This is a genomic window from Pseudomonas nicosulfuronedens (assembly GCF_005877905.1).
Taxonomy (GTDB): domain Bacteria; phylum Pseudomonadota; class Gammaproteobacteria; order Pseudomonadales; family Pseudomonadaceae; genus Pseudomonas; species Pseudomonas nicosulfuronedens.
The window spans coordinates 167,414-221,270 of the sequence record NZ_SWDV01000010.1 but is presented as its reverse complement, the minus strand read 5'-3'; the positions used below and the strand labels follow the sequence as shown (position 1 = coordinate 221,270).

Here is a 53,857-nt window from a genome sequence, read left to right as displayed (position 1 = left end):
ATGGAGCGCCGCTCGGTCTGCGGCAGCGCTTCCAGGTCGCGCAGACTGTAGTGGCGCAGGAGCTGCGGCTGGCCCTTCACTGCGATGGTCAGCACGGTGCGCTCGGCCGCCGGTTCCGGGGCAGAGTGCGCGGGCGTGACAATAAACAGGCAGGCAAAAATGCCAATAAAATGGCGAAAAGCTGACATCTCAACAGCTCGTGACGAAATCTCGACGATTATATCGGCGAACCTGCCGGGTACTTGAATGGCCGAAATGCCGCGCCCTGTTGTTACGGCCGGCTCAGCGCCGGCGATTACGCCAGGCGCGCCACCAGGCACCGCTCAGGACGAAGCGGGGGAAGGTGACGAACTGCTCGACCAGCAGCCGACTGACAGCATCCTTGCGGTCGCTGAAGGGTTCGGGCGGTTGCTCCTCGAGTTTGTGCCCGCGACCCTGGATGGCCAGTGAGGCGACCATGCCGATCACGCCCAGCAGGATCGTTGTCAGGCTCAGGCTGAACAGCCCGCTGAGCAGCGTTAGTGCGCCGAGGATGAACAGCGGCACGGCGATGATATGCAGCGCCAGGTTGGTCGGGTTGCGGTGGTTGGCGGCGTAGCCTTGCCACTGCCAGGCGAGGAGATTGGGGTGACGTTTGCCCATGGTGCAGCTCCCGAGGCTGAGAAGCCCGCCTGAGTGCAGGCGGGCGGAATATCAGCAGTCTAGGTGCAGCCCCGAAACCCGCGCCAATGGGCGCAGGCTATGCGGGTGATAGGAATTACAGGCGCAGCTGGCGGATGGCGCGGCTGAGTTCGCCGGCGAGATCCGCCAGCTGGTGGCTGGTGCCGGCCGAATCGACGGTCTGCTGCACGGTGTGCTCGGTAACGTCGCGGATGCCCACGACCGAACGGGTCATTTCCTCGGCCACCTGGCTCTGTTGCTCGGCGGCCACGGCGATCTGGGTGTTGCTCTCGCGCATCAGCGCAACGGCGGAAGCGATGGCCGCCAGGGCTTCGCCGGCCTCGCGGGCTTCCTCGACGCAGCCGTCGGCCTTGATCGAGCTTTCCTGCATGAATTCGACGGCGTCGCGGGTGCCGGATTGCAGCGCGTTGATCATCTGGGTGATCTCGTCGGTGGAATCCTGTACGCGCTTGGCGAGGTTGCGCACTTCATCGGCAACCACGGCGAAGCCACGTCCCATCTCGCCGGCGCGGGCGGCCTCGATAGCGGCGTTGAGGGCAAGCAGGTTGGTCTGCTCGGCGATGCCGTGGATCACGCTGACCACGCTGCTGATCTTGTGGCTGTCCTGTGCCAGCTGCTGGATCATTTCGGCAGTCTGCTGCACGCCCTGGGACAAACCGGCGATGGACTGGCCGACGCGACCAACCACCTGCTGGCCATTGCCGGCCAGGCGGTCGGCTTCCTGCGACTGGTCTCGGGTATCGGCAGCGTGCTGCGCAATGTGGTGGACGGTGGTGGACATCTCGTTGATTGCGGTGGCGGCCTGGTCGGTCTCGCTCTGCTGGCCGAGCATGCCCTGGCGCACCTGGCCCATGCTGCTGGCGAGGCTGCGTGCGCCTTCGTCGAGGCGGCCGGCGGCCTGGGCAACGGTACCGACCACGCGCTGGTAGCCCGCCTGCATGGCATTGAACGCAGTGGCCATCTGGCCGACTTCGTCTCGGCTTTCCAGCGGGACGCGGGCGGCCAGGTCGCCGCTCTTCTCGACATGGAGCATCACGTCGCGCAGGGTCAGCAAGTGAGTGAGGATGAAGCGGATCAGCAATTGCGAGGCCGCCAGCAACGCCAGCATCAGCACCAGCACGGCGCCGGCGAAGGGTAGGGCGCGGTCCTCGAAGACGCTCCAGAAATCGCCACCGGGGGCCAGCACGGCGACGCGCTGACCGTTGCCGATGTCCTGTACGTAGGCGCCGGCCAGCGTTGCCTGGCGGCTCTGCGCGCCCTGCAGGTCAACCCAGCCGTTGGCGCGCGCAAGGGCGGAGCCGTCGATACCGGCAATCTGCGGTGCGCTGCCGCTGGCGAAGCTGACGAGGTTCGGCGACGTCGGCAGAGCCGCACCTGCCGGCCAGTTCTTCAGCAACTGGGACTGGGCTTCGGCACCCTGGCGTGCCTGCTGGTTGCGCCCGTCGAGTTCCTGGTGCATGGCGAACAACACCAGCAGCAGGGTGGTGACGAAGGCGACCGCGTTGACGGCCCAGAATTTGTACTTGAGGGAAATGTCGCGGATCCAGGCGGCCATAAATCTCTTCTTGTCGGTCGAATAGTGGCAAGGCGCCATTATTGTCGTGAAAAGGATGAAGGTGGCCATTGATGGGAATCAAGCCACCTTCCGCTCCCGACTTATCGGCCGACGAAGGGCGATCTTGAGAGCCGGTTCAAATTTCCGGCAGGTCAAAGAAGCGTCGCGCGCACTCGGTGGTATGGGTTGCAACCCGTTCTGCGCTCTCGCCCCGGTGTAGGGCCACGCAGGTCAGCACTTCGGGCAGGTAGGCCGGCTGGTTGCGACCGTTCTTCGGCTTCGGGCGCAAGGTGCGAGGCAATAGATAAGGCGCGTCGCTTTCCAGCATCAGCCGGCCTTCGGGAATCTCCCGCACCAGTTCCTGCAGGTGCGTGCCGCGGCGTTCATCGCAGATCCAGCCGGTGATGCCGATGTGCAGGTCGAGGTCGAGGTATGAGTAAAGCGTGCGGCGCTCACCGGTGAAGCAATGCACCACGGCGGCAGGCAGCTTGTCGCGGAAGTCCTTGAGGATTGCCAGCAGGCGTTCGCCGGCGTCGCGCTCGTGGATGAACACCGGCAACTGCAGCTCCACGGCGAGAGCCAGTTGTTCTTCGAAAGCCTTCTCCTGCTGCGGGCGCGGCGAAAAGTCGCGGTTGAAGTCCAGGCCGCATTCGCCAACCGCCTTGACCCGGTCCTCGGCCAGCAGGCCGCGAAGTACCTTGGCGCTGCTGCTGTCCCAGTGGCTGGCTTCGTGCGGATGGACGCCGGCAGTGCAGTAAAGGCGCTGCTCTTCGTCCAGCTGCCGGCACAGTTCCAGGGCCTGTTCGCTGTCGCCCAGGCTGGTTCCGGTCAGGACCATTTGCACGACGCCGGCCTCGATTGCGCGAGCGAGGACCGCTTCACGTTCCGGGACGAAGCTCGGGTGGGTGAGGTTGACGCCGATGTCGATCAGTTGCATTTTTGTTCCCTTTGTTCGGAAGCGGAGCATAGCAAAAGCCGCTTTTTATACGAAAATCCTTATAAAACAGCAGGTTGAGGAATATTCCGAAGATTTATCGGAAGTTTCGGGTTGGTATTGATCCCCTCCTGTGAGAGTCTTGCGCGCCCTTGGCGGCCGGGAACTACCGGTCGAAACCGCACTCTAATCGGCCCACCGCCGAGTGCGAGCCCCCGGAGAGCTGGATGACCCGACTGTTGCTGCTACTGCTGTGCCTCGTGGCCCTGACGCCACTGCCGGCGGCCGCGCGCCTGACGGCCCAGCCGGAAAACTGGGAGCAGGAAAGCAGCGACGCCCGCGACCTGGCCAGCATCCGTTCCGGCGGCACCCTCCGGGTTCTGGTCAACCAGAGCCGCAACAGCTCCGGCGAAATCAAGGGCGAACCCATCGGCGTCGAATACCGCCGCCTGCGCGCCTTCGAGCAGTACCTCAACGACAGCGCCCCGGGGCGCAAGCCGCTCACCATCAAATTCATTCCCAAGGCCAAGGATCAATTGCTCGGTGCGCTGCAGCGCGGCGAAGGCGATCTGGTCGCGCCGGGGGAAGTCCTGCTGGCCCGCGACGGCCAGAATGTCAGCCCCAGCCTGCCGTGGAAGGCCGACGTACCGCTGGTGCTGGTGACCAAGCAGGGCAATCGCAAGTTCGTGCGCCTCGAACAGCTCGCCGGTCGTACCATCACCCTGCCGGCCGGCAGCGCCGCTGGCGAGGCTGTGCGCAAGGTCAACGAACGCCTGGCGCAGAAGCGAATGGCGCCGCTGGTGCTGGAGTGGACCGACTCCTCCCTGGCCGTGGAAGACGTGCTGGAGATGGTCCAGGCCGGCATCTTCAACTACACCGTGGTCGAGCAGCCCATCGCCGAGCGCTGGAGCAAGGTCTTCACCAAGCTGCGCGTCGACCGGCACCTGGTGCTGGACAACAGCGAGCCGATGGCCTGGTACGTGCGCCGCGATGCGCCAATGCTGCGTGCCAGTGTCAACCGCTTCCTCAAGGACTACCGCGCGCCGGCGGACCAGGATGCGGCCTTCCAGCGCCTTTACCGCCGTGCCTACCAGGTGCGCAATCCACTGCAGGTGCCCGACCGCAAGCGTCTTGAAGCAGTGCGTCCGACCCTGCAGCGCTACGCCGAACAGAGCAAGGTCGACTGGCTGGCGCTGGCCGCGGTTGGCTTCAAGGAATCCAATCTCAATGCCAGCGCGCGCGGCGCTGGCGGCGCCACCGGGCTGATGCAGATCACCCCGGCGGCGGCCCGCGCCGTGGGCGTGGATACCGTGCACCAGAAGGACAGCAACGTGCAGGCTGCCAGCCGTTACATGGCGATGCTGCGCAAGCGCTTCTTCTCCAGCCCGCGGATCAACGAGCGTGACCGCATGGCCTTCGTTCTGGCTGCCTACAATGCGGGCCCCGAGCGGGTGCAAAGCCTGCGCGCGGAGGCCAAGCGTCAGGGCCTCAACCCCAACCAGTGGTTCTTCCAGGTCGAGCGCGTCGCGGCCGAGCAACTGGGTATGGGCGTGGTGAACTACGTCAGTAGCGTCAACAAGTACTATCTTGCATATCAGCGGGAACGTGATGGCCTCGAGCCACGTGAAAGCGTGGCGGCAATCAAGAAGTAATCGGTTTATTTGATAGTTATTAGCGCGAATTTGCGCTTTTGATATCGGAAAAACTGGATATATTGGTCGCCAAGCAACCACGGTTGTCACCCACTTCCTACGCAACCCTTCGCTCCCACTAGAGCTCGCATAAGGACGCACCATGAACTCGCTGATCAAATCCATCCTGAGCACCAACGCTGGCGCTGGCATCGCTGTACTGCGCATCACCACCGGCCTGACCTTCATGGCTCACGGCTCGCAGAAACTCTTTGGTGCCTTCGGTGGTCCGGGTTTGCAGGGCATGGCAGGCTGGCTGGAATCCCTTGGCGTGACCCCCGGCTACCTGATGGCCGCCTTGGCCGGTAGCGCCGAGTTCTTTGGTGGTCTGGCGCTGGTCCTGGGTCTGCTGGTGCGCCTGGCAAGCATCCCGCTGATCGTCGCTATGCTGGTCGCGGTGTTCAGCGTGCACCTGGCCAACGGCTTCTTCATCACCGCCAACGGCTTCGAATATGCCTTCACCCTGATCATGATCAGCGTCGCACTGCTGATCAGCGGCGCCGGCCCGTTCTCCCTGGACCGCAAGCTGTCCAGCTGATCGCCGAAACGGTAACGAGAAAGGGCGGACACCTGGGTGTCCGCCCTTTTTGTTTTCCTTTCCGAATCAGTCGAACGCGATTCAGTGAAAGAGATATTGCACCCCGCCATTGATCAGGCCGCCGCCCACCAGCAGGAAGACGAACAGTCCGGCGCCCAGCAGCAGCGGCTTGGGGCCTTCCTTGCGCAGATCGCCCAGGCGAGTGGCCAGGCCCAGGGCGGCCATCGCCATACCGAGCATTACGTCGTCCAGCTGCTGCAGCGGTGCCAGCCAGCTTTCCGGTACCCAGCCCAGCGAGCGCAGGCCTGTCACCAGCAGGAACAGCACGGCGAAGCCTGGAATATGCAGCTTGCGACGTGCCCCCGGCTCGGCGGCTTCGGCGCAACCGACACGGCCGAGAATAAGCAGTGCCGGGGCCAGCAGCAGGACGCGGAGCATCTTGCTGATCAACGCGGCGTCGGCGGCGGCTGGGTCCATGGCGCGGCCAGCCGCGACCACCTGGGCCACTTCATGAATGGTGGAGCCGGTGAACACGCCGAAGGCCTGCTCGCTGCCGAACAGGTTGGGCAGCGCGGCGTAGATCAGCGGGTGCAGCAGCATCGCCAGGGTGCCGAACAGTACAACGGTCGCCACTGCGACGGCAGTGTGCTCGGCACGAGCCTTGAGCACCGGGCTGCTGGCCATCACCGCCGCAGCGCCGCAGATGGCGCTGCCGGCGCCGATCAGCAGGGCGCTTTCGCGCGGCAGCTTGAGCCAGCGTTCGCCGATCCACCAGGCGACGGTCAAGGTGCTGGCGACCATCAGCACGTCGATGATCAGCGCGGCCGGGCCGAGGGCCGCGATGTCCTGGAAGGTCAGGCGCAGGCCGTAGAGCACCACGCCCAGGCGCAGCAGTTGCTGGCGTGACAGGTCGATACCGGGGCGGATGCTGCCGAAGCGGGCCAGGCCCAGGTTGCCGGCCAGCAGGCCGATGAGGATCGCCAGGGTCAGGCTGCCGAGCCCCAGGTGCTGCAGCGCGGGGATTTCCATGAGCTGGCGGGAGCCGAAGGCGATAGCCAGGCAGAGCAGGGCGCCGGGGAGGTAGTAGGGCAGGCGGCGAAGGGCATTCATTGCAGGCTCCTTGTGTAAGGTGAAGCCATGGTGCCGCCGGCATGCTTAGTGTAAAAACGGATTGTTCTTATTAGGTTGACCGGTTTTATCGATATGGGCCCGCGCATCACCCTTCGCCAACTGGCGACCTTCACCGCCATTGCCGAACTGGGCAACGTGACCCAGGCGGCGGCGCGCATCGCGCTTTCGCAGTCCGCCGCCAGCCAGGCGTTGCAGGAGCTCGAGCGTACCCTTGGCACGCGCCTGTTCGACCGCAGTGGCAAGCGCCTGGCGCTGAACGATAACGGCCGCGCCTTCTACCCCAAGGCCAGCGCGTTGCTGGCGCAAAGTGCGGAGCTGGAGAGCCTGTTCGAGTCGGCGCCGGTGCAGCTGAGCCTCGGTGCCAGCCGCAGCATCGGCGGCTATCTGTTGCCGCAGGTGATGGCCGGTTTTCTCGGCGAACTGCCCGAAAGCCGCCTGGAGTTGCAGGTTGCCAACAGTGGCGGGGTGATCGAGGCGCTGGCCGAATTCAGGCTGGACGTAGCCTTCATTGAAGCGCCGATCCAGCACCCGCAGATCCAGCTCACGCCCTGGATGGCCGATGAGTTGCTGCTGGTAGTGGCGCCGGACCATCCCCTGGCGCTGGCCGAGCGCATCAGCCTGAAGGATCTGGCGGCAGCACGCTGGGTGCTGCGCGAGGCGGGCTCCGGCACCCGAGTGACGTTCGAACAGCAGGTATTGCCGCGTTTGGGAAGCGTCAACGCGCCCCTGGAGGTGAGCAATGCCGAGGCGATCAAACATCTGGTTGGCAGCGGTTTTGGCATCGGTTTCCTGTCGCAGCGCGTGGTGCAGGCGGAGCTGGAGCGCGGTGAACTGATGCGCCTGGACAATCCGCTGGGGCCGCTGCGGCGCACCTTCTTCCGTGCGCTGCATATCGACAAGTACCCCACGGCTGGCCTGCGTCGCTTCCTCGATTACGCCCAGGACTGGGCGGCGCGATCAGACGCTTTCTAGCGGCCACTCGCCGATGGCGCGGTAATGCACACCGCCAGGGCTGTTCTCCGAGCTGAACAGCGTCACGGCCTGGGCGGGTAGTACAAACGACGCAGTGGCGGCTGGGGGCTGGTGGGCGTGGCGAGCGAGGGTGATATGGGGATGGAACGGGCGATGCTCGACCTCGAATCCACCCATCCGCAGCTCCTCGCGCAGGGCGTGGACAAGCTCATGCAGCGTTGCCGGAATGCTGCCGGGGGCCAGGTGAAGGATGCCGTTGTTCCAGCGCGCGACGTGGTCCAGTTCCAGATTGAAGCCCCGACGCGGCAGGCGTTCGCCGATGGCGCGCAATTCCGCCTTGCGGCCGCGCGGCACGGAACCGAGAAAGGCCAGGGTCAGGTGCAGGTTGGCCTGGGATACGGGCTGGCCGTCGTGGTGCAGGCTGTCGCGCCAGGAGCAGATGCGCATCGCCAGTTCCGCCGGGCAGGGCAGGGCGAAGAACAGCCGCATGGGGGGTGTGGTCATCGACTGAAGTCTCCTTGACAGCTTTGCCGGCGCTTCTCTAGGATGCCGCACAGCGCCGATTTAAGTAGCAACTTGCGGGGCGCGGATGCAGCGATGGCTGGCATCGAAATACCGCTAAAGCGCTGGTTCGGTGTGCCTCTCGCCGCGTCCAGCAGGACCCCTGAGGCGGAGACCTGACACCATGACCTGTCCCAACCCGCATGTGCGCCTGGCCCCGATCACCACCGGCCTGGTGCGCCGTAATCCGAAGATTCTCCTGGGCGGCAATCACCAGCCTACCCTCGTCCGTTACCTCGATGGCTGGCCCAAGCGCTGGAACGGCTCGCGAACCTTCCTGATCCAGTTTGCCGAAACCTTTGCCGATCTCGCGCGCTTCCCATCCGACAGTTTCGACTTCGCGGTGGTGCAGTCGCCTTTTGCCGAGCAACTGGAAGCCGCCGTTCACGAACTTACCCGCGTGGCCCGGCAGGGCCTGATCACCCGGCGCCCGCAACCGCTCTGATCCTGTAGGAGCGAGCTTGCTCGCGAACGGATTCACCGGCAGCTCCGGCGCTGGGCGGGTTCGCGAGCAAGCTAGCTCCTACGGGGGCGGGCCGTCAGGGATACTCGATTTCCACCACGAACCACATCTTCTCGCCGGATGGGCTGCGAACCATCACCTCGGCATCCAGCTCCTTGCCCACCAGGGCGCGGGCCAGGGGTGAGTCGATACTGATGTGGTTGTTGCGCAGGTCCAGTTCGTCCGGGCCGACGATGCGGTAGCGGGCCTGCTCGCCGTCCTCGTCTTCCAGGGTGACCCAGGCGCCGAAGTAGACCTTGTTCGGATCGGCCGGACGCTCGCTGACTACCTTGCAGTTCTCCAGGCGTTTGCGCAGGAAGCGCACGCGGCTGTCGATCTCGCGCAGCATCTTCTTGCCGTAGGTGTATTCGGCGTTCTCCGAGCGGTCGCCTTGCGCAGCGGCCTCGCTGACTGACTGGGTTACCTGTGGTCGGCGCACGTTCCACAGTTCATGCAGTTCGGCGCGCAGGCGCGCTTCGCCCTCGGGCGTGATCAGTGGGGTACCGGCGGGGCGGGGCGGACGATAGCGGCTCATGGCATCCAGTGCGGCGAGAGTGATCGGGGCAGTCTACCCGATCAGCTCTCGCGCAGCAGGCGCAACGGGCTTGCGTTGAGTGCGCGGCGCGTGCCGAGAAGCCCCGCACCGCCCACCAGGATCGCGCCCAGCACGGGCAACGCCAGCAGCCAGGGATGCGGGCTCCACGGCAGGTCGAACACCAGCCGGTAGAGCAGGTAGCTGATCAGCTCGCAGCCCAGCGCGGCCAGCAGACCGCTGACCGCGCCGAGCAAGGCGAATTCGCTGCGCCGCGTGCGCATCAGCAGGCCGCGCTCGGCGCCCAGTGCCCGCAGCAGTGCACCTTGGCGCAGGCGCTCGTCGAGGGTTGCTTGCAGGCCGGCGAACAACACCACGAAGCCGGCGGCAAGAACGAACACCAGCACGTACTCCACCGCCAGCGTCACCTGGTCGAGGATGCTGCGCAGCTGCGCGAGCAGCGCATCCACCGGCAGCAGGGTGACGGTGGGGTAGGCGCGCGCGAGTTCGATCAGCTGGCGTTCCTGGCTGACCGGCAGGTAGAAGCTGGTCAGGTAGGTCACCGGCAGATCGGTCAGGGTACCGGGCTCGAAGACCATGAAGAAGTTGGGCTGGAAGTTGTCCCACTTCACCGAGCGCAGGCTGCGGACCTGCGCTTCGCGGGTCTGCCCGGCGACGGTGAAGCTCAGGTGGTCGCCGACCTTCAGGCCGAGATTGCCGGCAAGCTTCTCTTCTACCGAGACACCCGGCAGCTCGTTCTTCTCGTCGGCCTGCCACCAATCCCCGGCGACTATCTGGTTGCCCGAAGGCAGGTGTGCGGACCAGGTCAGGCCGAGGTCGCGGTGCAGGGCACGCTCGCTGCGGACGTCCTCGTTCAGCGCCTGGACCGGCTTGCCGTTCACCGCCACCAGCCGGCCGGGCACCATCGGGTAGAGGTCTTCGGCGTTGGGCGATAGCACCTTCACGCGCTGCTCGAAACCTTCTTTCTCGGCGGGCAGGATGTTCAGGGCGAAGTGGTTCGGTGCGTTGGGAGGCAGCTGGGAATGCCAGGTGTCCAGCAGCTCTCCGCGCAGCAGGGCGATCAGCGCCATGGCCAGCAGGATCAGGCCGAAGGCGAGGCTCTGCCCGGCAGCGGCCAGGGGATAGCGCAGCAGCTGGCCCAGGCCCAGTCGCCACGGCAGACTGGCGCCCTGCAGGGCGCGGCGCAGGCCGCGCAGGGCGAGCAGCAGGATGAAGCCGAGGATCACCGCAGCAATGGCGCCGCCGCCGAGCAGGGCGAGAGTCAGTTTCAGGTCGAGACTGAGCCGCCACATGATCAGTCCGAGGGCGAGCAGGGCACAGCCGTAGGCGGCCCAGGTGCGCATCGGTACCGGCAGCAGGTCGCTGCGCAGCACTCGCAGCGGCGGTACGCGGCCGAGGGCGGCGAGCGGTGGCAGGGCGAAGCCAGCCAGCGCGACCAGGCCGGTCGCCATGCCGGCCAGGGCGGGGACTATGCCGGCATCGGGGATCTCCGGCGGCAGCAGGTTGCCCAGCAGGTGCATCAGGCCGAGCTGCGCGAGCCAGCCGAGGAAGGCGCCGCAGACACTGGCAGCCAGTCCCAGGGTGAGTAGTTGACTGCCATACAGCAGAAGGGCTTCGCGGCGCGACAAACCCAGGCAGCGCAGCAGCGCGCTGGCGTCGAAGCGGCGGGTGGCGAAGCGGTTGGCCGAGAGCGCCACGGCTACGCCGGCGAGCAGTACGGCAGCGAGGCTGGCGAGGTTCAGGTAGCGCTCGGCGCGGCCCAGGGCATCGCCGATCTGGCGGTTGCCATGGTGGGCATCCTGCAGTTCCTGGTTGGCGGCCAGCCCTTCCTTCGTGGCCTGGCGGTACGCCTGCAGTGCGTCGTGCGCACCGCCCCATAGGTCGCGATAGCGCACCCGGCTACCGGGCTGCACCACATCGGTGGCGTCCAGGTCGTGCAGGCTCATCATTACGCGGGGCGTAAGGCTGTAGAAGTCGCCGGCGCGGTCCGGTTCATAGGTCAGCACGCGGGCGATGCGCAAGGACTTGCGGCCGATGTCGACGCTGTCGCCGATCTTCAGGTCGAGGCTGGCCAGCAGGCGCGACTCGACCCAGATATCGCCCGGTGCCGGTCGGCCGCCCTCGACTTCCGGCTGCAAGGGCGCCGGCGCGCTCTTCAGTTCACCACGCAGCGGATAGCTGTCGCCGACCGCCTTCACGCTGCTCAGCTGGATGCCATTGTCGGTGGCTACCACGCTGGAGAATTCGACGCTCTGCGCGTGCTGCAGGCCGAGTTTGAGGCCGCGGTCGATCTGCTCCTGCTGCGCCGGTTGGGTACCGGTGAGTACCAGGTCCGCACCAAGGAATTCGGCGGCGCGGACCAGCATGGCGCCGTTCAGGCGAGCGCTGAAATAGCCGATCGCGGAGCTGGCGGCGACTGCCACCAGCAGGGCGAAGAACAGCACGCGCAGCTCGCCGCTGCGGCCCTCGCGCCATAGCTGGCGCAGGGACAGGCGAAACAGGTTGGGCAGCGACAGTGGCTTCATCGGCTCTCGTCCGTCAGGGTTCGACGTGGTCGATCAGGTGGCCGCTTTCCAGGCGGATGTGGCGCTGGCAGCGGTGGGCGAGGCGTTCGTCGTGGGTCACCAGGACCAGGGTGGTGCCGCGTTCGCGGTTCAGCTCGAAGAGCAAGTCGCTGATGCGCTCGCCGGTGTGGGTGTCGAGATTCCCGGTGGGTTCATCGGCAAACAGTACGTCCGGCTCGGCCGCGAAGGCGCGGGCGATGGCGACTCGCTGCTGTTCGCCACCGGAGAGCTGGCGCGGGTAGTGGGTCAGGCGCTGGCCGAGGCCGACGCGTTCCAGCAATTCGCGGGCGCGCGGCTCGGCGTCCTTGCGGCCATCCAGTTCCAGCGGCAGCATGACGTTTTCCAGCGCATTGAGGCTGTCGAGCAACTGGAAGGACTGGAAGACGAAGCCGACGTGGGCGGCGCGTACCCGCGCGCGTTGGTCCTCATCGAGGCTGCCGAGGGTGTGCCCAAGCAGGACGATCTCGCCGCCGCTCGGCAGGTCGAGCCCGGCGAGCAGGCCCAGGAGGGTGGACTTTCCCGAGCCGGAGCTGCCGACGATGGCGAGGCTGTCGCCGCGGGCGAGGTCGAGGGAGAGATCGTGGAGGATGGTCAGCTTGCCTTCCGCGCTGGAAACAACCTTGCTAAGGTTCCGCGCGGTGAGAATGCGTTCGCTCATGGAGAATCCGATGCGTGCATGGCTAATGGGCGGCTGCCTGGCGTTGCTTCTGATCACGCAGCAGGCCGCGGCGCAGACGCTGTTGGTCGTCGGCGATAGTATCAGCGCCGGTTTGGGGCTGGATACCAGCCTGGGGTGGGTCAACCTGCTGGACAAGCGCCTCAAGGAGCAGGGTTTCGACTACAAGGTGGTGAATGCGTCGATCTCCGGCGACACCACGGCGGGAGGCCTCGCGCGGCTGCCGGCGCTGCTTTCGGAGCAGAAGCCGAAGCTGGTGGTGATCGAGTTGGGCGGCAACGATGGCCTGCGCGGAATGGCCCCGGCGCAATTGCAACAGAATCTTAGCGGCATGGTTCAGCAGTCGCAGAAGTCGGGCGCCCAAGTGATCCTGCTCGGCATGCGCCTGCCGCCCAATTACGGGCAGCGCTACACGGATGCTTTCGCCAAGGTCTTCGACAGTGTGGCGAGTGAGCAGAAGATTCCGCTGGTGCCGTTTTTCCTCGAGGGGGTAGGGGGCGTGCAGGACATGATGCAGGCCGACGGCATCCATCCGGCGGTGGCGGCGCAGCCTAAACTGCTCGATAACGTGTGGCCGACGCTCAAGCCCCTGCTGTGATGCATAGCAGGACGGATAAACCACCGAATCGAGGCTTCCCCGCGCCCGGCCTTTCGGCTATGTTTGCGCACCCTTCTGGAACCCCCTATGTCGCGCTCCGCCTGGACCCTCTTCGCCTACCAGCTGATCGAACCCGATGAGCAGCTGGACCTGTTCGCCTGCCGCGAGGTCCGGGTGCATCTGGTCGCGCGCCAACTGGAGCTGGGAACCCCGGCCGACCGCACGCTCTGCGGCAGTCTGCTGCCCGCGCAGCCGATGTGGCGCGGGGCCGAGAAGCCGCTGCTGCGCGATCGGCGTATCTGTGCGGCCTGCCTGAAACAACTCGAAGAGGAAAAGCGCGGCGCACGCAGTACCTGGCTCGTCTGATATCTCCCGTTGACGGGGCTTGCGGTGGTAAACTGATCACCCTTTGCTCATTGCCCACGTCAAGGATCCTCGGATGTTGTCGCGCGTCATTGCCGCCTGCTCGCTGTCCCTCGCCGCGCTGCTCTCGGCCGGCCCCGTTTCCGCCATTGAATTGCCGCTGCCGGCGCCGGGCGACGATATCGTCGGCCAGGTCCAGGTCATCAAGGCCAAATACGAAGACACCTTCGCCGACCTTGGCGAGAAATATGGCCTCGGCTACTCCGAGATGATCGCCGCCAACCCGGGCGTCGATGCCTGGCTGCCGGGCGTAGGCACCGAGGTCATCATTCCGACCCGTTTCGTCCTGCCGGCCGGTCCGCGCGAAGGTGTGGTGATCAACCTCGCCGAGTACCGCCTGTACTACTTCCCCAAGGACAAGAGCGTCGTCTACACCTACGCCCTGGGCATCGGTCGTGAGGGGTGGGGTTCGCCGGTGGGCAGCACCAGCGTGATCGCCAAGACCAAGGACCCGGCCTGGTATCCGCCGGCATCGATCCGCGCCGAACATGCTGCTGACGGCGATCCGCTGCCGACCGTGGTGCCGCCGGGCCCGGACAACCCGCTGGGTCCGTACAAGATGAGCCTGGGCTTCCACGGCTACCTGATCCATGGTTCGAACAAGAAGTTCGGCATCGGCACCCGCACCAGCCATGGCTGCTTCCGCATGTACAACTGGGACGTGACTCAGCTGTTCTCGATGATTCCGGTGGGTACCAAGGTGCGCATCATCAACGAGCCGTACAAGTTCGGTCGCAGTGAAGGCAAGATCTACCTCGAAGCCCATGCACCGATCGACGACAACGGTGATCCGTCCGTGGTCGACAAGCACACTGCGGTGATCAATGCCCTGCTCAAGCGCGAAGACATTGCCAGCCAGATGCAGATGGACTGGAACGTTGTGCGTGAAGTAGTCGCTGCGGAAGATGGCCTGCCGGTCGCCATTGCCCAGCCGCAGCAAGTGCAGCAAGGTGGTTCGGTTGCTGCCACTGTTGACCAGGAAGCCATGCCGCTGCAGTAACTCGCAGCGCGCACCAGGAAGCCCGCCGACCGCTACCGGTCGAGCGGGTTTTTTGTTGTCCGCCTGCTTTGTCGTGGGGACAAAACTGCGGGCATAAAAAAACCGACCCCGAAGGGTCGGTTTTTTTCGAACAGATCCGAAGATCTATTACTTGCGGCTGGCTTTGTCCAGCATACGCAGGGCGCGCTCGTTAGCCTCGTCAGCGGTCTGCTGGGCTTTCTGAGCAGCGGCCAGAGCTTCGTCAGCCTTGCGATAGGCTTCATCGGCACGGGCTTGAGCGCGAGCAGCGGCGTCTTCAGTAGCGGTCAGACGTGCTTCGGTTTCTTTCGAGTGGCTGCTGCAACCGGTGGCCAGAACAGCAGCCAGAGCCAGAGCAGAGAATTTCAGAACGTTGTTCATCGTGTTCCCCTTAAGGTGGACATTTCCATTAAAAGCAATCTCCCATGACTGGGAAATTAGCCGGACTACATAGTACCCATTACTTGTAGTAAGTAAACTGACCAAGCGCAAGTACGGCACTTTTTTTTCATGTTACGGGTGCAGTTAGCAGTTGTGCGAGGCCGATTTGGGCAAAAACTGTCCAATCTGGCAAAGGAGTGTTGCCAACAGGTGTCAGGCGGGGTCTGAGGCGGGTTTCCGGCCTGCGGAACCAAGCTGTCAGATGACTGTCGACAATGGTCGAACAACTGTTTAATCGCCGTTGTGCATTTGTCCAAGTGACAACTTGCAACTAGGTCGCAACAGGTGAAGAAAGTGTGAAGGGGAAAACGAAAAAGCCCGGCTAATTGCTTAGCCGGGCTTTTTCATGAATCTGGCGGTGAGGGAGGGATTCGAACCCTCGATACGATTTCTCGTATACACACTTTCCAGGCGTGCTCCTTCAACCGCTCGGACACCTCACCAGATTTCTCGACAGCGCTGTGTCTGTCGAGGCGCGCACTTTACTCAAAGGTTTGCTCCTTGGCAAATCTTTTTTGAAAATTTTTTCCAAGGGATTCATCGGCTTAAGGAGCGCGACGGGGATCGCGGGTACACTGGCGCCTTCTGATACGTGGAAAAGTGCATGGCCAGCTGGGACATCTTCTGCAGCGTAGTCGACAACTATGGCGATATCGGCGTCACCTGGCGGCTGGCCCGGCAGCTAGCCGGCGAACATCGGCAGCAGGTGCGGCTGTGGGTCGATGATCTGGCTGCTTTCGTGCGTATCTGTCCGGCGGCCGATGGCGCGGCCGATGTGCAGCAGCAATCGGGCGTGGACGTTCGCCTGTGGCCGAAGCCCTGGCGGGACACTCCCGCGGCGGATGTGGTGGTCGAGGCCTTCGCCTGCGAAATGCCGGCTGCCTATATAGAAGCGATGCGCGAGCGCCGGACGCCCTCCCTGTGGCTGAATCTGGAATACCTCAGCGCCGAGTCCTGGGTGGAGTCCTGCCATGGATTGCCATCGATGCAGGCCAGCGGCCTGCAGAAGTACTTCTATTTCCCCGGCTTCACCACTGCCACCGGCGGGCTGTTGCGAGAGGGTGATCTGATTGCCCGGCGCGATGCCTTTCAGGCCGATCCGGCGGCCAGCCTTCGCTTCCTGGATAGTCTGGGTGTGCGTCCGCAGGTTCACGAGCGGCGCATTTCCCTGTTCGCTTATGAGAATGCCGCGCTGGGCGGCTGGCTGGATGCACTGGCCGCGAGTTCCATCGCAACCCTGTTGCTGGTTCCCGAGGGCAGGGTGCTTGCTGATGTCGAGCGTTGGGCGGGGCAGGTACTGGGCGTAGGGAAGCAGTACCAGAAGGACTCCCTGCGGGTGCAGGTGCTGCCGTTCGTGCGCCAGGAAGACTACGACCCACTGCTATGGAGTTGTGATTTCAATGCGGTGCGGGGCGAGGATTCGTTCGTGCGGGCGCAATGGGCGGGACGGCCATTCGTCTGGCACATCTACCAGCAGGACGAGGATGTCCACCTGGAGAAGCTGGAAGCTTTCCTGGGACTGTTCGGCGAGGGAATGAACGTAACGCTGCGCTCGGAGTTGACGGCTTTCTGGATGGCCTGGAACGGGCTGGGTGATTCGGGCGAAGCCTGGCGAAAGCTGGAAAGCCGGCTGCCGGAGTGGGCCGCGTGGATTGGCAATTGGCAGCGGCGCCTGACCGAACAAACCGATCTTGCTACGGGGCTGGTGCGTTTTTATACAAATTGGCTATGATATGGCCCCTGATTTTTGTCTCCAATCCAATCGGATAATCGTATGAAAACCGCACAAGAGTTCCGCGCTGGCCAGGTTGCCAACATCAACGGCACCCCCTGGGTCATCCAGAAGGCCGAGTTCAACAAATCCGGCCGTAACTCCGCGGTCGTCAAGATGAAGCTGAAGAACCTGCTGACCGGTGCCGGCACCGAGACCGTGTTCAAGGCCGACGACAAGCTGGAGCCGATCATCCTCGATCGCAAGGAAGTGACCTACTCCTACTTCGCGGACCCGCTGTATGTCTTCATGGACACCGAGTTCAACCAGTACGAGATCGAGAAAGGCGATCTGGAAGGCGTTCTGACCTTCATCGAAGACGGCATGACCGACGTCTGCGAAGCAGTGTTCTACAACGAGAAAGTCATCTCCGTTGAACTGCCGACCACCATCGTTCGTGAAATCGTCTACACCGAGCCGTCCGTACGTGGCGACACCTCCGGTAAAGTGATGAAGACCGCTCGCCTGAAGAACGGTGCTGAAGTCCAGGTTTCCGCCTTCTGCGAAATCGGTGATTCGATCGAGATCGATACCCGCACCGGCGAATACAAGTCCCGCGTCAAGGCCTGAGCCTGATTCGAGATGCAGAAAAGCCCGGCTGACGCCGGGCTTTTTCGTTTCTGCCGTTCTGGTTTGTCGACGCAGGAATCAAACGCTGACGTTCAGGCGCACGTCGATGTTGCCGCGGGTGGCGTTGGAGTAGGGGCACACCTGGTGAGCCTTGGCGACCAGCTCTTCAGCTTCGGCCTGGTCCAGGCCCGGCAGGTTGATGTTCAGTTCCACTTCCAAGCCGAAACCGCCGGGAATCTGGCCGATGCCGACCTTGCCGGTGATCGAGGCGTCTGCCGGGATCTGCTTCTTGCTCTGGCTGGCGACGAACTTGATGGCACCGATGAAGCAGGCGGAGTAACCGGCGGCGAACAGCTGTTCCGGGTTGGTGGCTTCGCCGCCCGCGCCGCCCAGTTCGCGCGGGGTGGTCAGTTTTACGTCGAGGATACCGTCCGAGGAGACGGCGCGGCCGTCACGGCCTCCGGTAGCGGTAGCAGTGGCGGTGTAGAGGGCTTTGATGGTTTGCATGGTGGTCTCCGATTCGCTGTCAGGTAGGTCGGGTTGAGAATATCTTGCTGCTTAATATCTTGTGCGCTAAGCAGTTCGTGAGGTGAAAGTTAGTTCTATTTAATTTTGTGCGCAAGATAATCATTGGAAGATTTCTGACTAAAGGACCTGCAGCTTTGGCATATGCCCCGGATTACGGGGCTTGCAGATGTCCGCGCAGGTCCACGAGCTCCTCCTGGAGGCGCTTCAGACTGTCCAACGTTAGACCGCTGCTGGCGAGAATGCAGGCCGGAATGCTCTCCGCCTGTCGGCGCAGCTCACGGCCCTTGTCGGTCAGGCGCAGTTGCACCACGCGCTCGTCGGCTTGGCTGCGGGTGCGGGTGATCAGGCCTTCGGCCTCCAGGCGCTTGAGCAGGGGTGTGAGGGAGCCGGGGTCGGTGAGCATGCGTGAGCTGATTTCTCCCACGGTGATGCCGTCTTCCTCCCATAGCACCAGCATGGCGATGTACTGCGGGTAGGTGAGCCCCAACTCCTGCAGCAGCGGCTTGTAGACCTTGGTCATTTGCAGGGAGGTGGAGTAGAGGGCGAAGCACAGCTGGTTATCCAGCTTGAGAGCTTCGCAGGTCGGGTCTTGCTGGGTCATGGCGTGCTCCTGGCCGGGGCGCTCGAAGCGAAGAGGTGATTGCGCATTAATTTAGCGCGATGGTTAATTCTTGAACAGCGCTTCCTCCAGTGCGGCGTCCCAGGGGGGCGGGAAGCCGAAACGCTCCAGCAGGAAGCCCAGCAGGCGCTCACTGCGCGGGTGGGTGCCGCGCTCCAGGCGCAAAGCGTGGATGACCCCCGGTTCCGGCTCGGGAAGGCCGCTGTCGCAGAACAACGGCAACAGTTGGCCGCTGATCAGGTACTCACTGCATAGCCACGTGGGCAGGTGGGCAAGGCCAATGCCTTGCAGCGCACCTTCCACCAGCGTTTCGGCATTGTTGGCAGTCATGCGCAGGCGGCGCGGCCGCAGGTGCTGCAGTTTGCCGTCGATGAGGAAGCGCCAGGCCAGCGGTGGCGCCAGGCCTTCCCAGTCGAGGCCGATGTGCTCCGGCAACTCCAGTGCCGAGGCCGGTCTGCCGTGCTGCTGCAGGTAGGCGGGGCTCGCGCAGACGATCCGCCGCATGGGTGCCAGGCGCGTGGCGACCAGGCGGCTGTCGGGCAGGGTGCCGATGCGCAGGACCAGGTCGACCTGGCCGAGATTTTCCCCGCGGGTGTCGGTGAAGCTGTCGATCAGCCGCAGTTGCACGTCCAGGCCGGGGTTGGCGGTGAGGAAGTCCGCCAGTGCCGGGGCCAGGTGGCGTCGACCGAAGGGCACGGGGGCGTCGATGCGGATCAGGCCTTCCGGGGCGGTGCTCAGAGAGACCGCTTCCGCTCGCGCCTGGCGCAGCTCGATGACGATCCGCCGCGCCCGCTCGGCGAACGCCAGGCCTGCCGGTGTGGCGCGTACATTGTGGGTACTGCGCACCAGCAGGGTCGAGCCCAATCCCTGTTCCAGTGCGTCCATGCGCCGTGCCACGGCGGAAGGGGTGAGCTGGCGAAGGCGGGCAGCGGCAGAGAAGCTGCCGTTGTCGAGCACGTCCAGGTAAAGGTCGAGCTGGTCTTCGAGGCTGGAGGGATTCATGGTCGATAGCGGCTTTGCGAAAAAGACAAAGCCATTGTGCTGCGCTTTGCGTTTCCCATCCAGCCAGTGTTTTCTAGCATGGACGCACTGCTGTGGAGGTGCGTCATGTGGGACCTGGTTGTGGATTTTCTGCTCGGCGTCGTCCTGGGCAGTCTGGGGGGGCTGTTCGGGATCGGGGGCGGGCTGCTGGCGATTCCAGCACTGGGCGTGCTGTTCGGGCTTGACCAGCAACTGGCGCAGGGGACCGCACTGGTGATGGTGGTACCGAACGTGCTGCTGGCGATCTGGCGTTATCACCAGCGCAACCGTATCGACTTCGCCCAGGCCGGTGTGCTGGCGCTGACCGGTCTGGTCTGTGCATTCTTTGCTTCCAGCATCGCGGTGAACCTGGATGCCCGGAGCATGCGCACCGCCTTCGTGGTCTTCCTAGTGCTGTTGGCGCTGTATCTCCTGGTCCGTTTGTTCCAGAGCGTGCCGCAGGGTGGTAGTACGCCGCGCTACGGCCTGCCGTGGATGGGCGTGCTGGGGCTGGGTGCTGGCTCGCTCGGAGGGCTGTTCGGGGTCGGCGGTGGCGTGCTGGCGACGCCCGTGCTGACCTCGGTGTTCGGTCTGACCCAGGTGATTGCCCAGGGCCTCGCGCTGGCGTTGGCGGCGCCCAGCACGGGCGTGGCACTGGCGACCTACGCGGTGCACGGCCATGTGGACTGGCGCATGGGCGGTGCGCTGGCATTGGGTGGGCTGGTGAGTATTTCCTGGGGTGTACGCCTGGCTCATGCGTTGCCCGAGCGTCAGCTGCGCATGGCCTTCAGCGCCTTCCTGATGGTCTGTGCGGTACTGCTGGCGGTGCGTTGAGCCCCAGTGTGCGGATAGTCAGGACTTGAAGCCTTCGACGATGTATTCCGCCAGCTTGTCGGTCACCGGCGTCATCTTCTGCCCGCGCAGCAGCACGATGCTGGCGTTGGGCAGCACGGGCAGGCCTTCGTCCTCGCCGATGATGCGCAGGTTGCCGGTGAGCAGGCTGCGCAGCTGCGCGGTCACTGCCAGTCCGGCATTGGCCACGGCGAAAAGGGCGGACAGACTCGGGCTGCTGTAGGCGATGCGGTAGTCCACCTCCATCGCCTCCAGCGCATTGCACGCCCAGGCGCGGCAGAAGCAGGCAGTGTTGAACATCGCCAGCGGCAGTGGGCGCTGGTCCTGCGGGCAGAAACTCTCGGCGGCCATCCAGACGAAGTCTTCCTGACGCAGCAGCTGACCGATTTCGGTGCCCGGTTCGCGGGTGACGATGGACAGGTCCAGGTCGTTGCGCATCAGCAATTGCGCGGACGAATCGCAATGCACCTCGACCTGCACCAGCGGGTAGGCTTCGGCGAAGCGCGACAGGATGCTGGGCAGGAAGCGCATCACGTAGTCATCCGGCGTGCCGATCTTCACCGAGCCGACCATGTGCGGCTGGCGGAAGGTGTTGAACACCTCACCCTGTAACCGCAGGATGCGCCGCGCGTAGCCCAGCAGGATCTGCCCCTCCGGCGTCAGACGCACCTGGCGGCCGTCGCGCTCGAACAGGCTGCGCTCCAGTACGTCTTCCTCCAGGCGTTTCATCTGCATGCTCACTGCCGACTGCGTGCGGTTGACCATCTCGGCGGCGCGAGTGAAGCCGCCGTGGTCGGCGATGGCGACGAAGGTGCGCAGCAGTTCGCTGTCGATGCTGGGGAAGCTGCTCATTCATCAATCTCCGAGATGGGTCGCATAAGAATGATTCGTTGGATTGATCTTAGCGCGAGCGGGAAACTGCATCCAACCCCACTGGGAGGGAAGCAAGATGAAAGGTCAACTCGGTTTCGTAGCAGCGTCCTGCCATGTCCACAAAATCGCCGGCGCACCGCTGTGGAAGCGCGCCGTACAACGTGTCCTGCACTGGCACGAACTGGCCCGCCAGCGCCGTGAACTGGCGACCATGAGCGATGAGGCGCTCAAGGACATCGGCCTGAGCCGCGCCGATATCCAGCAGGAGGTCGAGCGCCCGTTCTGGATGGACTATGTTCGTCGTTGAGCCGTTCCCGCCTGAACTGGCCGGGCGGCACGGATCTTCGCCGTGCTGCCCGTGCTTCGATGTGCAACCCCGTGAAATGAAAGCCATGACAAGGATGCCGTGCCCATGAAAGGCCAGCCCACCCGTTATCACCTCGCCCAGGTCAACATCGCCAAGGCCCGCGCCCCGCTGGATCACCCCCTGATGAAGGGCTTCGTCGACCAGCTCGACCACATCAATGCCCTTGCCGAGCGCAGCCCCGGCTTTGTCTGGCGCTTGCAGACGGAGGAGGGCGATGCCACCGCCATCCGGGTCTTCGAAGACCCGCTGATCATCGTCAACCTGTCCGTCTGGGAGTCCGTCGAGTCGCTCAAGGACTACGTCTATGCCGGCGAGCACCTGCAGGTGCTGCGCAGCAAGCGCGATTGGATGGAGCGTCTGCCGTCGCCGAGCCTTGCGCTCTGGTGGCTGCCCGCAGGTGAGCTGCCCGATGGGGCGATGGCCCGCGAACGCCTGGAGCGCCTGCGGCTGGAAGGCCCTTCGGCGGATGTCTTCACCTTCGCACGCCCCTTCCCGATGCCCGCGCGACTCGGCGAGTTCGCCTGATGCAGCCAGGCGTCGTGAATGGAGTTAGGCTCTAGGGCTCGCTCAGCCCCGGAGTCCACGATGCCGACCGTCGAATCCCTGTCCCTCAAGCAGGCCCGCCGCCTCGTCCTGGCCGCGCAGGGATTTACCCTGCGCAAGCCCGGCGGTGAGGTGCAACGCCGCCATGTGCGCAGCCTGCTGGAACGCCTGGGCGTCCTGCAGATCGACTCGGTGAATGCGCTGGTGCGCTCGCACTACTTGCCTTTGTTCTCGCGGCTGGGCAACTACTCGACAACGCTGCTGGAAGAGGCTGCCTGGAGCGGTGGACGGCATCGCCGGCTGTTCGAATACTGGGGGCATGAAGCCTCATTGCTGCCGCTGGAACTCTACCCGCTGATGCGCTGGCGCATGCGCCGCGCGGCCGAGGGGCGTGGCATCTATCAGCAACTGGCGCGCTTCGGGCGCGAGCAGCAACCGGTGATCCAGCGGGTGCTTGAGGCCGTACGCGAGCGAGGTGCGCTGGGCGCCGGCAGCTTGACCACTCGTGAAGAGCGCGCCGGCCCCTGGTGGGACTGGAGCGACGAGAAGCATGCGCTGGAGTGGCTGTTCGCCGCGGGTGAGGTGACGGTCGCCGGCCGTAAGGGTTTCGAGCGACTTTACGATTTGCCGGAGCGTGTATTGCCGTCAGTGCTGCTGAACCAACCCGAGCCGAACGAGGCCGAAGCGCAGCGCCAGTTGCTGCTGCATTCGGCACAGGCGCTGGGCGTGGCCACTGAGAAGGACTTGCGCGATTACTTTCGCCTGGACCCCGCCGACAGCAAGGCACGCCTGGCCGAGCTGGTGGAGATGGGCGAGCTATTGCCGGTGCAGGTCCAGGGCTGGCAGACGCCGGCGTACTGCCTGGCGGATTCCGTTATTCCTCGCCGGGTGCGCGCCAGTGCCTTGCTCTCGCCGTTCGATTCGCTGGTCTGGGAGCGCGCCCGCACCGAGCGACTGTTCGACTTCCGCTACCGCCTGGAGATCTACACGCCGCAGCACAAGCGCGTTTATGGCTACTACGTCTTGCCCTTCCTGTTCGACGAGCGCCTGGCTGCGCGGGTCGATCTGCGCTCGGATCGCGCCTCCGGAAAGCTGGTGGTGCATGCCGTCCATGAAGAGGAAAAGGAGCTGGGCGAAGAGGGACATGCCGCATTGGCGCAGCAACTGGGCGAGATGGCGAACTGGCTGGGGCTGGGGCGGGTGGCGGTGAATTGCCGGCGGTCGTCCGGTGAGCGGCTGCAAGGGTTGCTGGCGCAGGCCTGAAAAGAAACGGGCCTCCGAAGAGGCCCGTCCGCGATCACTTGCCGCTGGCGATGCGCTGGCGGATGTGGTCCGCGCGCTGCTGCGAGCCGGGGTGGGAGTCGAACATGCTGCTCTCCTGGCCGCCGCTCAGCTTGGCCAGCTTGTCGAAGGCGGTGGCCAGACCTTCCAGCGGGATGCCGCGCTTCTTCAGCAGGTCGAAGGAGTAGTCGTCGGCCGCCGATTCCTGGGACTGGGAGAACTGCGCATTGACCAGCGCTTCGCCGATCTCGCCCAGCTGCGACTGCGACAGCGCGGCCACGGTGCTGTTGCCGGCGGCGGAAGCGGCGGTGCGCGCGGCAGCCACGCCATAGGCGGCCTGGGTGGCTTTCTTGATGTGGCCCAGGGCGACGTGACCGATCTCGTGGCCGAGCACGCCTTCCACTTCGTTGTCGTTCATCAGGTCCATGAGGCCGGAGTATACGCGCACGCAGCCGTTGGCCATGGCGAAGGCGTTGATGTCGTCGGTAAGGTAGACCTTGTAGTTGATCGGGGTGCCGGTGAGCGGATTGCCCAGGGCGGCGGCGATCTTGTCCAGGCGCTGGGTATAGGGGCTGGACGCGGGCGCGATCTGTGCTTCGGCATCCTGCTTGGCGCAGGCTTCGTCGGCGACCTGCTTGATCTCGGCGTCGCTCAGGGTGGCGGCCTTCATGGCCATCATGCCCGATTGCATGAGGCTGTCGGTGTTGACGTTCTGGCAGCCGGAGAGGGCGGCGCTGGCGCCGATCAGGAGGGCGAGCAGGGAGCGTTGCAGTTGCATTGGAATCTTCCTTGGTTGACGGTTTCCATGGCGCGGCGGCTGCCGCGCGGGGCGCCACTCTAGGTAGGCGCCCCGATACCGTCAATTGCGGGAAGTGGTTTTAGGACTGCTCTGAGACCCGTGTCGGATTCAGCGACGAACCTGTTTCAGGGTTTCCGCGATCAGGAAGGCCAGCTCCAGCGACTGGTCCGCGTTCAGGCGCGGGTCGCAGTGAGTGTGGTAGCGGTCGCTCAGGCCATCCTCGGTGATCGGCCGCGCGCCGCCGATGCACTCGGTGACGTTCTGCCCGGTCATCTCGATGTGGATGCCGCCGGCGTAGCTGCCTTCGGCCTGGTGCACCTCGAAGAACTGCCGGACTTCGGTGAGGATGCGTGCGAAGTCGCGGGTCTTGTAGCCGCTCGAAGCCTTGATGGTATTGCCGTGCATGGGGTCTGAACTCCACAGCACCTGCTTGCCCTCGCGCTGCACGGTCTGGATCAGGCGCGGCAGACCATCGCCGACCTTGTCCGCGCCCATGCGCACGATGAGGTTGAGGCGGCCGGGGTCGTTGTCCGGATTGAGGATGTCGATCAGGCTGATCAGCTCCTCGCTGTCCATGCTCGGGCCGACCTTCACGCCGATGGGGTTGCCGACGCCGCGTAGCATTTCAACGTGGGCGCCATCGAGTTGGCGGGTGCGGTCGCCGATCCACAGCATGTGCGCCGAGCAGTCGTACCAGCCGCCGGTGAGGCTGTCGCGGCGGATGAAGGCTTCCTCGTAATTCAGCAGCAGTGCTTCGTGGGCGGTGAAGAAACTGGTCTCGCGTAGCTGCGGGGCGGTATCCAGGCCGCAGGCGCGCATGAAGGCGAGGGTCTCGTCGATGCGGTCAGCCAGCTGCTGGTAGCGTTCGGACAACGCCGAGTTGGCAATGAAGTCGAGGTTCCACTGGTGTACCTGGTGCAGGTCGGCGAAGCCACCGCCGGCGAAGGCGCGCAGCAGGTTCAGCGAGGCGGTGGACTGGTGGTAGGCCTGCAGCAGGCGTTCCGGGTCCGGCACGCGGCTCTTCTCATCGAAGCCGATGCCGTTGACGATGTCGCCGCGGTAGGCGGGCAGGGTCACGCCAGCGATGGTTTCGTCGCCGGAGGAGCGCGGCTTGGCGAACTGCCCCGCCATGCGCCCGACCTTCACTACGGGGCAGCCTGCGGCGAAGGTCATCACCACGGCCATCTGCAACAGCACCTTGAAGGTGTCGCGGATCTTCGCCGCGGAGAACTCGGCGAAGCTTTCGGCGCAGTCGCCGCCCTGTAGCAGGAAGGCACGGCCGGCGGTGACCTCGGCAAACTGCCGGCGCAGTTCGCGCGCCTCGCCAGCGAACACCAGCGGCGGGAAGCTGGCCAGGGTGCGCTCCACTTCGCTCACGCGGTGGGCGTCGGGGTAGGCGGGCTGTTGCTGGATCGGCTTGCTTCTCCAGCTATCGGGGCTCCAGGGCAGGCTCATCGGCGGGGTCTTCGCGGCTGTGGACGGTGTCCGCCCATGGTATCAGCTCGGCTTTTCCCGCGCGTGGTGGTGGCATGTGAAGAGGGGGGACATCCTTGTCCAGGGGAACACGTGTTGATGGTGCTTTGGGTTAATGGGGCCTGGTAGCGCAATCAGCTGCCCGCACAGCCTGTGTGGGCGTGCAAGGGCTGGAACTCGGGCGGAAGAGGGTGGCGTTTGGCGGGAGCGTGAAAGCGTTGTGCTGGCGCATGCTCGGTTGTGCCTCTTGGGCTGTTATTCTTGCGGCTTTGCTGACCGGGCGGTCGTGGCGGGCCGTCTTGATTCGAAGGATTATTGCGTGCGCGAGCCCCTGTATTTCAATGGCAATCCGTGCCGTTCGCCGTTCCCGGCGGACCGCATTGTCACGGCTGTTTCTGCCCGGAGCCGGTCATGAGCGAGGAGCTGTTGAGCGAAGAGCTGCTGATCGTCGAGGAGCGCGATGACTTCGGCGTGATTCGCGTCGTGGAGAGCGGCGCGTTCCGCTACCTGGAGTTCGGCGACGAAGTCGAGCAGAGCTGCGTGCTGATGGGCGATCCGAGCTGGCTGGAGTACGACTACTCGCGCGCCATGCTGGTCGGTGCGCTGTGCCATTCCCGACCGCGCCGCGCGCTGTTTCTCGGCTTCGGCGCGGGCAGCCTGACCCAGGCCTGCCTGAAGTACCTGCCGCTGGAAGAGGTGGAGGCCATCGAGCTGCGCCCATCCATTCCTCGCCTGGCTCGTGAGCACCTGGGGCTTGTGGAAGACCAGCGTCTGAACCTGCGTATCGGCGATGCCGTGCAAGAGCTGGCCGAGTGCGAACCGGCGGACCTGATCTTCCTCGATCTCTACACCGATACCGGGCCGGCGCCAGCACATATTGGCTGGGAATTCCTTGGAGCCTGTCGCGAGCGCCTGCGGCCGGGCGGCTGGCTGGTGATCAACCAGTGGAGCACCGATGATGGTCGGCCGCTGGGCGCTGCGCTACTTCGCGGACGCTTTCACAGGCACTACTGGGAATGCCCGGTGCCCGAGGGCAACGTGATTGTCTTCGTCCCTGCCGACCTGGACCAGGAGCTGAACCTGCGCGGTCTGAAGAAACGCGTTGGCCAGCTCGAACCGAAGTTGGGTTATTCCCTGCGCACCTACATCGAGTCACTGCGCCCGGCGCAGTGACTCGATGTAGGTAATCCCTCAGGGAATCTGGTAGCTGAAGGCGAAATTCAGCCGCGGGCTGCGTTCGTTGTTGTCCAGCGCACGGTCGCCAAAGGGCTTGGCGACCTCCATCGACACCAGGTAGTGCTTGCGGTTGGAGAAGCGCACGCCCAGCGCTGCCGAGCCGAGCTTGCCTTCGCTCAGGCCGTCCTGGTTGTAGCGGGTGCGCGCGGTGTCGACGACGAAGTAGGGCTGGATCTGGTTGAGCACCATGCCCTGCCGCAGGAAGGAATAGTTCACCTCGTAGGAGGCGCCCCAGCCCTTGTCGCCGCTGGCCTGGTCGTCCGGATAGCCGCGGCCGAAGTTGCTGCCGCCATAGGTGACCTGCTCGGAGTCGGGCAGCACGTCGTCGCTCCACTGGAAGGCGGCCGTGACCACGCCCTGCCAGTTGGAGCCGAACTGGTCCTGCTGCGCGCCAAAGCCGAGCAGGCGGGTGAAGTTCTTCTTGATCGGCTCCGGCGCCTCCGCGCCCATGCCGTTCAGCCCCTGGTAAACCGCCACGCTGCCGGCACGCACGCGCTTCTCGGCGAACTGCTGGACGACGGTTTCGATCCCCACCACGCGCAGCTTGCTCTTCTGTTCGATGCGGAAGGGGATGGCCGGATAGACCAGGTCGTAAGTGCTGGTGTCGTTGACCGTGTAGCCGCGCAGGTTGAGGTCCCAGGTCAGGTCGCGGCGCAGCACCAGCGGGATGCCCAGGCCGGCGCTGACCCGCTCGTTCTGCCGCTTGCGTTCGAACTCCAGGCCACTGGCCAGGCGCAGGTTTTCGCCGGGATGAGAGTTGTACTTGCTGTAGCCGGCCAGCAATTGCAAGCCGTTGTCGCCCAGCAGCTGGCTGTAGTTCCAGGCGCGGTAGTACTCGTGGTCGTCGCCCGGCGGGTAGAGGTAACTGAACTGCAGTTGCTCGCCCCAGCCGAGCATCGACATCACTTCGGCGTTGAACAGCCCACGTTGCTCACCGCGGCGTGAGTCGAGGTTCATTCCGGTATCGAAGCGCTTCTGCTTGCCGGCCAGTTCCAGCACGGCGCCGCCATCGCTGGTGGTGGGTGGGTTGAGCGCCATGGCCATCTGCATGCCGGGCACCCGGCTCATCAGCACGCTGAAGCGCTCGAAACTCTCGCGGGTCAGGGGCTTTTCTGCCTTCAGTTTCTCGATCCAGCGGTCCACGCGCATCTGGTGTACGCCCAGGTCGCCCGCGGCGCGGACCTGGCTGATGTGGCCCTCGACCAGCACGATGCGCGCGACGCCGCTGCGGAAGTCCTGATTGGGCACGTAGGCGAAGGAGATGAAGTAGCCGTCGTCCTGGTAGCGTTGGGTGATGGCCTTGGCCGCCGCCACCAGTTCGCTGACCTGGATGGTGCGCTTGGTCAAGGGTTCCAGCAGGGGTTTCCAGGTCTCGACGGGATAGTGCTTGCCGCCAGCCAGCTCGATGCGCTTGATGCGGATGCGCTGCTGGAGTATCTGGGCGGGCTGGGTGGCCGAAGGTTCTGGCGCGGTGACCTTGGGGGCCTTGGGGCGAATATCGCCGCCGGGAAGGTTGGGGCGGGGGAGGGTCTGTTCGATATCGGAGCCGGGAAGCTGGATCGGGCGCTCGGCCCAGGCAAAGGGTGCAGCCAACAACAGGGGAAGGACAGCGAGTCTGCGCATCTGGCTCCTCCATGAGACCGACTTTCTTATTAAAAGACCAGGAGCCGTGGGCGGCTCCTGGTTACTACAGTATGGGCGTAATTCGGATTATTGCTTTGGCGTACCGATCGCCAATCCACCGCCCAGTCCGCCAGTCACACTACCCAGCGCGCCACCCACGGCGCCCAGCGTGTTGCCCAGCAGGCCTCCCTGACCGCTGGTACCGCCAGTCGTACCGGCGCCAGCTCCGACCGCCACGCCCGAACCCTGGGTGTTGCTGCCGATGCCTACGCCCGCCCCGGCGACCAGGCCGCCGCCACCGGTGAGGCTGCTGGTCACGCCGCCGACGGTGCCGGCAACTCCGTTGACCAGGCCGCCTACCGGGTTGCTGCCGCCGCTGGCGCCGCCGAGAGAGCCGGTGAGGCCGCCGACAGCACCGGTCACGCCGCTGACCAGGCCGCCGACCGGATTGCTGCCGCCGGTGGCGCCGCCCAGAGAGCCGGTGATGCCGCCGACAGCACCGGTTACGCCGCTGACCAGGCCGCCGACCGGATTGCTGCCGCCGGTGGCACCACCCAGAGAGCCAGTGATACCGCCGACTGCACCGGTCACGCCGCTGACCACGCCGCCAACCGGGTTGCTACCGCCGGTGGCGCCACCCAGTGCGCCGGTGATGTTGCCGAGCAAGCCGCCGCCCGGGGTGCTGCCATTGACCAAGCCGCCGGTGGCACTGACTGCCTGACCCGCATCGCTGACGATTCCGCCGACCGGTGCCAGCGCCGGATTCGCACTGGCTACCTGGTTGCCTGTCTGGGTCACAACACCGCCGACGGTGGTCAACAGGTTGTTCACCGGCGCTCCCAGTCCGGTGGCGGCGCCGATGCCGCGAGTGGTTCCTTCGACCTTGCCGACCAGTCCGGCGGTGGTGCCGCTGAGCTGGGTAGTCAGTTGGCTCAGCGGGCCGGTGGTGACCGCGCCACTGAGAGAGTCGCCGAGCATGGTGATCTTGCCGCCGACACCATCCACCAGTCCGCCGACCTGGCCGGTCAGGCCGTTGAGCGGGGTGTTGGCCAGCACCGGCGCATCACCGATGGCGGCCACGGTATCGCCCAGGCTGCTGACTGCGCCGCCGGTGTGGCTGACCAGACCAGTGGCGCCGGCGACAGTGGTGCCGATGGCATTGGGATTGTTGCCCAGTTGGCCGAGGCCATTGGTGACGCCGCTGCCGACGCTGTCCACACCGGCGCCGACTTCCTGGACCAGGGTGCCGGCGTTCTGCGTAACGCCATTGCCCAGCACGGGCAGGTCGACTGTTTTCACCACGGCGCCGACGGTGCTGACTGTGTCGCCGACATTGGAAACCGCTTCGCCGGTGTTGGTCAGAATGTTGCCGGTGGTGCTGGCTGGCGGAGTGGTGCCGCCGCCATCGGTACCGCCGCCGTCCGTGCCGCCACCACCGGTTCCGCCTGTTCCGCCGGTTCCGCCGGTGCCACCAGTGCCGCCTGTTCCGCCGGTACCACCGGTTCCGTCGGTGCCACCCGTCCCGCCGGTGCCACCGGTTCCCCCAGTACCGCCGGTACCGTCGGTACCACCCGTACCACCGGAGCCGCCAGTACCGCCGGAACCATCGCCGCCCGAACCGCTGTCGGCGGGTTGTTCCGAGCTGCTGCCGGAAGAGTGGTGGCTGCTGCCGCCCTTGCTGCTGCAACCCTGCAGGGAGAGAGCGACGACGAGAAGCGAAAGTGCGAAGACACGGATCGGGCCTGACATAGCGAATTCCTCCATGAGAACGTCAGCCAGCGTGCGTCCGGGTCGGTATTCCGGCGAGCCGCTGAGCTGCTCTGGAGTCAGTTCTAGAGGTGTTTTTTCAGGCGCGAAATTGGAACTTGTATATAGCCGTTTTGTGTTTCGCAGGTCTTTGAATCAGAAGGAAAAACGAAAGGATTATGGCGACTTTCCAGGCGTTTTTAATACCTTGGATATAGCGCTTTTAGCACGATGGTTCAGCTTGGCGTTTTCCCGGTCCGTTCATTTGCCCTGGAATCGGCCTTCGCGGCGCTCGAGCATGGCGTTCAGGCCCTCCTGCGCATCCTCGGTGGACAACAGTTCGCTGGCCATGGCCGGCAGCAGTCGCGCCGCCGCTTCCTCACCTTCATCGAGACTGCGGCGCGCGGAAGCCAGGGTGGCGCGGATGCCCAGTGGCGCCTGGGCGGCAACTCGCTGGGCGAGCCAGAGTGCGCGGGGCATCAGCTCTTCCGGCGCAGTGACTTCCTGCACCAGGCCGATGCGATACGCCTCGTGGGCGTCGAACGGATCACCGGTGAGCAACCAGCGCATCGCGTTGCCCCAGCCGGCCACCTGGTGCATGCGTAGCGTGGCGCCGCCGAAGGGGAATATGCCGCGCTGCACTTCGAGCTGGGCGAAGCGTGCATTGCTGGCGCACAGGTTGATGTCGGCGGCGAGCATCAGCTCGATGCCCAGGGTGAAACAGTAGCCCTGTGCGGCCACCAGCAGTGGCTTGGTGAGGCGCCGGCCGCCGAAGGTACCCCAGGGGTCGGCGGAGCCGGCGGGCATGGTCCAGCCGGTGCGGAAGGTCTCGCCGATGTTGGCCAGGTCCAGGCCGGCGGTGAAGTGATCACCGTGTGCGAATACCAGGGCGCAGCGCAGTTCGTCGTCGCGCTCGTATTCGCCGAAGGCCAGCACCAGCTGAGTGAGCATCTCCAGGTCGAAGGCGTTACGCTTGTCGACCCGGTTCAGGCCGAGCAGCAGGACGTGGTCATGGCGTTCGACAGTGATGCGTGGTTCGCTGCTGGCGGTCATCGGCGGGCTCCGGTCAGGTGGCTTGCACGGTATAGCCGGCAGGGACGGGGTTGTCCACGGAATGACCGTTCGCCGGGCATGTTCCGAAAAGAAACACATTGGTCAGGATTTTCCGGTATGATGCGCGCCGGCCAAACGCTGGCCTCGTTTCGGATCCCGCATTTTTCCGCAGCTTCAGGCTCGGTCTGTGTGTCCGCAGTGCGGACTTCCTTGACGCATTCTTCCAATCTTCATTTCGCAAATCCCCGCTTCCAGCTGCCTGGGTGACTTCATTGTCGTACAGGGCATGCGCAGCTCGGCTATTGGGTCTTTGCGGATGTACTTAGAGGCAAAACCCATGACCCAGGAAACCGCCGGCTTCGCCGCGCTCGGTATTCACCCCAGTATTCTCGCTGCCATTGCCGCTGTCGGTTATGAAGAGCCGTCGCCGATCCAGGCCCAGTCGATCCCGGTGATCCTCGAAGGCCACGACATGATCGGCCAGGCCCAGACCGGTACCGGCAAGACCGCCGCCTTCGCACTGCCGCTGCTGTCGAAGATCGAACCGAGCCGCCGCGTTCCGCAGGTGCTGGTGCTGGTGCCGACCCGCGAGCTGGCTCTGCAGGTTGCTACCGCTTGCGAAACCTACTCCAAGCAGATGCCGGGCGTCGGCGTCGTCGCCGTCTACGGCGGCGCCCCCATGGGCCCGCAGCTGAAGGCCCTGCGCCAGGGCGCCCAGGTTCTGGTCGCCACCCCGGGCCGTCTGTGCGACCACCTGCGCCGCGACGAGAACCTGCTGTCGACCGTTGAGCGCCTGGTCCTCGACGAAGCGGACGAGATGCTCAAGCTCGGCTTCATGGATGACCTCGAAGTGATTTTCGAAGCCATGCCGGCCAGCCGCCAGACCGTGTTGTTCTCCGCGACCCTGCCGGCCTCGATCCGCAGCATCGCCGAACGCCACCTGAAAGAGCCCAAGCACGTCCGCATCGCTGCCAAGACCCAGACCGTCGCCCGCATCGAACAGGTTCACCTGATGGTCCACGCCGATCAGAAGCCGGCTTCGATCCTGCGCCTGCTGGAAGTCGAGCAGTTCGACGCGCTGATTGGCTTCGTCCGTACCAAACAGGCCACCCTGGACATCGCCGAGCTGCTCGAGCGCCAGGGCTACCGTGCCGCCGCGCTGAACGGCGACATGCCGCAGGCGCAGCGTGAGCGCGTGATCGAATCGCTGAAAGATGGCTCGCTGGACATCGTCATTGCCACCGACGTCGCCGCCCGCGGCCTCGACGTGGCGCGTATCACCCACGTACTGAACGTGGACATGCCCTACGATCCGGAATCCTACGTACACCGTATCGGTCGTACCGGCCGTGCCGGTCGTGAAGGCCGCGCCCTGCTGCTGGTAACGCCGCGTGAGCGCCGCATGCTGCAGGTGATCGAGCGCGTGACCGGTCAGAAGGTCGGCGAAGTACGCCTGCCGGACGCCGACACCGTCCTCGAAGCGCGCCTGAACCGCCTGGCCACCGGCCTGCAACCGCTGCTCGCCAACGCCGTTGCCAACCGTGGCGCCGTGCGTGACGAGCTGTGCCGTCGCCTGGGTACCGACATGGACACCCTGGCTGCCGTGCTGCTGGCCAAGCTGACCGAAGGAAAGGCGCTGGACCTGGAATCGGTTCGCCGCGAACAGCCGCTGACCCCGGCCGCCCCGCGTGAGCGCAGTGACCGTTACGAGCGCAGCGAGCGTGGCGATCGCCCCGAGCGTGGTGATCGTCCGGAGCGCAGCGGCGCACCCCGCACGATGGCTCCGCCGTCGGAAGGCAAGGCCCGTTGCCGTACCGCCCTGGGCGCCCGTGATGGCGTGCAGGCGAAGAACCTGCTGGGCGCCATCCTCAACGAGGGCGGCCTGTCCCGCGAGGCCATCGGCCGCATCCAGATCCGCGAGACCTTCAGCCTGATCGAGCTGCCGGAAGAGAACCTCGACCGTCTGCTGACCAAGCTCAAGGACACCCGCGTCGCTGGCAAGGCTCTGCGTCTGCGTCGTTACCGCGAAGACTGATCCGTCAGTCCCCGTGCATGAAAAAGCCCCGCCATTGGCGGGGCTTTTTCGTTTCCGGAATCGGCCGATGGATGTCCTGTAGGAGCGAGCTTGCTCGCGAACGGCCTGACGCCGGCGTCGCCTGGGAAATATTCGCCAGCAAGCTCGCTCCTACAAAGAACCTCAGCTGAAGCGGTAGATATCCATCCCCAGCGCGCCGAGGGTAAATCCGGCGTGCTCGACCGTCATCGCCGAACCGCCCGCGCCACGGGCGAAGTACAGCGGCAGCAGGTGCTCATCGCGCGGGTGGTTGCGCACCGCGTGCGGCGCCTGCTGGCGGTAGTCGAACAGGGCGGCTTCGTCATTGGCCTCCAGGTGCTGCACCATCCAGTCGCGGAAAGCCTTGGCCCAGGGAGTGATGACCTCGGGGCCGGCATGCCAGTCCAGCTCGCCCAGGTTATGGGTGATGCTGCCGGAGCCGATCAGCAGGATGCCTTCCTCGCGCAACGCACGCAGGGCCGCACCGATGCGGTGCTGCATGGGCGCACCGAGTCTGCTGGGCAGGGACAGCTGGACGACGGGGATATCGGCGTCCGGGTACATCAGGCTCAGCGGCACCCAGGCACCGTGGTCCAGCGGGCGGTCGGGATCCAGGGTGGCCGGCAGGCCGTCCTCGGCCAGCAGTTCGACGACGCGGCGGGCCAGCTCCGGGGAGCCGGTGGCCGGGTACTGCACAGCATAGAGCTCGGGCGGGAAGCCGTAGAAGTCGTGCCAGGTGTCCGGCTTGGGCGATGCGGTAACGCGCAGGTCCGGGGTTTCCCAGTGGGCGGAGACCACCAGGATGGCTTTCGGACGTGGCAGCTCGCGGGCCAGGCGCTTCAGTGGCGCATCGCTGGCGCCGGGGTCCAGGGCCAACATGGGGGAGCCGTGGGAGATGAACAGGGCAGGGAGCATGGCGAACCTCACTACTTGAATGCCTTTATGTTCATCCGAATAAAGATCGAAATCCAGTATAGGTTTTTGAATCTAATAATCGATAATATCGATTATTTTCTCGTGCTCATTCCCTTGAGGCGCATCGCTGTGGAATTGCCAACTCGGTTGCAGAGTCACGGAGCCAGTTGCCCAAGAGCGCTTTGGCAGGATGTCGGTCGGATGATGCGTTAGAGTTTGCGGAAATTTCCGAAACGAATGGCGAATTCGGCTATGCAGCAAGTTGAACAAGTCCTGGTGCTCGAGATCGGCGATTGCCTCCGTCTGGAAGACGGCACCGTGATCTGTGTGCAGCGGGTTCGTGGTGATCAAGTACGGCTGAAGATCCTCGAAGCCGGAGAGAGTCCACTCGAGCGACGCGGTGCCTGGTGGCGCTGGTTGTTGCCGCGTGCGATGCGCAGTGTTTGAACAGGTGACCTATGCAGCATGAATTCTGGCAGTCGCGCTGGGCGCGCAATGAAATCGGCTTCCATCAGCAAGCGGTGAACCCTGCTCTGCAACGGCACTGGCCGAACCTGGAGTTGCCCGAGGAATCGCAGGTGCTGGTGCCGCTGTGCGGCAAGAGCCTGGACATGCTCTGGCTGGCGCAATGGGGTTACCGTGTGCTGGGTATCGAATTGGCCGAGCGGGCCGCCATCGACTTCTTCGCCGAACTGGGTGTTACGCCGCAAATTACCCGGGAGGGCGCGCTGCGCCGCTACAGCTATGAGCGCCTGGAGATTCTCCAGGGTGATTTCTTCGACGTCACTGCCGAGCAGGTGGCCGGCTGCAGCGCCTTGTACGACCGCGCAGCGCTGATCGCCTTGCCGCCAGACTTGCGCGCCGACTATGCCGTGCATCTTCAGCGCATCGTGCCGCGTCAGGTGCGAGGGCTGCTGGTCAGCCTGGAGTACCCCCAGACCGAGATGGATGGCCCGCCGTTTGCCGTGTTGGCGGATGAGGTGCACAGGCTCTTCGTCGAGGGTTGGGACGTCGAGGAGGTGGAGCGCCTGGACGTGCTGGCGGAAAACCCGAAGTTCCTCAAGCGTGGCGTCAGCCATCTGGATGAAGTGGCGTTTACGCTGCGTCGCGGCTGAATCGCAGGCAAGAAAAAGGGCGACCCTTGGGTCGCCCTTTTTCTTGCCTTGAAGTTTAGCGGCCAGCGGCGCGCAGGGCTTCGATGCGGTCTTCCAGCGGCGGGTGGCTCATGAACAGGCCGGCGAGGCCGTGCTTGAGGTTGCCGTTGATGCCGAAGGCTTGCAGGGAGTCGGGCATCTGCACCGGCACACCCTGTTCGGCGCGCAGGCGTTGCAGGGCCGCGATCATCGCGCCGGTGCTGGCCAGGCGTGCGCCGGCTTCGTCCGCACGGTATTCGCGCTTGCGCGAGAACCACATGACGATGATGCTGGCGAGCACACCCAGGACCAGTTCGGCGAAGATGGTCGCGACGAAATAGCCGATGCCTGGACCGTCTTCGTTCTTCAGGATGACCTTGTCGACGAAGTTGCCGAAGATGCGTGCGAAGAACATCACGAAGGTGTTCACCACGCCCTGGATCAGTGCCAGGGTGACCATATCGCCGTTGGCCACGTGGCCGATCTCGTGGGCCAGCACGGCTTTCACTTCTTCAGGGGAGAAGCGCTCCAGCAGGCCCTGGCTGACCGCAACCAATGCGTCGTTCTTGTTCCAGCCGGTGGCGAAGGCGTTGGCTTCGTAGGCGGGGAAGATACCCACTTCCGGCATCTTGATGCCGGCCTCGCGGGACAGCTCTTCCACGGTCTGCAGCAGCCACTGCTCGTGGCGGGTGCGCGGCTGGCTGATGATCTCGGTGCCGGTGCTCATCTTCGCCATCCACTTGGAGATGAACAGCGAGACCAGGGAGCCGGCAAAGCCGAAGACGGCACAGAAAATCAGAAGGCTACCGTAATTCTGGCCGGTGAAACGGTCCACGCCGAGCAGTTTCAGGGTGATGCTGGCGATCACCAGAACTGCCAGGTTGGTGGCCAGGAACAACAGGATGCGCATCATGGCGTAAAGCTTCTCCTCACGGTGACATTGGCGAAAACCGCATGGGAACGCGGCTTTCCGAATCGCCGGGCACAGTCATGCACGGGATCGCTGAATAGTATGCGGGGTATATACGGTTGGCCCCGAGGCGATTCAACTCGGGGACTATTTCAACTTGTGTCGCTCGCCCCTGTTACAGGCGCCCCGAATCGCTCTCGAAGAGTAGACGGGTCAGTCGCGCGATGCGTTCCCCGTGCCGGCTCGCCAGTGCCTCGCGCAGCTGGTTGGCCAGCGTGGCCTGGTCGCGGCGCACGCTGGGCGGCAGTTCCTCGCCGTCGCGCACGGCGTGGGGAACGATGCGGGTCAGGCGCATGAAGGCCTTTTCGCTGAGCACCGCCTGGTCCAGCGCTTCGTAACGAATGGTTGCCTCGAAGCGCAGATAGCCTTCATCGGCCAGCCACAGCAGCGCGCCCAGGCAACTCTGGTGGCGGGTACTGGGCAGGCCGAACTCGTCGGGCTCTTCCCGGCCGATCAGGTCCTCGACGTAGAGGGCGATCTTGCGCGGGAAGGCCTGGTAGAGCGTCAGCAGGCCGGAGGCGGCATCCTTGTAGAAGTCGTCGATCTGCAGGTCCATTTATGCGCTGGGATTCACTGGCGATGATTTATTGGCGATAGCTTTTCAGGAAGTTACCGATGCGGCCGATGGCCTGTTCCAGGTCATCGAGACGGGGCAGGGTAACCACCCGGAAGTGATCCGGCCAGGGCCAGTTGAAAGCGGTGCCTTGAACGATGAGCAACTTCTCGGAAAGCAGCAGGTCGAGGACGAATTTTTCGTCGTTGTGGATCGGGCAGATCTTCGGATCGATGCGCGGGAAGGCATAGAGCGCGCCCATGGGCTTCACGCAGCTGACGCCGGGAATGTCGTTGAGCAACTCCCAGGCGCGGTTGCGTTGTTCCAGCAGGCGCCCACCCGGCAGCACCAGGTCGTTGATGCTCTGGTAGCCGCCCAGTGCGGTCTGGATCGCGTGCTGGCTCGGCACGTTGGCGCACAGGCGCATGTTGGCCAGGATATCCAGGCCCTCGATGTAGCTCTGCGCTTTGTGCTTGGGACCGGAAATGGCGATCCAGCCGGAGCGGAAGCCTGCCACGCGGTAGGACTTGGACAGGCCGTTGAAGGTCAGGCAGAGCACGTCCGGCGCCAGGGAGGCGGTGGAGATGTGCTGGGCCTCGTCGTAGAGGATCTTGTCGTAGATCTCGTCGGAGAAGATCACCAGATTGTGCTGGCGCGCCAGTTCGACGATGTCCAGCAGCACTTCCTTCGAGTAGACCGCGCCGGTGGGGTTGTTCGGGTTGATCAGCACCAGGGCCTTGGTGTTGCTGGTGATCTTCGCCTTCATGTCGGCGACGTCGGGGAACCAGCCGGCCTGCTCGTCGCACAGGTAGTGCACCGGCTTGCCGCCGGAGAGGGCGACCGAAGCGGTCCACAGTGGGTAGTCGGGCGCCGGGATCAGCACCTCGTCACCGTTGTTGAGCAGCGCCTGCAGGGCCATGACGATCAGCTCGGACACGCCGTTGCCCAGGTAGATGTCCTCGATGCCGACGCCTTCCACCTGCTTCTGCTGGTAGTACTGCATCACCGCCTTGCGCGCGCTGAACAGGCCCTTGGAGTCGCTGTAGCCCTGGGCGGTCGGCAGATTGCGGATAACGTCCTGGAGGATTTCGTCCGGCGCCTCGAAACCGAACGGCGCCGGGTTGCCGATGTTCAGCTTGAGGATGCGGTGGCCTTCCTCTTCCAGGCGTTTGGCGTGCTTGAGCACGGGCCCGCGAATGTCGTAGCAGACGTTGGCGAGCTTGTTCGATTTGGTGACCTGCATGATCTGGGATTCCGAAATAGTCCGCGGCCGGCGACTTGGCAGGCTGTAACGCGGGTGACAGACTGGCGTCAAATGAGCGGTTCGGAAGTGCTTTTCCCTGGTGTCGACCCTGAAAATCGACAGGAAAACAGTGGAATTCTCGAAAAATTAGAGCTTTTAAGGCTTTTCTATCGCGAGAATGTCTCTGTGCGGCAGATTCTGAACCTGACGTTAACCACGCGCATCATACGTGCGGCCCGATTCCCGGAAAAGGAGGTATCGGGCATTTTTTCCATTAATGGAGGCAGATCGATGGAAAAGCTGGAAAAGCCCCTGGACTCCTGGCGTGACGAACTCACCGACGAGCAGTTCCATGTCTGCCGTCTGGGCGGCACCGAGCGTGCCTTCACCGGCGAGTATCACGACACCAAGACGCCCGGCATCTACCACTGCGTGTGCTGTGGCACCGCGCTGTTCGACTCCGACGCCAAGTACGACTCTGGCAGCGGCTGGCCGAGCTACTTCCAGCCGGTGAACGGCGAGGTGGTCAAGGAGCTGGAAGATTTCAGCCACGGCATGCATCGCATTGAAGTGCGGTGCGGCAAGTGTGATGCGCACCTGGGCCATGTCTTCCCTGACGGCCCGCGGCCGACCGGGCTGCGCTACTGCATCAACTCGGCATCCTTGAAACTGGTGCCGAAAGCGTGATTCCAGGGCCCGCCACCGAGCGGGCCTTTTCTTTTGGCGGTTGCGTTTCGTAGGAGCGAGCTTGCTCACGAGCCAGCCTGATCGGGTTGTTGCCGGATGTCCTGTCATTTCTCTGGGTGATTCGTGATCAATTGAATTGCGCGCAATTTAATTGATCACTACTCTTGAGTTTCCCACTTTCCACTGGAGCCATCTGCGATGAGCGATGCACTGCTGAACATTCCCGTGACCACCATCAAGGGCGAACAAAAGACCCTCGCCGACTTCGGCGGCAAGGCCCTGCTGGTGGTGAACACCGCCAGCCAGTGCGGCTTCACTCCGCAGTACAAGGGGCTGGAGAAGCTCTGGCGGCAGTACAAGGACAAGGGCCTGGTGGTGCTCGGCTTCCCCTGCAACCAGTTCGGCAAGCAGGAGCCAGGCAACGAAGGGGAGATCACCCAGTTCTGCGAGCTGAACTTTGGCGTGAGCTTCCCGCTGTTCAAGAAGATCGACGTCAACGGCGCCGAGGCCCACCCGCTCTATGTGCAACTGAAGAAGCGCGCCCCCGGTCTGCTGGGCAGCCAGGGCATCAAGTGGAACTTCACCAAGTTCCTCATCGGCCAAGATGGCAAGGTGATCAAGCGCTTCGCCCCGACCACCAAGCCCGAGCAACTGTCCGCCGAGATTGAAGCGCTGCTGTGATGAAAGACGCTGTCTCCCTGCCGGCCGAACTGCAGCTGGACAACCAGCTGTGCTTCCGCCTGTACGCCGTGTCCCGCGCGGTGATCCGCGGCTACCGGCCGATGCTCGAGGCGCTCGGCCTGACCTACCCGCAGTACCTGGCCATGCTGGTGCTCTGGGAGTGGCAGGCCGAACCGCCGTCGCAGCCGTCGGTGAAGGCGCTCGGTGAGCGCCTGATGCTCGATTCCGGCACCCTCACGCCGCTGCTCAAGCGCCTGGAGCAGCTAGGCCTGGTGCAGCGCCGCCGTGCGCTGCATGACGAGCGCGAAGTACACCTGGGGCTGACCGCGCAAGGGCTGGCATTGCGCGAGAAGGTGCTGCCGCTGCGAGAGGAATTGCTGTGCCGCAGCGGTATCGACCTGAGCGTCACCGACGGCTTGCGCGAGCAGTTGGACGGTTTGCTGCTGCAGTTGTCGAAGCTGGACGCCTGACTCAGCCGCGCAGCGGTTGCGCGGCCCAGCGTTCGAGGATGGCCGCCAGTTCGTCGCGGTGGAAGGGCTTCGCCAGGTAGTCGTCCATGCCGGCAGCACGGCAGCGTTCGCGTTCGTCCGGGAGAGCATTGGCGGTCAGGGCGATCACCGGCAGGTCCGGCCAGCGGCCACTCTCGCGGATTTCGCGGGTGGCCTGGTAGCCGTCCATCACCGGCATGTTGCAGTCCATCAGTACCAGGTCGAACTCGGCGCCGTCGAGCTGCTTCAGCGCCTCTTCGCCGTTGATGGCGATGCCTACCTGACAGCCCAGCTTCTGCAGCAGGCCGCGCGCGACCAGCTGGTTGACCGGGTTGTCTTCCACCAGCAGCACGCGGGCGGAAAATTGCCCCTGCGAGGTCGCGCCAGTCGTTTTTGATACAGGCAGCGGCTGGTGTTCGAAGGCCTGCTTAAGCGCTTGGTAGAGCACCGCGCGAGACAGTGGCCGCGCCAGTTGTCGCAAGGGTGCGAGGCGCTGGGCCATCTCGGGCTCAAGGAAGTTGCCATAGGCCGTCACCAGCAGCACCGGCTTGGTCACGTTCTGGCGCAGGCCGATCAGGCAGTCCGGGCAGTCCGAGAGCAGCGCGTCCAGTTCCACCCCGGCCAGGCTGGCATCGATGTCCAGGCGCTGATAGTCCACGCCCCATTCCGCCAGCCAGCTCTGCAGCAGCGCGGCCAGCCCGCTGCTGGCCGCGCATTGCACGACGAGCTTGCCGTTCAATTTCGCCAGCGGTTGTGCCGGCTCCAATGTCTGCAGGGGCAGGGTGACGATGAACTCACTGCCCAGGCCCGGCTCCGAGGTGACGCTCAGCTCGCCCTTCATCGCCTCGCAGAGCTTGCGGGTCAGCGCCAGGCCCAGCCCGGTTCCGCCGTACTGGCGGGCGATGCCGGCGTCGGCCTGGGTGAAAGGCTGGAAAATCTTCTGCAGAGCCTCGGGTGCTACGCCGATTCCGGTGTCGCGCACGCTGATGCGGACACCTTGCTCCTGGATTTCGGCACCCAACGGGTCGACACGCACGTCCACACGCCCGAGGCGGGTGAACTTGAGGGCATTGGACAGCAGGTTGCTGACGACCTGGCGCACCCGCGTCGGGTCGCCGGAGAGCTGCGCCGGCAGCTGCGGGCTGATCAGGCAGGTGAGCTCCACGGCTGGACCTGCGTTCTGCGACAGCAGGCTGGCAGTGTCTTCCACCAGGGTGCCGAGGTCGAAGGGAATCTGTTCCAGCTCCAGTTGGCCGGCTTCGAACTTGGACAGGTCGAGCACGTCGTTGAGCAGTTCCACCAGCACCTTGCCCGAGTCATGGGCGATGGATAGCTGCTGGTGTTGTTCAGCGGTCAACGGGCCATCCAGCGCCAGGCCGAGCATGCCCAGCAGGCCGTTGAGCGGGGTGCGGATCTCGTGGCTCATGTTCGCCAGGAAGCTGCCTCGCGCCTGGGCCATGGCCAGGGCTGTCTGCCGCGCCTGCTCCAGCTCCTGGTTGGAGAGTGTCAGGCGTGCGTTGGCCGCCTTCAGTTCGGCGGTGCGCGCGGCGACGATGCTTTCCAGTTCTTCCAGGTACTGGGTCAGGCGGTCTTCGGCTTCGCGGCGCTGTTCCATTTCCACCGAGATGCGATTGAGCTGGCGGTTGGTGACCTCCACCAGCACGCCGATCTCGTCGCGTTCATGGCCGCGCGGGCAAGGCAGGCGCAGGCGCGAGGGCGAGCGCGGGTCATGGCGGGAGAGGGCGTCGATCAGGCTCACCAACGGCTTGGTCAACAGTGCGTAGAAGAGCACCAGCAGGATCAACGAGAGCATCAGGCTGCGCACGAAGCCGGAGAGGAAGGTCATCCCAGCGCGGCGCAGGAAGTCGTTGCCGAAGACGAAGGTGTCGATCTCCAGACGCAGCACGCCAAGGGATTCTGCCGGTGCATGCTCGACGAACAGCGGTTCCTCGTAGGAGCGCTGCTCGCCGAAGAGGAAGTCGCTGAGGCCGCGCAGATGGCTTTCCGCCGGCGGCCGGTCTGCGCTGGCCAGGGGCACATTGGCATTATCGATGATCTCGGCGCGGATCACCGCGGGCGAGCGCAACAGGCCCACGACCAGTTCCTGGGCCAGTTCGGCGTCGATGTTGTAGGCGATGCGCGCGGCGGGGTTGTGGCTGACATCCAGCAGGGCGCGCACTTCGCGGTTGATGGAGGCGTCCTGGCTGGCATAATCGACGCCTACCTGGATGAGGCTGAGCAAGGTGCCCAGGATGAACGCCACCAGCACTGTCAGGCTGGCCTGCTTGAACGAGAGGCGATGTGTAAGCGCAATATCCATGGTTGCGGAGCGTCGCCTCGCAGAAGCTTTCCTGCGGCGTAGCATAGCCCATCGGAACCGTCTGTCGGGATAATCCGGCGACGAAGAAATTCCCGGGCCTGCATTCGAAGAACTGCGTCCGGAGACTTATCCCTGGTGCGCTTGGAGACTCACGTGGATTCCCGTCTGAATGATTTTCTCGCCCGCGCCGAAGCGCTGATGGTGCGCCTGGAGCCTTTGCTGCCCGCTGTCCGCGAAACCGTGGACTGGCAGCAGAGCCTGGCGGCGCGCTGGCACCGTGACGGCCGTAGCGGTTATCTGCAAACGCTGAAGGTCAGTCTCGACTTGCGCCTGGACGATCTGCTGGGCGTCGACCGGCAGCGCGAGCAGCTGGCGCGCAACACACGGCAGTTCGTGGCTGGCCAGCCGGCCAACCATGCATTGCTGTGGGGCGCCCGTGGCACTGGCAAGTCCTCGCTGGTGCGCGCGCTGCTGGCAGAGTTGGCCGGTGAAGGGCTGCGCCTGATCGAGATCGAGCGCGACCACCTGGCCGACCTGCCGCGTGTGGTCGAGCAGATTCAGGGGTTGCCGCAGCGCTTCGTGCTGTTCTGCGATGACCTGTCGTTCGACGCGGGTGAGGGCGATTTTCGCGTCCTCAAGAGCGTGCTCGACGGCTCGCTGGAGCAGGCGCCGGATAACGTATTGCTGTATGCCACTTCCAATCGTCGTCATCTGGTCTCCGAAAAGCAGAGCGACAACGAGAACTGGAAGATGGTCGATGGCGAGTTGCACCCCAACGAAGCCGTCGAAGACAAGATCGCCCTGTCCGACCGATTCGGCCTGTGGCTGTCCTTCTATCCCTTCACCCAGGAACACTTCCTCAGTGTGGTGCGCCACTGGGTCGAGGTACTCGCGCAGAAATCCGGGCTCGCCGCCTGGGCCTGGGACGAGGCGCTGGAGAAGGAAGCCATCCGCTGGGCGCTCGGGCGCGGCAACCGGAATGGCCGCTGTGCTTATCAATTCGCCCGCTACTGGGTGGGCCGACAATTGCTGGAAGGAGACACCCCATGATCGATCTGCAACAGGCCGGCGCCGGCCTTGACGGCTACGCGCTGCTGGCCGCCCAGGCGGAGTCACTGTTCGCCGACGAGCGCGACTTCATCGCCAACGCCTCGCAGTTTTCCGCGTTCCTGTTCAACGAGCTGCCGGACCTGAACTGGGCCGGCTTTTACCTGAACCGCAACGAAGAGCTGGTGCTCGGCCCCTTCCAGGGCAAGGTTGCCTGCGTACGCATTCCCTTCAGCAAGGGCGTGTGCGGCGCCGCAGCGCGCACCCGTGAAACCCAGCGTGTGGAAGACGTGCACGCCTTCCCCGGCCACATCGCCTGCGACAGCGCCTCCAACAGCGAGCTGGTGGTGCCGCTGGTGAAGGAGGGACGCCTGATTGGCGTGCTGGACCTGGACAGCCCGACGGTCGGCCGCTTCAGCGCGCAGGACCAGGCCGGTATCGAGCGCCTGGTGGAGATTTTCCTGCGCCTGTCCGACTGCTGACAGTTCGCCGGTAACAAAAAGCCCCGCCTAGGCGGGGCTTTTTCATGGCGGGCACAGGTTCAGCGCTTGGCCATGATCTTGGCGATGATCTGCAGTTCGCCCTGGACGATCTCGGCCAGGGCAGGGCGGGTCAGGGTGCGCTCGAAGTGCGCGGCCAGCTTCGGCCAGCGCTGGGCATCCAGCTCTTCCTCGCCGTGACGCAGGTTCACCAGCTGGCAGGCGATGGCGATGTCGGCGAGGCTGAAGCGGTCATCGATGAACCACTGCTGTTCGCCCAGGCACTTCTCCAGGTAATCGAAGTGCTCCGGGAGTTTCTCCTGCATGGCGCCTTTCACCGCCACTTCATCGCAGACCTTGCCCATCAGCGGCTTGAGCAGGCGGTTGCGGAACACCGTGAAGGTGGTCAGCGGGGCCAGTTCGTAGTCGGCGTACTTTTCCAGCCAGTTGATCCGCGCGCGGGACTCGGCGCCTGTGCCGCACAGCGGAGCGCGCTGCGGGTCACGGTCTTCCAGGTAGTGGCAGATGACGCTGGAGTCGGCGAGGGTGAAGTCGCCGTCGCGAATCGCCGGCACGCGGCGCAGCGGGTTCAGTTCGCGGTACCAGTCCGGCTGGTTGAACGGGTTGACGTTCTCCAGTTGGTAGTCGAAGCCTTTCTCGGCCGCGAACAGGCGGACTTTGCGAACGAAGGGGGACAGTGGGGCGCCGAAGACGACGAGGCTCATGCAAGGCTCCTGGGGCGAAGGTGGCCGGGGTGATGGTTCGACGGCGGATCAGTCGTAAAGGTTCTTCTTCTTCCAGATATCGTCTTCATCCAGCGCCTTGAGGCCGTCGCCCAGTTCGCTTTGCTCATCGGCAGCAGGCTGGGAAGTTTCCAGCACCAGGGCGTTGGCGTGGGCCAGCTGGGCTTCCATCTGCTTGAGCTGCGCCTGGTAGCGGCCGATCTCTGGTTGCTTCTGCAGGTATTGCGCGCCGCGCTCGAAGGCCAGGCGCGCCTGCCGCGGTTGGCCTTGCTGCAGCGCCTGCTGGCCGAGGTTGCCGAAGAACTCTATATGGAGGAGGGTGAGCAGGTGGCGGATTTCCTTCACCCACTTCTGTGCTTCGGCGCGCGGCAGCATGTTGTCCTGGGCGCAGCGGGTGAGCTGGGCATGCAGCGCTTCGAAGAGGAAGCGCACGTCCTTGGCCTTTGCCTCGGTGAGGATCGGCTGCGGCGCATTCTTGACCGGTATGGCTTCGCCCTTGGCGACCAGACCGCGCAGCTCTTCCATGCGCTGCTTGAGCGCGGGGTTCTGTTTATCGACGGCCAGCAGGCGTTCGCTGAGATTGAGCTCGAAGCCGCTGAGCAGCAGCTTCAAGGCCGGGGACATGAACTGGCCGGGCAGGGACTCGGAAACATCGGCGCAGCGCCGGCAGCGGTCGGACAGGTCGGCCTTCAGGCGCGCCTGTTCCAGCTTGCGGTTTTCCACCAGATGATTGATGTAGCCGATGGCGACCAGCAGGGCGATACCGACGAGAACCAGGACCGTAATGACGATTGGCGACACCGTGGAGTGCTCCGGATGTTTTCCGCGAGTGTAATGTCTTAGTGATACTGCTGATAGCGGCAGCTCAGTTTTTACTCAGAAGTCTTTGATTTAAAAAATATTTCTCTTGAGGGTTGACGACCTTACAAAGCGTCCCTAGAATGCGCGCCACTTCGACGCGAAACGCAGAACTTGCCGGAACGACGAAGTCGGAAAGATGTTAAGTTCCGGGCCGCGTCCCCTTCGTCTAGTGGCCTAGGACACCGCCCTTTCACGGCGGTAACAGGGGTTCGAGTCCCCTAGGGGACGCCATTGCGGGAATAGCTCAGTTGGTAGAGCACGACCTTGCCAAGGTCGGGGTCGCGAGTTCGAGTCTCGTTTCCCGCTCCAGATTCTCGATCATCGCCACGGCGGTGACCGAAAGATGAAATGGCGTTACCCTTCGGCGAAAGCTGAAGGTTGCAACAAGTTGCTGCGGGAATAGCTCAGTTGGTAGAGCACGACCTTGCCAAGGTCGGGGTCGCGAGTTCGAGTCTCGTTTCCCGCTCCAAAATCGAAGCGCCGTCCATCAGGACGGCGTTTTCGTTAACCTCCGGCGAAAGCTGAAGGTTACAGCAAGTTGATGCGGGAATAGCTCAGTTGGTAGAGCACGACCTTGCCAAGGTCGGGGTCGCGAGTTCGAGTCTCGTTTCCCGCTCCAGAATCGAAACGCCGCCCATCAGGGCGGCGTTTTCGTTTTCGCTGGAAAACCCAGCCAAGGAAAAAGCCCGCTTGCAGCGGGCTTTTGCATTTGCGGATCCGAGTGTTACGTCGCCGCCGGTTGCTCCTCGCGCGGCACGAACAGGCGTCGGGTTGCCAGTAGATGGATGATGAAACTGATCAGCGCGGCGCCCAGGATGCCCACTCCCAAGCGCGTGAACAGGCCGCTGGTGTCGGAGAGGTGCTGTAGCCGGTCGAGGCGGTCGAAGTGGGCCGGGTCGGTGTTGGAGTAGGCGACCTGCAGCAGGGTGCCTTCTGGGTACTTGTCGGCATTGCTGCCGGCGACATCGAAGCGGCCGATGTAGGGCTGGCCTTTCACTTCGAACTGATAGGTGAAGTGGTACATCTCCTTGGTCCGCCCGCGGCGCCCACGCTCCTCGGTGACTTCATCCAGTACCAGTGGCGCGCTGACTACCGAGTGGTCGGCGAGTATGCGTCTGGCGCGCAGGTGATCGCCAATGGCAGTGAGGCACATCAGCAGCACGAAACCGATGGCAAACACGGTGCAGATGATGCTGGAGACGCGGCGGACCTTTTCGTGGGCCCCGGACGAGATTTTGAAGCTGAGCATGACGTTCCCTGCCTTGTGTTGAAAAAGTAACAAAAGGCTACGGGCGAGGCGTCGGGGGTGTCCTTGTCAGTTTGTCAACCGAGCGGACGGAGCGCTGGACAGAATGTCCGTGGCGCGGCGGCAGGCGCCGCGCTGGGGAGGGGGAGGCGTCAGTGCTTCGATGCGTCGTCTGGCAGCGCAAGCACCTGCATCTCGCGGTTCCAGTCGAAGGGCTCGCCGTTTTCCTCGGCCTCGAAGCGACGCTCGTCGAGCTGCTGGTACATCTGCAGCTCTTCGTCGGGCATGTAGTGCAGGCAGTCGCCGCCGAAGAACCACAGCAGGTCGCGCGGGATCAGGTGGGCGATCTGCGGGTAGCGGTGGAAGATCTGGCTGATCAGGTCCTGGCCCAGGTACTGGGCGCCTTCCGGGTCACGCGGCAGTTCCACCAGCAGTTCGTCGAAGCGTTCGAGGAACAAGCCGTGGTTGTCCTCGGGAACCTGCTCGGCTTCGCCCAGGGCGCCGAGGATCATGCGCAGGTGGTTGAGCAGGGCGATGTGGTGGTCGAGATAGGCGCTGGCCATGGGGGTTCCTCTGGAGCTGTGTGCAAACGGCCGGGGAGTATATCGGGTTTCGTCGGCGCTGCCGCCGGGTCGATCAGCGGAGCGGGCGCATCTGGATCTGTCGGCGCTGGTTGTCGATCTGCTGGCGCTGTTGGTCGAGGATGCGCTGCTGCTGTTGCAGCTGGTCGCGCTGCAGCTCGCTCTTCTGCCGCTGGATCATCTGGTCGCTCTGCCGGCGCTGCTCGTTCCAGCGCCGCTGGTTGTCCTGCTGGCGCTGCAGGTCCTGTTGCTGCATCTGCAGGCGCTGGTCCTCGTAGTTCAGGCGCTGGCTGTCGAGCTGGTTCTGCCGCAATTGCTGCTGGCGGCGCAGGCTGTCCTGCTGTTGCTGGATCGGGTCGATGACCGGGCTGGGCGCTGGCGCTGGGCGCGGTCGGCTGGGGTAGAGCCAGGGGTCGGCCTGGACACTGCCGGCCAGCAGCGCGAGCAGCAGGAGGATGGATCGACGCATGTGCGGTACTCCATGGGAGTGATGCTCTCAGTGTGCACCCGATAGTCCGGGCCGGCATTGCTGTGCGTCGGAGAAAAAAGAGGCGCCCGAAGGCGCCCCGTGGGTGCAAGCCACCGGTCAATCGGCGTTGCCGGCCAGTTCTTCCTTGGAGAAGTCATCCACGTCGATTACCGCGCGGCGTGCGCGCTCGGCAGCGTGCAGCGTTTCCGCTTCCGCGGCTTCCAGTACGCCCGCCTCGGCGGCGGCATCGATAGGTGACTGCCCTGGCTTGGGATTGACGCCGTGTTCCTTGAGCGCCTTGTGCAGCTTCTTCTGCAGGGGGGCTGCGGCGGCGAGCTGGTCGTAAGCGACGGTGAGCTTGGCCACCGGGTCGTCTGCGCCAGTCGGCAGATGGGCGCCGGCAAGTATCGCTTGCAGGGCTGGGTCGCTCAGCGGGCGGCCGAGGATCTCAGCGATCTCGGCGTCGAGCCTATCGCTCGGGCCACGGTGACGACGGCCCAGCGGCAGCACCAGCACGCGCAGCAGGCAGGCGAACGCGCGGTTGGGGAAGTTGTCGATCAGGTCGGCCAGCGCGGCTTCCGCTTTCTCCAGGTTTTCCTCCATGGCCCAGTGCAGCAGCGGGTGCAGGTAATCCGGGTTGTCCAGGTCGTGGTAGCGCTTGAGCGCGGCGGAGCCCAGGTAGAGGTGGCTCAGCGCATCGCCCAGCCGTGCGGACAGGCGTTCACGGCGCTTCAGCTCGCCGCCGAGCATCATCATGCTGAAGTCGGCAAGCAGGGCGAAGGACGCCGCAAGGCGGTTCAGCGCACGGTAGTACGGACGGCTGATGCGGTCCCCCGGCACCTGGTCGAAACTGCCGAAGCCCAGGCCGAGCAACAGGCTGCTGGCGGCGTTGCTGACGGCAAAGCCGATGTGGTCGAGCAACAGCTCGTCGAACTCGCGCTCGGCCTGGTCCTGGTCCTCGCGGCGGGCCAGTTCCATCTCCTTGAGCACGTACGGATGGCAGCGGATGGCGCCCTGGCCGAAGATCATCAGGTTGCGCGAGAGGATGTTGGCACCCTCCACGGTGATGAAGATTGGCGCGGCCTGCCAGGAACGGCCCAGGTAGTTGTTCGGGCCGAGGATGATGCCTTTGCCGCCGTGGATATCCATGGCGTGGGCGATGCACTCGCGGCCGCGTTCGGTGAGGTGGTACTTGAGGATGGCCGAGAGCACCGAGGGCTTCTCGCCCAGGTCCACCGCGTTGGCGGTGAGGATGCGCGCACTGTCCATAATCCAGGCGTTGCCGCCGATGCGGGCGAGGGCTTCCTGGATGCCTTCGAAGGCCGACAGCGGCACGTTGAACTGCTCGCGTACCTGGGCGTAACGGCCGCTGACGTAACTGCCAGCCTTGGCGGCGCTGGTGCCCACCGCCGGCAGGGAAATCGAGCGGCCCACGGACAGGCAGTTCATCAGCATCATCCAGCCTTTGCCGATCATTTCCTGGCCGCCGATGATGTAGTCGAGCGGCACGAACACGTCCTTGCCGGAGTTGGGGCCATTCATGAAGGCAGCGCCCAGGGGCACGTGGCGACGGCCGATCTGCACGCCGTCGGTGTCGGTCGGGATCAGCGCCAGGGTGATGCCGAGGTCTTCCTCCTCGCCCAGCAGATGGTCCGGGTCATGGCATTTGAAGGCCAGGCCGAGGAGGGTGGCCACCGGGCCGAGGGTGATGTAGCGCTTTTCCCAGGTGAGACGCAGGCCGATGACTTCCTCGCCTTCCCACTGGCCTTTGCAGATCACGCCGACGTCGGTCATGCCACCGGCATCGGAACCGGCCTGCGGACTGGTCAGGGCGAAGCAGGGAATCTCGTCGCCAGTGGCCAGGCGCGGCAGGTAGCGCTGGCGCTGTGCGTCGGTGCCGTAGTGCAGCAGCAGTTCGGCCGGGCCGAGCGAGTTGGGCACCATCACGGTGGAGGCAAGGTCGCCGCTGCGGGTGGCGAGCTTCATCACCACCTGCGAGTGGGCGAAGGCGGAGAAGCCCTTGCCGCCGTATTCCTTGGGAATGATCAGGCCAAAGAATCCCTGGCTCTTGATGTACGCCCAGGCTTCGGGCGGCAGGTCCATGTCCTTGCCGACCTGGTAGTCGTTGATCATCGCGCAGAGTTGCTCGGTGGGACCGTCGACGAAGGCCTGTTCCTCTTCGGTCAATTGCGCGCGGGGGTAGGCCAGCAGCGTGTGCCAGTCCGGGCGGCCGCTGAACAGCTGGCCATCCCACCAGACGGTACCGGCCTCGATAGCCTCGCGCTCGGTTTCGGACATCGGCGGCAAGGTCTTCTTGAACCAGGCGAACAGCCGCGAAGTGAACAGGCTGCGGCGCAGGTCGGTGGCGAGAATCGTCACCGCGACCACCGCCCAGAGCAGCCACAACAGCACCATCCAACCGTGGGCGTGGCTGAACAGGCTCATCAGTACGAGGTACACGGCGACGATGCCGAGGGCCTTGAGCGGTGCGGCGCGGCGGTGCGCGAGCCAGGCGACGCCGAGGATCAGGACGAGTAACCAGACGAGCAGCATGCGGATTCCTCCATGACAGCCCAACCCGGCGACAGCAGGCCGTAGCGGGCTTGGTGACGAGAGTGCGCGAGCACTATGACGAGCGTTTCCCTGCAAGGGATGCCGCCACAATGCCCCGGAAGCTTAGCTGGCCGAATCGGACCAATGGCCGCATGGCCGGACAGCTTGGCCGGATCGCCTTGTCGGACAGGCGTTGGCGCTGGTTAGACTGGAGCCGGATCTCAAGGTCCAGCCAAGGACGACCAGCCCGGAGACAACGCCATGCAGCCCTACCTCAAGCCCAGCCGCTTCGTTGATAGTGACCACCCTGGGGTAATCGAGTTCGCTCTAAATCACCGGGGCGACGGTGGCACCCCGCGGGAGCAGGCGGTCGCCCTGTACTACGCGGTGCGTGACGGGATTCGCTACAACCCCTACGTGTTCAGCCGTGACCCGCAGACGCTCAGGGGCAGCCATGCGCTGGAGGCCGGGCAGTCTTACTGTGTGCCCAAGGCCACGCTGCTGGCGGCCTGCGCGCGGCATTGCGGGATTCCCGCGCGGATTGGCCTGGCCGACGTGAAGAACCACCTGGCCACGCCGCGCCTCCTGGAACTGCTGCGCAGCGAAGTGTTCGCCATGCACGGCTATACCGAACTCTTTCTCGAGGGGCGCTGGGTGAAGGCGACGCCGGCGTTCGATATCGGTCTGTGCGAGGCCTTCGGTGTGCTGCCGCTGGAATTCGACGGGCGCAACGACAGCGTCTTCCACCCGTTCAACCGCGAGGGTGAGCGGCACATGGAGTACCTGCGCGACCACGGCCAGTTCCCCGATGTGCCGGAGGAATTCTTCTTCGGCTACCTCAGGCAGTGCTACTCGCACCTGTTCACCGGCGAGGATGCACCGCTGGACGGCGACATGCGCAGCGAAGCGGCCAGGCCGTAAAGCCATCGTTCGCATGAAAGCAATCGCCCATGAAAGCAATCGATAGTGACCATCAGTACGTGTGTCTTTTTTCCTGGCGCCGTTGCCGGTAGGGTGCCGTCATCCGAAATCGCGTCCGCTGGGCGCGTGACAAACGAATGACGACAACAAGAGAGGCGCAGCATGCTCAGGATCTGGGGCCGAAAGAATTCCTCCAACGTGCGCAAGGCGCTCTGGTGCGCGGAGGAGGCTGGCCTGGCCTATGAGCGGATCGACGCCGGCGGCGCGTTCGGCCTGGTCAACGATGCGCCTTACCGCGAGCTGAATCCCAATGGCGTGGTGCCGACCCTGGACGACGACGGCTTCGTGCTCTGGGAGTCCAACACCATCGTCCGCTACCTCGCTGCGCGCTACGCTCCGGACCTGTACCCGCAGGACCTGCAGCAGCGCGCCAGCGCCGAGAAATGGATGGACTGGACCACCTCGTCCTTCGCCGCGCCGTTCCGCACCGTGTTCTGGGGTACCCTGCGCACTCCGCCGGAGCAACGTGACGCCACCGCCATCCAGGCCGCCATCGATACCTGCGTGGCCCTGTTGGCGGTGCCCGAGGCCACGCTCGCCACGCAGCCGTACCTCACCGGCGAACAATTCGGCATGGGCGACATCCCGCTGGGCAGCTTCATCTATGCTTGGTTCGAAATGCCCATCGAGCGCCCGGCACAGCCGCATCTCGAAGCCTGGTACGCCCGCCTGAAGGCACGCCCGGCTTACCGTGCGGCAGTAATGACCGACCTGACCTGAATGCCTGCGCGTGCCCCGGAGGTTGCAATCCTCGCGGCGTACCCTTATCAAGCAGGCCATTTTTCCAAAGACATGCGTCTTTCCACCGACTTGCAACGGGAAAACCCATGAGTTCCGCGCTGTCCATCCGTCAATTGACGAAGACCTACGGCAACGGTTTCCAGGCCCTCAAGGGCATCGACCTGGACGTCGCCGAGGGCGATTTCTTTGCCTTGCTGGGCCCCAACGGTGCCGGCAAATCCACCACCATCGGCATCCTCTCCACCCTGGTGAACAAGACCAGCGGCACGGTCAACGTGTTCGGCCATGACCTGGACAAGGACCCGTACGGTTTGAAGCGTTGCCTGGGCGTAGTGCCCCAGGAGTTCAACTTCAACCAGTTCGAGAAGGTATTCGACATCGTCGTCACCCAGGCCGGCTACTACGGCATCCCGATGAGCGTGGCCAAGGGGCGCGCCGAGAAGTACCTGACCCAGCTGGGCCTGTGGGACAAGCGCAACTCTGCTTCCCGCGAACTCTCCGGCGGCATGAAGCGCCGCCTGATGATCGCCCGCGCGCTGGTACACGAGCCGCGCCTGCTGATCCTCGACGAACCCACCGCAGGCGTGGACATCGAACTGCGCCGCTCGATGTGGAACTTCCTCACCGAGCTCAACGGCGAAGGCATCAGCATCATCCTCACCACGCACTACCTGGAGGAGGCCGAACAGCTTTGCCGCAACATCGCGATCATCGATCACGGCACCATCGTGGAGAACACCAGCATGCGCAAGCTGCTCGGCAAGCTGCACGTCGAGACCTTCTACCTCGACCTGCAAGGCACGCTCAGCGAAACGCCGAAGCTCGACGGCTATCCGGCCCGTCTGGTGGACGATCACACCCTGGAAGTTCAGGTGGATAAATCGTTGGGCATCAACGGTCTGTTCGTCCAGCTCAATGCCCAGGGTGTGCAAGTGCTGAGCCTGCGCAACAAGAGCAACCGCCTGGAGGAACTGTTCGTGTCGCTGGTGGAGAAGAATCTGTCGAAGGTGGCGGTATGAGTCACGAACTGCGCGCCAACTGGGTCGCCCTCAATACCATCGTCTACCGCGAAGTCCGCCGCTTCCTGCGCATCTGGCCGCAGACCCTGCTGCCGCCAGCGATCACCATGGTTCTGTACTTCGTCATCTTCGGCAACCTGATCGGCCGGCAGATCGGCGACATGGGTGGTTTCACCTACATGCAGTACATCGTGCCGGGGCTGATCATGATGTCGGTGATCACCAACTCCTACGGCAACGTGGTCTCGAGCTTCTTCGGCAGCAAGTTCCAGCGCAACATCGAGGAGCTGCTGGTCTCGCCGGTATCACCGCACACCATCCTCCTGGGCTTCGTCTGCGGTGGCGTGCTGCGCGGGCTGGCGGTAGGCGTGATCGTTACCCTCCTGTCGCTGTTCTTCACCGACCTGCAGATCCACCACCTGGGTATCACCGTGCTGGTGGTGGTGCTGACGGCGGCGATCTTCTCCATGGGCGGTTTCGTCAACGCGGTGTTCGCGCGCAACTTCGACGACATCTCGATCATCCCGACCTTCGTGCTGACGCCGCTGACCTACCTGGGCGGGGTGTTCTACTCGATCACGCTGCTGCCGCCGTTCTGGCAGACCGTCTCGCTGGCCAACCCGATCCTGCACATGGTCAACGCCTTCCGTTATGGCATCCTCGGCGTGTCCGACATCCGCATCGGCACGGCGGTGATCTTCATGCTGGTGGCGACCGTGCTGCTCTATGTGTTCTGCATTCGTCTGCTGGTGAGCGGGCGCGGCATGCGACAGTGAGGGCGCCTTGAGCTGATTAAAAAGGCCCCGGTTGGGGCCTTTTTCGTTTCCCGCCTTCGTCGGGCTCAGTTTGGGGCGACGGGCATTTGATCTTGCAGGAGCGAGCTTGTTCGCGAACCGCCTCAA

56 protein-coding genes and 5 tRNA genes (1 of these 61 only partly in view) are annotated in these 53,857 nt (G+C 64.4%); 30 read left to right on the top strand and 31 right to left on the bottom strand.

All coding sequences use genetic code 11. The annotated features are described in order from the left end of the window. From FAS41_RS10475 to FAS41_RS10460, 4 genes are all read right to left on the bottom strand, one after another. On the bottom strand, positions 1–95 hold the start of the coding sequence (locus tag FAS41_RS10475; RefSeq protein WP_138521901.1) for a putative pterin-binding protein. The gene continues 319 nt to the left of window position 1, outside the view; the window shows 95 of its 414 coding nt (coding positions 1–95); it begins with the start codon at positions 93–95; its stop codon lies off the left edge, out of view. Positions 96–282: 187 nt separating this feature from the next. Beyond that, the gene (locus tag FAS41_RS10470) at positions 283–642 is read right to left on the bottom strand and encodes an Mpo1-like protein (protein ID WP_138521899.1); all 360 of its coding nucleotides are present in this window, start codon (positions 640–642) and stop codon (positions 283–285) included. Positions 643–757: 115 nt separating this feature from the next. Next, positions 758–2,236 (bottom strand): methyl-accepting chemotaxis protein, encoded by a 1,479-nt coding sequence (locus FAS41_RS10465; protein WP_138521897.1) that lies wholly within the window; start codon positions 2,234–2,236, stop codon positions 758–760. 136 nt (positions 2,237–2,372) lie between these two features. Beyond that, positions 2,373–3,173 carry a TatD family hydrolase gene (locus tag FAS41_RS10460; protein ID WP_138521895.1) on the bottom strand — a complete coding sequence of 267 codons (801 nt, stop codon included), beginning with the start codon at positions 3,171–3,173 and terminating at the stop codon, positions 2,373–2,375. Between the two features lie 224 nt (positions 3,174–3,397). On the opposite strand from FAS41_RS10460, the gene FAS41_RS10455 reads away from it, so the two are divergent. Together FAS41_RS10455 and FAS41_RS10450 are read left to right on the top strand one after the other, a co-directional pair. Further along, positions 3,398–4,822, top strand: coding sequence for an MltF family protein (locus tag FAS41_RS10455; RefSeq protein WP_138521893.1), 1,425 nt, complete (start codon positions 3,398–3,400; stop codon positions 4,820–4,822). 142 nt (positions 4,823–4,964) lie between these two features. Then, positions 4,965–5,399: a DoxX family protein gene (locus FAS41_RS10450; RefSeq protein WP_138521891.1), complete on the top strand. Its 435-nt coding sequence runs from the start codon at positions 4,965–4,967 to the stop codon at positions 5,397–5,399. Between the two features lie 81 nt (positions 5,400–5,480). Here FAS41_RS10450 and FAS41_RS10445 read toward each other — a convergent pair whose 3' ends face one another. Further along, positions 5,481–6,509: a YeiH family protein gene (locus tag FAS41_RS10445; protein WP_138521889.1), complete on the bottom strand. Its 1,029-nt coding sequence runs from the start codon at positions 6,507–6,509 to the stop codon at positions 5,481–5,483. A gap of 93 nt (positions 6,510–6,602) precedes the next feature. On the opposite strand from FAS41_RS10445, the gene FAS41_RS10440 reads away from it, so the two are divergent. Beyond that, the gene (locus tag FAS41_RS10440) at positions 6,603–7,502 is read left to right on the top strand and encodes a LysR family transcriptional regulator (protein WP_138521888.1); all 900 of its coding nucleotides are present in this window, start codon (positions 6,603–6,605) and stop codon (positions 7,500–7,502) included. Here FAS41_RS10440 and thpR read toward each other — a convergent pair. Next, a complete protein-coding gene (thpR, locus tag FAS41_RS10435) occupies positions 7,488–8,006 on the bottom strand; it encodes an RNA 2',3'-cyclic phosphodiesterase (RefSeq protein ID WP_171049473.1) in 519 nt (172 codons plus the stop codon). The genes FAS41_RS10440 and thpR overlap by 15 nt on opposite strands. A gap of 181 nt (positions 8,007–8,187) precedes the next feature. Here thpR and FAS41_RS10430 point away from each other — a divergent pair, with 181 nt between their 5' ends. Further along, positions 8,188–8,508, top strand: a complete 321-nt coding sequence (locus FAS41_RS10430; protein WP_138521886.1) for a hypothetical protein — start codon at positions 8,188–8,190, stop codon at positions 8,506–8,508. Between the two features lie 94 nt (positions 8,509–8,602). Here the strand turns inward: FAS41_RS10430 and greB are convergent, their stop codons facing one another. The 3 genes from greB to FAS41_RS10415 are packed head-to-tail and all read right to left on the bottom strand — an operon-like array spanning position 8,603 to position 12,340. Next, a complete protein-coding gene (greB, locus tag FAS41_RS10425) occupies positions 8,603–9,100 on the bottom strand; it encodes a transcription elongation factor GreB (protein WP_017517009.1) in 498 nt (165 codons plus the stop codon). A gap of 41 nt (positions 9,101–9,141) precedes the next feature. Continuing rightward, positions 9,142–11,643, bottom strand: coding sequence for an ABC transporter permease (locus tag FAS41_RS10420; RefSeq protein ID WP_138521884.1), 2,502 nt, complete (start codon positions 11,641–11,643; stop codon positions 9,142–9,144). Positions 11,644–11,656: 13 nt separating this feature from the next. Beyond that, positions 11,657–12,340 (bottom strand): ABC transporter ATP-binding protein, encoded by a 684-nt coding sequence (locus FAS41_RS10415; protein WP_138521882.1) that lies wholly within the window; start codon positions 12,338–12,340, stop codon positions 11,657–11,659. Between the two features lie 10 nt (positions 12,341–12,350). Between FAS41_RS10415 and FAS41_RS10410 the strand changes: the two genes are divergently transcribed. The 3 genes from FAS41_RS10410 (at position 12,351) to FAS41_RS10400 (ending at position 14,379) form a co-directional block, all read left to right on the top strand. After that, entirely contained in the window at positions 12,351–12,956 is a 606-nt protein-coding gene (locus tag FAS41_RS10410; RefSeq protein ID WP_138521965.1) for an arylesterase, read from the top strand. A gap of 87 nt (positions 12,957–13,043) precedes the next feature. Then, positions 13,044–13,322, top strand: coding sequence for a hypothetical protein (locus tag FAS41_RS10405; protein ID WP_138521880.1), 279 nt, complete (start codon positions 13,044–13,046; stop codon positions 13,320–13,322). Positions 13,323–13,395: 73 nt separating this feature from the next. Beyond that, positions 13,396–14,379 (top strand): L,D-transpeptidase family protein, encoded by a 984-nt coding sequence (locus FAS41_RS10400; protein WP_138521878.1) that lies wholly within the window; start codon positions 13,396–13,398, stop codon positions 14,377–14,379. A 147-nt stretch (positions 14,380–14,526) separates the two neighbouring features. Here the strand turns inward: FAS41_RS10400 and oprI are convergent, their stop codons facing one another. Both oprI and FAS41_RS10390 read right to left on the bottom strand, forming a co-directional pair. Next, positions 14,527–14,778, bottom strand: coding sequence for an outer membrane lipoprotei OprI (gene oprI / locus FAS41_RS10395; RefSeq protein WP_017517003.1), 252 nt, complete (start codon positions 14,776–14,778; stop codon positions 14,527–14,529). A 413-nt stretch (positions 14,779–15,191) separates the two neighbouring features. Continuing rightward, positions 15,192–15,281, bottom strand: a tRNA-Ser gene (locus FAS41_RS10390). A gap of 161 nt (positions 15,282–15,442) precedes the next feature. Here FAS41_RS10390 and earP point away from each other — a divergent pair. Both earP and efp read left to right on the top strand, forming a co-directional pair. Continuing rightward, positions 15,443–16,570 carry an elongation factor P maturation arginine rhamnosyltransferase EarP gene (gene earP, locus FAS41_RS10385; protein WP_138521876.1) on the top strand — a complete coding sequence of 376 codons (1,128 nt, stop codon included), beginning with the start codon at positions 15,443–15,445 and terminating at the stop codon, positions 16,568–16,570. 42 nt (positions 16,571–16,612) lie between these two features. Beyond that, positions 16,613–17,179 carry an elongation factor P gene (efp, locus tag FAS41_RS10380; RefSeq protein WP_138521874.1) on the top strand — a complete coding sequence of 189 codons (567 nt, stop codon included), beginning with the start codon at positions 16,613–16,615 and terminating at the stop codon, positions 17,177–17,179. Positions 17,180–17,257: 78 nt separating this feature from the next. Here the strand turns inward: efp and FAS41_RS10375 are convergent, their stop codons facing one another. From FAS41_RS10375 to FAS41_RS10365, 3 genes are all read right to left on the bottom strand, one after another. Continuing rightward, positions 17,258–17,686: an organic hydroperoxide resistance protein gene (locus FAS41_RS10375; RefSeq protein WP_138521872.1), complete on the bottom strand. Its 429-nt coding sequence runs from the start codon at positions 17,684–17,686 to the stop codon at positions 17,258–17,260. 172 nt (positions 17,687–17,858) lie between these two features. Further along, positions 17,859–18,308, bottom strand: coding sequence for a MarR family winged helix-turn-helix transcriptional regulator (locus FAS41_RS10370; RefSeq protein ID WP_138521870.1), 450 nt, complete (start codon positions 18,306–18,308; stop codon positions 17,859–17,861). Between the two features lie 63 nt (positions 18,309–18,371). After that, positions 18,372–19,328 carry a LysR family transcriptional regulator gene (locus FAS41_RS10365; RefSeq protein WP_138521868.1) on the bottom strand — a complete coding sequence of 319 codons (957 nt, stop codon included), beginning with the start codon at positions 19,326–19,328 and terminating at the stop codon, positions 18,372–18,374. A 105-nt stretch (positions 19,329–19,433) separates the two neighbouring features. Between FAS41_RS10365 and FAS41_RS10360 the strand changes: the two genes are divergently transcribed. After that, the gene (locus tag FAS41_RS10360) at positions 19,434–20,180 is read left to right on the top strand and encodes a sulfite exporter TauE/SafE family protein (RefSeq protein ID WP_138521866.1); all 747 of its coding nucleotides are present in this window, start codon (positions 19,434–19,436) and stop codon (positions 20,178–20,180) included. 18 nt (positions 20,181–20,198) lie between these two features. Here the strand turns inward: FAS41_RS10360 and FAS41_RS10355 are convergent, their stop codons facing one another. Beyond that, complete coding sequence (locus tag FAS41_RS10355; protein WP_024764539.1) at positions 20,199–21,050, bottom strand: LysR family transcriptional regulator; 852 nt, start codon at positions 21,048–21,050, stop codon at positions 20,199–20,201. Positions 21,051–21,147: 97 nt separating this feature from the next. Between FAS41_RS10355 and FAS41_RS10350 the strand changes: the two genes are divergently transcribed. From FAS41_RS10350 to FAS41_RS10340, 3 genes are all read left to right on the top strand, one after another. After that, positions 21,148–21,378 carry a DUF1127 domain-containing protein gene (locus FAS41_RS10350; protein ID WP_138521864.1) on the top strand — a complete coding sequence of 77 codons (231 nt, stop codon included), beginning with the start codon at positions 21,148–21,150 and terminating at the stop codon, positions 21,376–21,378. 105 nt (positions 21,379–21,483) lie between these two features. Beyond that, positions 21,484–21,963: a DUF3291 domain-containing protein gene (locus FAS41_RS10345; protein WP_138521862.1), complete on the top strand. Its 480-nt coding sequence runs from the start codon at positions 21,484–21,486 to the stop codon at positions 21,961–21,963. A gap of 60 nt (positions 21,964–22,023) precedes the next feature. Beyond that, positions 22,024–23,244, top strand: coding sequence for a winged helix-turn-helix domain-containing protein (locus tag FAS41_RS10340; RefSeq protein WP_138521860.1), 1,221 nt, complete (start codon positions 22,024–22,026; stop codon positions 23,242–23,244). A 34-nt stretch (positions 23,245–23,278) separates the two neighbouring features. Here the strand turns inward: FAS41_RS10340 and loiP are convergent, their stop codons facing one another. Beyond that, positions 23,279–24,040 (bottom strand): metalloprotease LoiP, encoded by a 762-nt coding sequence (gene loiP / locus FAS41_RS10335; protein ID WP_138521858.1) that lies wholly within the window; start codon positions 24,038–24,040, stop codon positions 23,279–23,281. 129 nt (positions 24,041–24,169) lie between these two features. Then, positions 24,170–25,516, bottom strand: a complete 1,347-nt coding sequence (locus tag FAS41_RS10330) for a class II 3-deoxy-7-phosphoheptulonate synthase (protein WP_138521856.1) — start codon at positions 25,514–25,516, stop codon at positions 24,170–24,172. A 429-nt stretch (positions 25,517–25,945) separates the two neighbouring features. On the opposite strand from FAS41_RS10330, the gene FAS41_RS10325 reads away from it, so the two are divergent. Next, positions 25,946–26,707 carry a spermidine synthase gene (locus FAS41_RS10325; protein WP_138521854.1) on the top strand — a complete coding sequence of 254 codons (762 nt, stop codon included), beginning with the start codon at positions 25,946–25,948 and terminating at the stop codon, positions 26,705–26,707. An 18-nt stretch (positions 26,708–26,725) separates the two neighbouring features. Here FAS41_RS10325 and FAS41_RS10320 read toward each other — a convergent pair whose 3' ends face one another. From FAS41_RS10320 to FAS41_RS10310, 3 genes are all read right to left on the bottom strand, one after another. Continuing rightward, on the bottom strand, positions 26,726–28,393 hold the full coding sequence (locus FAS41_RS10320) for a ShlB/FhaC/HecB family hemolysin secretion/activation protein (protein WP_138521852.1): 1,668 nt from the start codon (positions 28,391–28,393) through the stop codon (positions 26,726–26,728). 87 nt (positions 28,394–28,480) lie between these two features. Continuing rightward, positions 28,481–30,142: a collagen-like triple helix repeat-containing protein gene (locus FAS41_RS10315; RefSeq protein ID WP_138521850.1), complete on the bottom strand. Its 1,662-nt coding sequence runs from the start codon at positions 30,140–30,142 to the stop codon at positions 28,481–28,483. A gap of 258 nt (positions 30,143–30,400) precedes the next feature. Continuing rightward, entirely contained in the window at positions 30,401–31,192 is a 792-nt protein-coding gene (locus FAS41_RS10310) for a crotonase/enoyl-CoA hydratase family protein (protein WP_138521848.1), read from the bottom strand. 337 nt (positions 31,193–31,529) lie between these two features. On the opposite strand from FAS41_RS10310, the gene FAS41_RS10305 reads away from it, so the two are divergent. Beyond that, positions 31,530–33,227, top strand: coding sequence for a DEAD/DEAH box helicase (locus FAS41_RS10305; protein WP_138521846.1), 1,698 nt, complete (start codon positions 31,530–31,532; stop codon positions 33,225–33,227). A 162-nt stretch (positions 33,228–33,389) separates the two neighbouring features. Here FAS41_RS10305 and FAS41_RS10300 read toward each other — a convergent pair whose 3' ends face one another. Continuing rightward, on the bottom strand, positions 33,390–34,160 hold the full coding sequence (locus FAS41_RS10300) for a DODA-type extradiol aromatic ring-opening family dioxygenase (protein ID WP_138521844.1): 771 nt from the start codon (positions 34,158–34,160) through the stop codon (positions 33,390–33,392). 252 nt (positions 34,161–34,412) lie between these two features. Here FAS41_RS10300 and FAS41_RS10295 point away from each other — a divergent pair, with 252 nt between their 5' ends. Together FAS41_RS10295 and FAS41_RS10290 are read left to right on the top strand one after the other, a co-directional pair. Beyond that, complete coding sequence (locus FAS41_RS10295; RefSeq protein ID WP_138521842.1) at positions 34,413–34,607, top strand: hypothetical protein; 195 nt, start codon at positions 34,413–34,415, stop codon at positions 34,605–34,607. Between the two features lie 11 nt (positions 34,608–34,618). Continuing rightward, positions 34,619–35,275 (top strand): thiopurine S-methyltransferase, encoded by a 657-nt coding sequence (locus tag FAS41_RS10290; RefSeq protein ID WP_138521841.1) that lies wholly within the window; start codon positions 34,619–34,621, stop codon positions 35,273–35,275. A 55-nt stretch (positions 35,276–35,330) separates the two neighbouring features. Here the strand turns inward: FAS41_RS10290 and htpX are convergent, their stop codons facing one another. The 3 genes from htpX to FAS41_RS10275 form a co-directional block, all read right to left on the bottom strand. Continuing rightward, a complete protein-coding gene (htpX, locus tag FAS41_RS10285) occupies positions 35,331–36,206 on the bottom strand; it encodes a protease HtpX (RefSeq protein ID WP_138521839.1) in 876 nt (291 codons plus the stop codon). Between the two features lie 172 nt (positions 36,207–36,378). Continuing rightward, positions 36,379–36,819, bottom strand: coding sequence for a hypothetical protein (locus tag FAS41_RS10280; RefSeq protein ID WP_138521837.1), 441 nt, complete (start codon positions 36,817–36,819; stop codon positions 36,379–36,381). A 28-nt stretch (positions 36,820–36,847) separates the two neighbouring features. Then, positions 36,848–38,059, bottom strand: coding sequence for a pyridoxal phosphate-dependent aminotransferase (locus FAS41_RS10275; protein ID WP_138521835.1), 1,212 nt, complete (start codon positions 38,057–38,059; stop codon positions 36,848–36,850). A gap of 291 nt (positions 38,060–38,350) precedes the next feature. Here FAS41_RS10275 and msrB point away from each other — a divergent pair, with 291 nt between their 5' ends. The 3 genes from msrB to FAS41_RS10260 all read left to right on the top strand — a co-directional run bounded on the left by msrB (position 38,351) and on the right by FAS41_RS10260 (position 39,897). Continuing rightward, positions 38,351–38,746, top strand: a complete 396-nt coding sequence (gene msrB / locus FAS41_RS10270) for a peptide-methionine (R)-S-oxide reductase MsrB (RefSeq protein ID WP_045211413.1) — start codon at positions 38,351–38,353, stop codon at positions 38,744–38,746. A 198-nt stretch (positions 38,747–38,944) separates the two neighbouring features. Then, complete coding sequence (locus tag FAS41_RS10265; protein ID WP_017516977.1) at positions 38,945–39,427, top strand: glutathione peroxidase; 483 nt, start codon at positions 38,945–38,947, stop codon at positions 39,425–39,427. Continuing rightward, positions 39,427–39,897 (top strand): MarR family winged helix-turn-helix transcriptional regulator, encoded by a 471-nt coding sequence (locus FAS41_RS10260; RefSeq protein WP_138521833.1) that lies wholly within the window; start codon positions 39,427–39,429, stop codon positions 39,895–39,897. Before FAS41_RS10265 ends, FAS41_RS10260 begins: the two co-directional genes overlap by 1 nt. A gap of 1 nt (position 39,898) precedes the next feature. On the opposite strand, the gene FAS41_RS10255 is transcribed toward FAS41_RS10260, so the two are convergent. Next, complete coding sequence (locus FAS41_RS10255) at positions 39,899–42,280, bottom strand: ATP-binding protein (RefSeq protein ID WP_425049013.1); 2,382 nt, start codon at positions 42,278–42,280, stop codon at positions 39,899–39,901. A 108-nt stretch (positions 42,281–42,388) separates the two neighbouring features. Between FAS41_RS10255 and FAS41_RS10250 the strand changes: the two genes are divergently transcribed. Further along, on the top strand, positions 42,389–43,285 hold the full coding sequence (locus tag FAS41_RS10250) for an ATP-binding protein (protein ID WP_138521829.1): 897 nt from the start codon (positions 42,389–42,391) through the stop codon (positions 43,283–43,285). Beyond that, positions 43,282–43,764, top strand: a complete 483-nt coding sequence (locus tag FAS41_RS10245; RefSeq protein ID WP_138521827.1) for a GAF domain-containing protein — start codon at positions 43,282–43,284, stop codon at positions 43,762–43,764. Before FAS41_RS10250 ends, FAS41_RS10245 begins: the two co-directional genes overlap by 4 nt. A 59-nt stretch (positions 43,765–43,823) precedes the next feature. Here FAS41_RS10245 and FAS41_RS10240 read toward each other — a convergent pair whose 3' ends face one another. Together FAS41_RS10240 and FAS41_RS10235 are read right to left on the bottom strand one after the other, a co-directional pair. Next, positions 43,824–44,486 (bottom strand): glutathione S-transferase family protein, encoded by a 663-nt coding sequence (locus tag FAS41_RS10240; protein ID WP_138521825.1) that lies wholly within the window; start codon positions 44,484–44,486, stop codon positions 43,824–43,826. Positions 44,487–44,534: 48 nt separating this feature from the next. Continuing rightward, positions 44,535–45,305, bottom strand: a complete 771-nt coding sequence (locus FAS41_RS10235) for a hypothetical protein (RefSeq protein ID WP_138521823.1) — start codon at positions 45,303–45,305, stop codon at positions 44,535–44,537. Between the two features lie 215 nt (positions 45,306–45,520). On the opposite strand from FAS41_RS10235, the gene FAS41_RS10230 reads away from it, so the two are divergent. The 4 genes from FAS41_RS10230 to FAS41_RS10215 all read left to right on the top strand — a co-directional run bounded on the left by FAS41_RS10230 (position 45,521) and on the right by FAS41_RS10215 (position 45,984). Continuing rightward, positions 45,521–45,596: transfer RNA gene (locus FAS41_RS10230), tRNA-Glu, on the top strand. A 2-nt stretch (positions 45,597–45,598) separates the two neighbouring features. Continuing rightward, positions 45,599–45,674: transfer RNA gene (locus FAS41_RS10225), tRNA-Gly, on the top strand. A gap of 84 nt (positions 45,675–45,758) precedes the next feature. Further along, positions 45,759–45,834 (top strand) — tRNA-Gly (locus FAS41_RS10220). A gap of 74 nt (positions 45,835–45,908) precedes the next feature. Further along, positions 45,909–45,984: transfer RNA gene (locus FAS41_RS10215), tRNA-Gly, on the top strand. Positions 45,985–46,089: 105 nt separating this feature from the next. Here the strand turns inward: FAS41_RS10215 and FAS41_RS10210 are convergent. From FAS41_RS10210 to FAS41_RS10195, 4 genes are all read right to left on the bottom strand, one after another. After that, positions 46,090–46,614: a DUF3592 domain-containing protein gene (locus FAS41_RS10210; RefSeq protein WP_138521821.1), complete on the bottom strand. Its 525-nt coding sequence runs from the start codon at positions 46,612–46,614 to the stop codon at positions 46,090–46,092. A 149-nt stretch (positions 46,615–46,763) separates the two neighbouring features. Further along, a complete protein-coding gene (locus FAS41_RS10205) occupies positions 46,764–47,174 on the bottom strand; it encodes a PA2817 family protein (RefSeq protein ID WP_138521819.1) in 411 nt (136 codons plus the stop codon). 73 nt (positions 47,175–47,247) lie between these two features. Next, positions 47,248–47,661, bottom strand: a complete 414-nt coding sequence (locus tag FAS41_RS10200; RefSeq protein ID WP_138521817.1) for a PA2816 family glutamine-rich protein — start codon at positions 47,659–47,661, stop codon at positions 47,248–47,250. A 117-nt stretch (positions 47,662–47,778) separates the two neighbouring features. Next, a complete protein-coding gene (locus tag FAS41_RS10195; RefSeq protein WP_138521815.1) occupies positions 47,779–50,214 on the bottom strand; it encodes an acyl-CoA dehydrogenase in 2,436 nt (811 codons plus the stop codon). Between the two features lie 261 nt (positions 50,215–50,475). Here FAS41_RS10195 and FAS41_RS10190 point away from each other — a divergent pair, with 261 nt between their 5' ends. From FAS41_RS10190 to FAS41_RS10175, 4 genes are all read left to right on the top strand, one after another. Continuing rightward, positions 50,476–51,135: a transglutaminase-like domain-containing protein gene (locus FAS41_RS10190; protein WP_138521813.1), complete on the top strand. Its 660-nt coding sequence runs from the start codon at positions 50,476–50,478 to the stop codon at positions 51,133–51,135. A gap of 162 nt (positions 51,136–51,297) precedes the next feature. After that, entirely contained in the window at positions 51,298–51,915 is a 618-nt protein-coding gene (locus FAS41_RS10185; protein WP_138521811.1) for a glutathione S-transferase, read from the top strand. Positions 51,916–52,022: 107 nt separating this feature from the next. Then, positions 52,023–52,955, top strand: coding sequence for an ABC transporter ATP-binding protein (locus tag FAS41_RS10180; RefSeq protein ID WP_138521809.1), 933 nt, complete (start codon positions 52,023–52,025; stop codon positions 52,953–52,955). Beyond that, a complete protein-coding gene (locus FAS41_RS10175) occupies positions 52,952–53,731 on the top strand; it encodes an ABC transporter permease (RefSeq protein ID WP_138521807.1) in 780 nt (259 codons plus the stop codon). The genes FAS41_RS10180 and FAS41_RS10175 overlap by 4 nt, the downstream gene beginning before the upstream one ends. Positions 53,732–53,857 lie beyond the last annotated feature (126 nt).

Coding starts and splice junctions, on each gene's coding strand:
- FAS41_RS10470 (WP_138521899.1), bottom strand. CDS start 642: ATGGGCAAACGTCACCCCAATCTCCTCGCCTGGCAGTGGCAAGGCTAC.
- FAS41_RS10465 (WP_138521897.1), bottom strand. CDS start 2,236: ATGGCCGCCTGGATCCGCGACATTTCCCTCAAGTACAAATTCTGGGCC.
- FAS41_RS10460 (WP_138521895.1), bottom strand. CDS start 3,173: ATGCAACTGATCGACATCGGCGTCAACCTCACCCACCCGAGCTTCGTC.
- FAS41_RS10455 (WP_138521893.1), top strand. CDS start 3,398: ATGACCCGACTGTTGCTGCTACTGCTGTGCCTCGTGGCCCTGACGCCA.
- FAS41_RS10450 (WP_138521891.1), top strand. CDS start 4,965: ATGAACTCGCTGATCAAATCCATCCTGAGCACCAACGCTGGCGCTGGC.
- FAS41_RS10445 (WP_138521889.1), bottom strand. CDS start 6,509: ATGAATGCCCTTCGCCGCCTGCCCTACTACCTCCCCGGCGCCCTGCTC.
- FAS41_RS10440 (WP_138521888.1), top strand. CDS start 6,603: ATGGGCCCGCGCATCACCCTTCGCCAACTGGCGACCTTCACCGCCATT.
- thpR (WP_171049473.1), bottom strand. CDS start 8,006: ATGACCACACCCCCCATGCGGCTGTTCTTCGCCCTGCCCTGCCCGGCG.
- FAS41_RS10430 (WP_138521886.1), top strand. CDS start 8,188: ATGACCTGTCCCAACCCGCATGTGCGCCTGGCCCCGATCACCACCGGC.
- greB (WP_017517009.1), bottom strand. CDS start 9,100: ATGAGCCGCTATCGTCCGCCCCGCCCCGCCGGTACCCCACTGATCACG.
- FAS41_RS10420 (WP_138521884.1), bottom strand. CDS start 11,643: ATGAAGCCACTGTCGCTGCCCAACCTGTTTCGCCTGTCCCTGCGCCAG.
- FAS41_RS10415 (WP_138521882.1), bottom strand. CDS start 12,340: ATGAGCGAACGCATTCTCACCGCGCGGAACCTTAGCAAGGTTGTTTCC.
- FAS41_RS10410 (WP_138521965.1), top strand. CDS start 12,351: ATGCGTGCATGGCTAATGGGCGGCTGCCTGGCGTTGCTTCTGATCACG.
- FAS41_RS10405 (WP_138521880.1), top strand. CDS start 13,044: ATGTCGCGCTCCGCCTGGACCCTCTTCGCCTACCAGCTGATCGAACCC.
- FAS41_RS10400 (WP_138521878.1), top strand. CDS start 13,396: ATGTTGTCGCGCGTCATTGCCGCCTGCTCGCTGTCCCTCGCCGCGCTG.
- oprI (WP_017517003.1), bottom strand. CDS start 14,778: ATGAACAACGTTCTGAAATTCTCTGCTCTGGCTCTGGCTGCTGTTCTG.
- earP (WP_138521876.1), top strand. CDS start 15,443: ATGGCCAGCTGGGACATCTTCTGCAGCGTAGTCGACAACTATGGCGAT.
- efp (WP_138521874.1), top strand. CDS start 16,613: ATGAAAACCGCACAAGAGTTCCGCGCTGGCCAGGTTGCCAACATCAAC.
- FAS41_RS10375 (WP_138521872.1), bottom strand. CDS start 17,686: ATGCAAACCATCAAAGCCCTCTACACCGCCACTGCTACCGCTACCGGA.
- FAS41_RS10370 (WP_138521870.1), bottom strand. CDS start 18,308: ATGACCCAGCAAGACCCGACCTGCGAAGCTCTCAAGCTGGATAACCAG.
- FAS41_RS10365 (WP_138521868.1), bottom strand. CDS start 19,328: ATGAATCCCTCCAGCCTCGAAGACCAGCTCGACCTTTACCTGGACGTG.
- FAS41_RS10360 (WP_138521866.1), top strand. CDS start 19,434: ATGTGGGACCTGGTTGTGGATTTTCTGCTCGGCGTCGTCCTGGGCAGT.
- FAS41_RS10355 (WP_024764539.1), bottom strand. CDS start 21,050: ATGAGCAGCTTCCCCAGCATCGACAGCGAACTGCTGCGCACCTTCGTC.
- FAS41_RS10350 (WP_138521864.1), top strand. CDS start 21,148: ATGAAAGGTCAACTCGGTTTCGTAGCAGCGTCCTGCCATGTCCACAAA.
- FAS41_RS10345 (WP_138521862.1), top strand. CDS start 21,484: ATGAAAGGCCAGCCCACCCGTTATCACCTCGCCCAGGTCAACATCGCC.
- FAS41_RS10340 (WP_138521860.1), top strand. CDS start 22,024: ATGCCGACCGTCGAATCCCTGTCCCTCAAGCAGGCCCGCCGCCTCGTC.
- loiP (WP_138521858.1), bottom strand. CDS start 24,040: ATGCAACTGCAACGCTCCCTGCTCGCCCTCCTGATCGGCGCCAGCGCC.
- FAS41_RS10330 (WP_138521856.1), bottom strand. CDS start 25,516: ATGAGCCTGCCCTGGAGCCCCGATAGCTGGAGAAGCAAGCCGATCCAG.
- FAS41_RS10325 (WP_138521854.1), top strand. CDS start 25,946: ATGAGCGAGGAGCTGTTGAGCGAAGAGCTGCTGATCGTCGAGGAGCGC.
- FAS41_RS10320 (WP_138521852.1), bottom strand. CDS start 28,393: ATGCGCAGACTCGCTGTCCTTCCCCTGTTGTTGGCTGCACCCTTTGCC.
- FAS41_RS10315 (WP_138521850.1), bottom strand. CDS start 30,142: ATGTCAGGCCCGATCCGTGTCTTCGCACTTTCGCTTCTCGTCGTCGCT.
- FAS41_RS10310 (WP_138521848.1), bottom strand. CDS start 31,192: ATGACCGCCAGCAGCGAACCACGCATCACTGTCGAACGCCATGACCAC.
- FAS41_RS10305 (WP_138521846.1), top strand. CDS start 31,530: ATGACCCAGGAAACCGCCGGCTTCGCCGCGCTCGGTATTCACCCCAGT.
- FAS41_RS10300 (WP_138521844.1), bottom strand. CDS start 34,160: ATGCTCCCTGCCCTGTTCATCTCCCACGGCTCCCCCATGTTGGCCCTG.
- FAS41_RS10295 (WP_138521842.1), top strand. CDS start 34,413: ATGCAGCAAGTTGAACAAGTCCTGGTGCTCGAGATCGGCGATTGCCTC.
- FAS41_RS10290 (WP_138521841.1), top strand. CDS start 34,619: ATGCAGCATGAATTCTGGCAGTCGCGCTGGGCGCGCAATGAAATCGGC.
- htpX (WP_138521839.1), bottom strand. CDS start 36,206: ATGATGCGCATCCTGTTGTTCCTGGCCACCAACCTGGCAGTTCTGGTG.
- FAS41_RS10280 (WP_138521837.1), bottom strand. CDS start 36,819: ATGGACCTGCAGATCGACGACTTCTACAAGGATGCCGCCTCCGGCCTG.
- FAS41_RS10275 (WP_138521835.1), bottom strand. CDS start 38,059: ATGCAGGTCACCAAATCGAACAAGCTCGCCAACGTCTGCTACGACATT.
- msrB (WP_045211413.1), top strand. CDS start 38,351: ATGGAAAAGCTGGAAAAGCCCCTGGACTCCTGGCGTGACGAACTCACC.
- FAS41_RS10265 (WP_017516977.1), top strand. CDS start 38,945: ATGAGCGATGCACTGCTGAACATTCCCGTGACCACCATCAAGGGCGAA.
- FAS41_RS10260 (WP_138521833.1), top strand. CDS start 39,427: ATGAAAGACGCTGTCTCCCTGCCGGCCGAACTGCAGCTGGACAACCAG.
- FAS41_RS10255 (WP_425049013.1), bottom strand. CDS start 42,280: ATGCTACGCCGCAGGAAAGCTTCTGCGAGGCGACGCTCCGCAACCATG.
- FAS41_RS10245 (WP_138521827.1), top strand. CDS start 43,282: ATGATCGATCTGCAACAGGCCGGCGCCGGCCTTGACGGCTACGCGCTG.
- FAS41_RS10240 (WP_138521825.1), bottom strand. CDS start 44,486: ATGAGCCTCGTCGTCTTCGGCGCCCCACTGTCCCCCTTCGTTCGCAAA.
- FAS41_RS10210 (WP_138521821.1), bottom strand. CDS start 46,614: ATGCTCAGCTTCAAAATCTCGTCCGGGGCCCACGAAAAGGTCCGCCGC.
- FAS41_RS10205 (WP_138521819.1), bottom strand. CDS start 47,174: ATGGCCAGCGCCTATCTCGACCACCACATCGCCCTGCTCAACCACCTG.
- FAS41_RS10200 (WP_138521817.1), bottom strand. CDS start 47,661: ATGCGTCGATCCATCCTCCTGCTGCTCGCGCTGCTGGCCGGCAGTGTC.
- FAS41_RS10195 (WP_138521815.1), bottom strand. CDS start 50,214: ATGCTGCTCGTCTGGTTACTCGTCCTGATCCTCGGCGTCGCCTGGCTC.
- FAS41_RS10190 (WP_138521813.1), top strand. CDS start 50,476: ATGCAGCCCTACCTCAAGCCCAGCCGCTTCGTTGATAGTGACCACCCT.
- FAS41_RS10185 (WP_138521811.1), top strand. CDS start 51,298: ATGCTCAGGATCTGGGGCCGAAAGAATTCCTCCAACGTGCGCAAGGCG.
- FAS41_RS10180 (WP_138521809.1), top strand. CDS start 52,023: ATGAGTTCCGCGCTGTCCATCCGTCAATTGACGAAGACCTACGGCAAC.
- FAS41_RS10175 (WP_138521807.1), top strand. CDS start 52,952: ATGAGTCACGAACTGCGCGCCAACTGGGTCGCCCTCAATACCATCGTC.